The sequence below is a fragment of the Ruegeria sp. HKCCD3925 genome, from assembly GCF_057221175.1.
On sequence record NZ_JBWVBI010000002.1, the window covers coordinates 171,779 to 229,449 of the forward strand.

A 57,671-nucleotide genomic window follows, 5' to 3' on the forward strand; every position below is an offset into this window, starting at 1 on the left:
CTGAACGTCCGCGTGGCTTCGCCCCCTCCTGGGTCCGAAGGTATCCCTCCGGGTCAGATGTCGTCGTATATTTTCAACCTGAAACCGGGCGACAAGGTCACAATCTCAGGTCCCTTTGGCGAGTTCTTTGCTCGCGAGACAGAAAAAGAGATGGTCTTCATCGGTGGTGGTGCTGGTATGGCCCCAATGCGCAGCCATATCTTTGACCAGCTCAAACGCCTTGAAAACCGCAACCGCAAGATCAGCTTCTGGTATGGAGCGCGGTCGAAGAAAGAGATGTTCTTTGTCGAAGATTTCGACACGCTGGCCAAGGAATTCGACAATTTCGAATGGCACGTTGCGTTGTCGGACGCCCAGCCCGAGGATGACTGGAAAGGCTACACTGGCTTTATTCACAACGTTCTGTTCGAGGAATATCTGAAGAACCACCCCGCACCCGAGGATTGCGAATACTACATGTGTGGTCCGCCAATCATGAACCAGTCGGTCATCAACATGCTGCTGGATCTGGGCGTGGACCGCGAAGACATCATGCTCGACGATTTCGGCGGATAAACAGAATCGGTCGGTTCCAACCCTTGGGACCGACCATTTTCATTTTGGGTCTGATGTTGGGAAGGCTGCCAATATCAACGTCTGCATTTGGCGAATTCCGCTTCATATTTTGCCGCATTGGGCAGCAGGTCTTATGTTAACCGGATGGATCAAAAGGCTTATCGCATCTCAAACACCGCCTGATCAGACGGTGAATCTGCATTCATTGGCGCCTACAGAAAAATTCTACGCAATCGGAGACATTCATGGGAGGTTGGATCTTTTACAACGGCTCCTGCCTGCGCTGGATAACGACTGTCCGGTGGTGTTTGTAGGCGACTATGTTGACCGGGGCGGATACAGCGCGCAGGTGTTGCGTCAGCTACATCACCTCGACACGAACCCCGAAACGCGGGCGATCTGCCTGAAAGGCAATCACGAAGATATGCTGCTTGGGTTTTTGTCTGATCCAACCCGGATGGAGCGTGTCTGGCTGTATAATGGCGGTGCTCAGACTTTGGCTTCGTTTGGGCTTGCGGATATTGACCAGTCCAACCCGCAAGCCGTTGCCCAACAACTGCAGCAAGCGATGGGACAACCGCTTCTAGACTGGTTACAAGATCGGCCGCTGACCTGGACGAGCGGGAATGTAACGGTTGTTCATGCCGCGCTTGACCCTTCGCAGCCGGTCGATCGGCAACAGGACAGAACTTGCCTTTGGGGGCATCCTCATTTCCGCAAGAAACGCCGGAAAGACGAGCAATGGGTGGTGCATGGCCATACCATCGTCGACGAAGCTCGGGTCGAGCATGATGTCATTTCGATTGATACAGGTGCGTTCATCACCGATCAGTTGACGGCTGCGGAAATCTCGCCTGGTTCTGTCCGATTTATCTCGACCGCGCACACCGGAATCGCGCGCGTATCAGCGTAAGTCGCTAGCCGACGATCATTTGCTTCATTCTAAGTGCTTCGTATTCCAGTTCTTTCAAGCGGAAATGAACCACATCGCCAATGGTGATCACCCCGCGCAGATTTCCATCACTCAGTACGGGCATATGCCGGAACCGGCCTTCGGTCATGGTTTTCAGCACATCGTTCAGATAATCTTCGGGGCTGCAGGTTTTAACCTCAGTCGTCATAAGATCAGCCACGGATTGGGGTAGGGTCTGGCCGGGCGTTTCCGCCATACGGCGCACGATATCACGTTCGGAAAGGATACCCTGCAGGGCACCATTCTGATCCGTCACAACAACGGCCCCGATGCGTTTTTCGCGCAAGATATCCACGACCGAGTGAATCGTGTCGTTGGGCCGCACCGAAAAAACGGCATCCCCTTTGCCTTCCATCAGTTTCGCAACCGTTGTCTGGGTATGCGACAGATTGGTCTCAACTGATTGACTGCGGGTTGTCGCCGCGGCCTTGTCGCCGCGTGTCGGAGGCTGGTAAGAGCTTGGGGCCATGGGCGGTCTCCTCTTTCACCGGTATTGTCCTTACAACCTACCTTACCGCAGGGACCGGCCCTGTATAGGGTGCAATTTCGAAAACCGGCGTAACTTGGCCACTTCAAAAGGAAATTGCTTGTGAGCAACCTGTATCTGACGCCACCAGTTGCCGCGCTGATATTCTTTATCGTGGTGGTCTGCGGCCATAATTTTCGCATGGCTTGGAAACAGCAACCGGAAGGTTGGCAAAAGCGCGCTTGGCTGTTTGGCGTCCCGGCAGCAATCGGGCTTTTTACATTGGCGTTTTTGCCGCTCAAGATTTGAGGCCGGTTTGACTCTGAACAGGCTCACTGGCATATGCCGGGCAAGAACACTCCCGGGAGATTGCACCATGCGCCCACTGATCGCACTGGCCTTACTTTTGACTGTTTCGGCCTGCTTGTTTGGCAAAGAGCCTGACGTGGTACGCCTGTCCGGCGAGACGATGGGCACCACGTTCAACATCACCGCAATCGGCGATGATTTGGACGAAGCAGCGCTGGGGCAAGCGGTTCAGGAGACCCTGGCGCAGGTCAATGCCAAGATGTCCAACTGGGACCCGAAATCCGAGGTCTCGACCTTCTCGGCCTCAGGCAGCACGGACCCCATGCAAGTGTCAGACGAATTTGCCTTCGTCATCGAGGCCGCAAATGAGGTTCACGAGAAATCCGGTGGTACGTTTGATGTTACCCTTGGTCCGCTGATCGAATTGTGGGGGTTTGGACCGCGAAAACCTGAAGACCCAATTCCGGCAGATGACGAGATCGCGACAGCGCTTGGGCAAGTGGGACAAGCGCGGTTGTTAGAATTGGATCGCGGAGCGGGCACTTTGACCAAGTCAGAGGCCGGAGTCGGAATCAACCTGTCTGCGATTGCCAAAGGCTATGGCATCGATGCGGTTGCCGCACAGCTGCGCGAGGCCGGGATCGAGAACTATATGGTCGAGATCGGTGGTGATCTGGTGACCATGGGCGAGAATGATAAAGGCGAAAGCTGGCGGATCGGGATCGAAAAACCCGAGACTGGCGCGCAATCAATCCAGTTGATCGTGCCGCTCGACAATCTGGGAATGGCGACCTCGGGTGATTACAAGAACTTCTTCGAACAGGACGGGGTGCGCTATTCGCATATCATTGACCCGACGACGGGCCGCCCGATTACTCATCGCACCACTTCGGTTACTGTTATAGCAGACAACGCCATGATGGCGGATGCGTGGGCAACGGCGATGCTGGCATTGGGTCTGGAAAAGGGTCTGGAACTGGCCGAAGAGCATAAACTTGCCGTGTTCTTCATCTCGCGGGATGTGACAATCGGAGAAGAAGCCTATATCACCGTACAAAGCAGCGCCTTCAAGGATGCGCTGGGGACCAACTGACCGGTAGGAACCGCTATGAGCACCTTTATTCTGGCCTTTTTCCTGTTGCTGATCGTCATGGTTGGCATGGCGCTGGGTGTGATGTTGATGGGCAAAACCATCAAAGGCAGCTGCGGTGGCCTGAACGCGATCTCGGGTGCCGATAAATGTGTGGTCTGCCAAAAGGATATCGATCCCGACAGCCCTCTGCGCGACCAGTTGCAGTGCAAGCGTGCGAAAAAGATGCTGCAACAGATGGAAGGCTAGGATAACCCTCTTGGCATGAACAAAGCCAAGAACGTCCTCTTCATCATGTTCGACCAATTGCGCTGGGACTATCTCAGCTGCTACGGGCATCCACATCTGCATACGCCAAATATTGACCGTCTCGCCTCGATGGGTGTGCGGTTCACGCGGGCCTACATCCAGTCTCCGATCTGCGGCAGTTCCCGTATGTCGACCTATACCGGCCGCTATGTGCATTCGCACGGCGCGTCATGGAACGGAATCCCGCTGAAAGTTGGTGAGGTCACCATGGGCGATCACTTGCGCAAGGCAGGGATGGATTGCTGGTTGGTTGGCAAGACTCATATGCGCGCAGACGCCGAGGGCATGGCTCGTTTGGGGCTTGAGCCCGACAGCCTGATCGGGGCACGCGTCGCTGAATGCGGGTTTGATGTCTTTGAGCGCGATGACGGGATGCGCCCCGAAGGGCCGGATGGGTTTTATGACCCGGATGGCGCCAAAAGGTACAACGAGTATCTGAAAGACAAAGGCTATGAGAGTGACAACCCCTGGCACGACTTCGCCAATTCGGGGCTGGATGAAGAGGGCAATGTACTTTCGGGTTGGTTCCTGAAGAATTCGTCAGAGGCCGCGAATATCGCCGAGGAAGACAGCGAAACGCCTTATCTCACCTCTCGCGCCATGGAGTTCATGGAAAACCATGACGGGCCGTGGTGCTGCCACCTTAGCTATATCAAACCGCATTGGCCCTATATTGTGCCGGAACCCTACGCCTCGATGTATGGTCCCGAACATATTCTGCCTGTCATTCGGTCCGAAGCTGAACGGCAGAACGCTCATCCGGTGCTGAAAGCGTTCATGGATACGAAAATCGGCCAGACCTTCTCGCGTCAGGATGTACGCGAGGCCGTGATCCCAGCCTATATGGGCCTGATCAAGCAGGCTGACGACCAAATGGGGCGGCTGTTTGACTGGATGGATCAGACCGGACGAATGCAGGACACGATGATCGTGCTGACCTCGGATCACGGGGATTTTCTGGGCGATCACTGGATGGGAGAGAAGACCTTCTTCCATGACGCCTCGACCAAAATGCCGCTGATCATCTTTGATCCATCGCCCGAGGCTGATGCCACACGCGGCGCCACATGCGATGCATTGGTCGAATCCATCGATCTAGCGCCCACGTTTCTGGAGGTTGCAGGCGGTGAAGCCGCAGGGCACATTTTGGAGGGGCATTCGTTGCTGCCCATCCTGCACGGTCAGGCCGAAAGCACTCCGCGCGATGTGGTGATTTGTGAGTACGACTACTCCGCATCCCCCATTGCGCAGACACTGAACGCCTCGGTTCGGGATGCGGTCATGTTCATGGTCGCAAACGAGAAATGGAAGCTGATCCATTGTGAAGGGGGCTATTGCCCGCTTTTGTTTGATCTAGAGAATGATCCGAGCGAGCTGACGGACCTGGGCGAAAGCGATGAACATGCAGACATCATCGCCGAGATGTATGATCACCTGTTCACCTGGACGCGGCGCCAGTCGCAGCGCACGACCCGGTCGGAAGAACAACTGCTAAACATGCGTGGATCAAGCCGAGGAACAGGCGTGGTGATCGGTATTTACGACGAAAACGAGATGCCGCTTGAGCTGACCGTTAAATACCGCAACCGCAAAGCGCGACCCTTTGGGGACTACAAGACAGATTAATTCTTCATTCGCGGCCCTAATGACGGTTCAACCTTGAGCGGGCAGGGGGTAGAAGACAGCAACGCCGCCTCAATCGGAGAGCTTTCATGACCGCCCCAAAGCCCGTTGTCCTTTGTATCCTTGATGGTTGGGGCCTATCCGACGATACCAAGGCCAATGCGCCTTATCTGGCAAATACGCCAACCTTTGATGCTCTCATGGCTGAAGGCCCTGATGCGCAACTGATAACGCACGGGCCGGATGTGGGTCTACCTAGTGGTCAGATGGGTAATTCCGAAGTTGGTCACACCAATATCGGGGCAGGGCGCGTGGTGGCGATGGATCTGGGGCAGATTGACCTAGCCATAGAAGACGGTTCTTTCTTTCACAATGAGGCGCTGCAGAGCTTCATCGCTAAGGTGAAAGCTGCAGGCGGGACAGCGCATCTGATGGGGCTGGTATCGGATGGGGGCGTGCACGGGCACCTGGATCATATCGTGGCTGCCGCCAAAGCGGTTACCGATGCGGGCGTGCCCGTGGCGCTACATGCGATCACCGATGGGCGCGATGTGGCCCCGAAATCGGCCTTTATCTACATCGCCGAACTCGAAGACCGGTTGCCCGATGGCGCAAAGGTCGTCACCGTCTGTGGGCGCTACTTTGCCATGGACCGCGATAATCGCTGGGAACGCGTTTCCGAGGCCTATGACGCAATAGTCAAAGGTCAGGGGCGCACCGTGGCCTCGGCCCAAGAGGCCGTCGACCATGCCTACGCCCAATCCGAAACCGACGAGTTTATCGCGCCCACGGTTCTTGCTGGTTATTCCGGTATTAAGGACGGTGACGGGTTCTTTTGCCTGAACTTCCGCGCCGACCGTGCCCGAGAAATCCTACGGGCAATTGGGGAGCCCGGTTTTGCCGAGTTCGACTCCGGTCCGCGCCCGCAGTTGTCGGCGTTACTGGGCATGGTTGAGTATTCCGATGGCCATAACGATTATATGACGACCGTATTTCCCAAGCGGGATATCGTGAACACGCTGGGCGAATGGGTTGCTAAGCAAGGCCTGCGCCAGTTCCGGCTGGCCGAGACCGAGAAGTACCCTCATGTCACTTTCTTCCTGAACGGTGGCAAAGAGCAGCCTGAGGGTGGCGAGGATCGCTTCATGCCCAAATCGCCCAAAGTGGCGACATATGATTTGCAGCCCGAGATGTCCTCGGCCGAAGTGACAGAAAAGTTCGTCGAGGCGATCCACGGCGGATATGATCTGATCGTCACCAACTACGCCAATCCAGATATGGTTGGTCATACCGGTGATGTGCAAGCTGCGATTGAAGCCTGTGAAGCTGTTGATCAAGGGCTGGGGCAGGTGGTTGCAGCACTGAAGCAGGTCGGGGGTGCGATGATCGTGACCGCAGATCATGGTAACTGCGAAATGATGGTCGATCCGGAAACGGGCGGTCCACATACGGCCCATACGCTGAACCCCGTGCCTGTCGTTCTGGTCGGCGGCCCCGAAGGTTCAAGCCTGCGCGATGGGCGCTTGGCCGATCTTGCTCCAACTTTGTTGCAGCTTATGGAATTGCCGAAACCCGTTGAAATGACAGGGGAAAGCTTGCTGACATGAGATTGCGCCCGATCGTTGCTGCAGCGCTGATTTGGGCCACCCCTGTCGTCGCCCAAACCAGCCCGTCAAAGGCGGCACTAGAAGCGGCCGAGATGCTGGAGCAAGCCTCGATCGCGTTGACTGAGGCCGAATCTGCCCGCGACCGGGTCAAAGCTCTGACCGAAACCATAAAAGCCTACGAGGCTGGTCTGAGCGCCATGCGCGACGGCCTGCGCCGCGCGGCCTTGCGCGAGGCGCAATTGACTGCAGAATTGCAGGTACAAGAGCAGGAGGTGGCGCAGCTGTTAGGTGTTCTGCAGACGATCGAAACCACCGCGCCTCCAGTACTTATGCTGCACCCGTCCGGCCCACTTGGGGCCGCGCGCACTGGTATGATGTTGTCCGAAGTCACGCCTGGGTTGAACGCGCAGGCTCAGGCGCTTGCAAACGATTTGCAAGAGGTTCAGACGCTGCGACAGCTGCAACAAAGCGCCGCCAATACGCTGACCGAAGGGTTGGAGGGTGTACAGGATGCCCGCACGCAGCTTAGCGAAGCAATTGCGGATCGGACCGATCTGCCGCGCCGTTTCGTGGAAGACCCTGTGCGTACTGCGATCCTGATATCTTCGACCGAAACGCTGGATGGGTTTGCCAGTGGGTTGTCCGAAATCTCCGATGGTGAGATTGAAGATACAAACGCGGATGTCTCGGGCCGGAAGGGCCAGATCGCGTTGCCTGCACAAGGGGTCCTGCTGCACAGGGCGGGTGAAACGGACGCAGCGGGGGTTACGCGGCCTGGGCTGGTGCTGGGCACACGGCCCCGGGCGTTGGTCACCGCACCAACCGCCGCCACGATCCGCTACCGCGGGCCCTTGCTGGATCTCGGGAATCTTGTGATCCTCGAACCCCAGCCCGGATTGCTGTTCGTGTTCTCAGGCCTGCAGGAGGTATATGGACAGACCGGAGAAGTGATCCCCGAGGGTACTCCGGTAGGTTTGATGCCGGGTGAAACCCCCGAAATCGGCGCTATTATGTCAACAAGCGGTGATGGCACTGGAACTGACTGGTCAGAAACGCTCTATATAGAAGTAAGACAGGATAACAGCCCAGTGGACCCGGAATCATGGTTCCGGACGGACAAGGATGGATAAACGAGTATGAAGAAATTTGTGATGGCCGGACTGGCCGGCACCGTGGCAGGGATAATCGCAACCACACAAGTGGCGGGTCCTTTGCTTGCGCAAGAGGCCGAAAACAAGGCAAGCGTTTACGAACAACTTGATCTGTTCGGTGACATTTTCGAACGTATTCGCGCCCAGTATGTCGAAGAGGTTGAAACAGATGAGCTGATCGAGGCTGCGATCGACGGCATGCTGACCTCGCTCGATCCGCATTCCAGCTACCTCTCGCCCGATGATGCCGAACAGATGCGCGTGCAGACGCGGGGCGAGTTCGGCGGCCTTGGAATCGAAGTCACGCAGGAAGAGGGCTTTGTCAAAGTTGTCTCGCCCATCGATGACACCCCAGCGGATGCGGCCGGAATCGAAGCGGGCGACTTTATCACCCATGTGGATGGCGAAAGCATTCTGGGGCTGACGCTGGATAAAGCCGTGGACCTGATGCGCGGCCCGGTGGGATCGGAAATCGTGATCACCGTCGTCCGCGAAGGTGAGCAAGAGCCGTTCGACGTAACGATCGTTCGTGACACGATCAAGCTGACCGCAGTTCGTGCACGTACCGAAGGTACAAGCGTCGTGCTGCGTGTCACGACCTTCAACGATCAGACCTATCCCAACCTCAAAGAAGGGTTGGAAGAGCAGATCGAAGAGGCCGGAGGTATTGAAAATGTCAATGGCATCGTTCTGGACCTGCGTAACAATCCGGGCGGGTTGTTGACTCAGGCCATCAAGGTCTCGGACGCGTTCCTGGATGAGGGCGAAATCGTCTCGACCCGGGGTCGCAATCTGGAAGATGGTGAGCGGTTCAACGCAACACCTGGCGATCTGACCGGTGGCAAGCCCATCGTTGTGCTGATCAATGGTGGTTCGGCCTCGGCGTCGGAAATTGTCGCGGGCGCCTTGCAAGATCACCATCGCGCCATCGTGGTCGGCACCAAGAGCTTTGGGAAGGGATCGGTTCAGACGGTCATGCCGCTGCGGGGTGACGGGGCGATGCGCCTGACAACCTCTCGCTATTACACACCTTCGGGTCGTTCGATTCAGGCGCTTGGTGTCAGCCCTGACATCATCGTTGAACAACCACGCAACAACCCGGTTGACGAGGAAGAGGAAGATACAAACACCCGCACCCGGTCCGAGGCCGATCTGCGTGGCAGCCTGAACAATGACAGCCTCAGCGAGGACGAGATTCGCCAGATCGAAGAAGATCGCGCCAAGGCCGAAGCCACCGCAGAGCTGCGCGAAGAGGATTATCAACTGGCATATGCCATCGATATCCTCAAAGGCCTGTCCGCGTTCAATCCGACCGGGCCTTCACAATAAAGGGGAGGGGGGCCGCCATCAGCGGCCCTATTCTCGCACCCTGAAGTGTTACCCTTCGACCTTGTGCAGCTTTTTCTCATCCAGCATCAGCGCTAGGACGATTCCAGCAGCGACTGAGATCGTGGCGAATACAAAAGCCATATTCATTCCGGTATCAAAGGCCGCCGCAATGGCGGCCTGAACCTTTTCAGTTTCACCTGAATTCAACTTTTCAAGCACTGCTTTTGCCGAGTCTGTGTTCAGCGTTCCACCATTGATCGCTTTCTGATCAGCCTCGGACATGTTGATGCCTGACGCAGTCAATCGGGTTTTCAGGCTGGACAGGCTTGTCACATACATGACCGCCGTCGCACAGGCGACCGCGATTGCCCCATAGACCAGATGGGTCATGAAACTCAGACCGCCAACCAGTCCGGCGCGTTCCGGCTTGACCGCGCATACAGCGGCTGTTCCCGAAGGCCCGACCGTCAGCGTTGCGCCCAAACCAATCAGCGCCATCCCGGGCAGAATCTGAAAATATCCGGTCCCGGAAGGCATGATGACAACGCTTGCCGCCCCGACTGTGGCGCAAATATATCCCCAAAACAGCAGTCGCTTGGGCCCAAAATCGTTATACAGCGTACCCGAGACGATTGATCCGACCGCTAGCAACACCGTCAGCGGTGCCAAACCCAGCGCCGATTGGAACACAGACCATCCCAAGACTTTTTGCATATACTGCGGAAAATAAAGCAGCCCGACAAAAGCTGCCGAGACGTTGAACATATTCAGACCTAAGGTAATCAGAAACTCTCGGTTCTGCATCAACTGAGGCATTAGCAAGGGTTCCTTGACCCTCTTTTCGACTTTCGGAAACAGGAAGAACAAAACGGCGCTGACAAAAAACAGCAGCAAAAGCGGCAGCGAAGTCCAGCCCCAATCAGCACCAACATCCAAACCGTAAAGCAAGAGCAAAACTGCAAAAGACAGGATGCCCATCCCGGCAAAGTCGATGTGTTCACCTTTCTTATGCTCGGTCTCACGCTCCATCAGCAGGATCGCAGTCGTCATCGAAATGCTGGAGAACACCACATTGGCGAGGAAAAACAACCGCCAATCACCCAGATTGACCACCGCGCCGCTAATCATCGGTCCAAAGACATTACCCGTGGTGACACCCGCCAGTATCAGCCCCATCACCAATGCGCGGTGTTCTTCTTTCGACACTTTGGTGGCTCCAAATGCAAGCGTGCAGGGCCACACGCATCCCGCCCCGATCCCCTGCAAGGCGCGTGCGCCGATCAGGTAGTCCAAACCGGGTGAGACAAAGCATAAAACCGACGCAAACAGAAAGATCGAAAGACCGATGATCATCATCTTGCGATGACCATACATGTCACCCAGGCGACCTCCGGCCACCATCGTCATGGCAAAGAACAGAGCGTAAATATTCAGAACCCACTGGGTGCTGGTGATGTCGGCGTCAAAGCTGTTTTCGATTGCCGGGACCAGCATGAGGGCACCGGTAAAATCGATCCCGATCCCGAAACCCGTCACCATCAGCGCGATGACCTTTATGATGCTGTTGCGATCCATAGGCCAATCCAATGATGCACGTATGGACCTGAAAAGATAGGGACAATCCTATCAGTACTGTGGTCAGGTTTCGCTTTGAGATGCCTGAGAGCGGCGGAACGCACGCTTTAACATGTCCAACTCGGCGCGCAACAAAGCGACTTCGGCCCTCAGATCATCTGCGGCGGGTGAGCCGGCGATGATGGTGAAATCCCCCAGCTTATGGCCTGTTGTTCCATCGTGAATCACGACAGTATGGACACCTTCCGACAGGGCGGCGGGCGGCACTGGGATGCGCAAGGCCCAGCCATCCGTTGCTGGTTCCAACTCAACATCATTCACGGGCTCACCAAGAAACAGCACCTCGATCTGAGGGGGGCTTTCGCTGGTCAAATGGCCTTCCCACAGGCCGTTTTCGAAGCGGATTGGTGTCAGGGTGGTATGAGACATTGAGTACCCTTTTACAGATCGGCCCGGTGGTAACGGCAGAATGTCAGGTCACGAAACACCACACGGTTCATCGCGGGTTGATCAATGATCAGATCCAGCCAGAGTTTTTCAATTCGACGCTCATTCACGTTCAGATGGGCCAGATCAAAATCTACAGTCGCCGCAGGTGTTGAAAGATCAAGTTCGCGCAGAACCTGCTCGGTATTAGGGCCATGCTGAATGTTCAGGCGGGCGAAGACAACGGTAGAACGCTCGCACTCAACCAGAGTGTCGACCCGCATCAGATGCTGGCGGGACAGATTTATGGCGGCATCAGTGGGCAGATCAACGGAGAGCGACAGGAAAGATCCCTGAAAATCAAATACCTCAACGGCCAGACTGAAAGGCGCCAAATCCTTGTCTCGCCGATTTCGGATTTGCTGCAGCCCGATCTCGACCTGGCTGCAATCGTGAAACAGGATGATCTGCCCATCCATCCGCGCCTTGCGCGGGGCCGAGGCTATACCTTTGCGGATCAGTGGCGTCCGCCACAGGTCCGGTCGCCACGACCAATCCGTTCCCAGGGGTTTTGGAAACTGCGTCGCCCCAATCAAGGGTTGGATCAGTCGAGCATCAGCTTTTTGAATTGCTTGTTCAAGTTTGCCGCGCAACCGCCGGGCGTCATCACGTTGGCGGCGAAGCTCAGGCAGTGCGAGGTGGTCAGACTGCTGCGCGGCACGCTGCCAGCGCCCCAGAGCCTTTAGTTGAATATATCGATCCAGTAATCTGCCCATCGCCCCATCTTTCAAGACAGCCCCTCTTTAGTCAAAGTCGGGGCAGGGGACAAACCAGTCTTACTTGATTAGCGGATAAATCTTCCCGAATCCTAAATGTGATCTCCTATCCAGCTGGTTTCTGCGTCGCAAAGAGCCGCCATTCTTGCAATAGCTCGGGCCGAGGCTTACCGTCGTCGCTCGGGCAATCGGCATTTGTCCCGGATCATACAGGCTCATCATGAGGCAGGGGAATGGAACCCACCCTATTTTCATTCATATGGAAGCATTCGAAAAAACAGCAATTGGTCCTGCTATTGCTGACCGTTTTGTCATTTCCGTTCCTTTACGCTTCGTTGGAGCTTCCTAAGCAGATCATCAATGACGCGATTGGTGCGCCCGCAGACACAGTAACGGTACTCGGTATCACCGTGACCCAGGTGCAGTACCTGCTGATTCTGTGCTTTGCCTTTTTGGCAACTGTCATCGCCAGTGGCGTGATGAAAATGCGCATCAATACCATGAAAGGCATTCTCGCTGAACGGATGTTGCGTCGCCTTCGCTTTACCTTGATCAGCCGCTCGATGCGCTTTCCCAAATCCTATTTCGCCACCACCAGCCAAGGTGAACTGGTATCGATGATCACGTCCGAGGCCGAACCCATGGGCGGGTTGATGGGAGATGCCATCGCGCAGCCCGTTTTTCAGTTCGGCCAGATGATGACGATCGTCACGTTTCTTTTCATGCAAAGCGTGTGGTTTGGTCTGGCCAGTATTGCATTGATCCCTTTGCAGGCTTGGCTGATTCCCAAATTGCAGCGTCAGATCAACCTTCTGAACAAGGATCGCATTCAGGAGGTCCGGCGGCTGAGCTCTGAGATTGGTGAAAGTGCTGCTGGTATCAGCGATCTGCGCACCAATGGCGGCTGGCGCTATCGTCTGGCGCAATTCAGCCATCGGCTAGGAACCTTGTTCGAGATCCGCTTCAAGATCTACAACAAGAAGTTCTTCATGAAATTCCTCAACAATCTGATTACTCAGATGACACCCTTCCTGTTCTATTCAGTGGGCGGCTATCTGGCGATCACGGGCGAGGTGACGGTGGGCGCATTGGTCGCCGCGTTGGGTGCATATAAAGACCTCAGCGGCCCTTGGAAGGATCTTCTGACCTACTACAACCAGGTACAGGACATGTCACTGCGCTGGGAAATTGTAACCGAACGATTTGCCCCATCGAATATGATACCCGAACAGTTGTTTGAGGGCGTCCCCGAGGCAATCCCGCACCTAACCGGCGATATCGAACTGCGCAACGTGACCGTTCGTGATGATGACGGCAAGACCATCCTTGAGGATATTGATCTTACCATTCCCCAAGGCGCTCGGGTTGCGATTCAGTCGAAACAAGCTTCGGAACGCAGTGCGCTTGCGCAGTTGCTGACGCGCGAAGTGCTGCCGGTTCAAGGCGAGGTTCTGATGGCTGGCCACAACCTCAACAGCCTGCATCAGGCGGTGATTGCGGCGCGGATCGGCTATGCCTATTCACGCCCTTACCTGTTCGACGGAACATTGGGTGATAACCTGCTAATGCCGCTGCGCACGCATCCTCAACACGAAAGTGGTGCATTGCAGGCCCCCTCACGCCGCCAGATCGAAGCCGTGCGCGCCGGGAACCCACCCGATTCACTGTCCGATGAATGGATCGATCCAAGCCTCGCGGGTCTTGATGACATCGAGGATATTCGCGATTGGTGGTTCCAGCTTGTCGAAGCGATGGGCATTGATGAATTTATGTTCCGGCGCACTTTGCGCTCTCAGTTCGACCCGGAAGTACACCCGGTGCTGGCGAAAGAAATAGTCGATCTGCGAGATACCGTTGCCACACGCCTGCAAGAGCGCGGGTTGGACAAGTATGTCTATCGGTTCGATCCTGACCAGTTCAATCCCGCCGTGCCCTTGGGCGGGAACCTGCTGTTCGCTTCACCGACGCATGATATCGCACCGGACATTCTGGCGGGGGACCACCGGTTTCTGTCGTTGCTTACGGGCAATGGCCTGGATGATGACGCGCTCAGCATCGCTCAGGCCGTTCTGGAAACCCTAAACCAGACTTTCGGGCGAGATGGGGCCGATCACCCGTTGTTCTTGCGGCTTGGCATGTCAAAAGACATGTACCACCGTCTGCTCGATATAGAAGAGCGCCGCAAAACCAAGGGCGAAGAAGCCATCGGCGATCAGGAACGTGCGCTGCTGTTGACCGTCCCATTCATGCTGACCGCTGAACAAATCGGCCCAAGTTTCCCTGAGGAGTACAAGGACAAAATCCTCTCCATTCGTCACAGTCAGGCCGAACGGCTGCGGGGCGCTATGGGTGCGATGTTCGTGCCGGTGGCACCGGACGTCTACGTTCCGCGCCTGACAGCAATGGAAAACGCTCTGTATGGTCGGGTATCCATCATGGCTGGTGCTCAAGCAGAAGAGATCGAAGATCTGGTCGCGGAGGTTCTGAACGAAGCCGGGCTGCGCCGAAGGGCCGCCGCGATCATCTACGACCTGCCGTCCGGGTTAGGTGGGAACAACCTTCCGACAGTGTTTCAGGAGCGTGCTGCCTTTTCTCGTGCCGGGATCAAACGCCCCGATATCCTGATACTCGACAAGGCACTGGCCAGCCACGACTCTGAAAGCCGCCTGCGAACCCGTCTGAAGCTGCGCGAGTTATTACCCGACTCGATTATGATCTTTATGGAGGATCATTTTGCCCATCCGGAAGCCTATGATTTATTTGTTGAAATAAAGGACGGTCGCATCGATGGTGTCTCACGCGTGTCCACCGATGCCGAAGACACCGGGACGGACGACCTGAGCCGGAAACTCAAGATCATTTCTTCGACCGAGTTGTTTTCACGAGTCGATGGGCGCAACCAGCGTCTTCTGGCGTTTTCGGCCCAATGGTACGAGGTCGCGGCAGGTCAAACCATTTTCGCACGTGGCCAGGCTCCCGATGCGGCGTATTTGTGTATTTCAGGTTCGGCGAGCCTGAATTGGCTGAATGAACACGGTGAAATGCGTTCGCTCTCGATAGTAGAACCCGGGCGCCTTATCGGCGATCTTGCGATTATCACCAATGAGCCGCGACAATTGGATTTGGTGGCCCTCACGGATTGCTCGTTCCTGCGGATCGGCGCGGAGGAATTGCGTGCTGTGATTGAAAGTGACGCGGGCGTTGCGATGAGGCTGCTTGAAACCGTGGCCGGATACCTGTCCACGGTGTCCGAGCGGTTGCGTGACCCCAACACCCCAATTGGGGATGACCTGCCTTCGGTAAGTGCTGAGCAATCCCATGAGCACTAATGAAAGGCGGGGTGCCTATTCAAGTCATCAGCAATTGCTAGGTGCCGCCCGCAGATATCCCGAGATATGGCGCTTGTTGGCTGGTCTTGCGCTGGTCTCAGTGGTTGTGGTCACGCTCAATGCAATCTTGTTCGCAATCGTTGCCAGTCTTGGCTCATCAGGATCGGCGGTCACATTCTTGAATGGATCGTCGCCAACAGCGCTCCTTATTGTGCTCTCCAGCTTTATTTTTGTCACTATTGGCGTGGCGTTGGGGGCACGACTATTTCAGCACCGGTCACTTGCCTCGGTCCTGGGCGAACAATCCATCGCAATCTGGCAGTTTTGGCGCGTTGTTCGCGCATTGCTTCTGCTGGGTGCAGTCATATTCATACTCCCCCCCTATGACCTTGGTGCACCATTGGTGGCGAATCTCGCGTTAAACAAATGGCTTTTGCTGCTTCCCTTATCCGCTGTTGCGGTGCTGATTCAGACCAGCGCCGAGGAAATCCTGTTCCGAGGCTATATGCAACAGGGCCTCGCCGCGCGGTTTCGGTCTCCGCTGATCTGGATGGGTCTGCCATCAATCTTGTTCGCAGCTGGCCACTACAGCCCCGCGACGGTCGGAGACAATGCGGTCTTGATTGCCATCTGGGCGCTGACATTTGGGCTTTTGACCGCCGATCTGACCGCGCGAGCGGGTACGCTGGGCCCCGCCATTGCGCTGCATTTTTTCAATAACATCGCGGCTCTGCTTGTCATTTCGCTTCCCGACAACCTTGGTGGCCTGGCCTTGTTCCATCTTCCTTATGAGGCATCGGACGCCGAAGCGTTGCGACCTTGGTTGCTAGTCGACTTTGCGCTGATGATCGTGGGGTGGCTCACCGCAAGATTGGTCCTCAGGCGCTGATTGCATTTCCCGGCATTGCGTCTTATTTGACGTCAACGCCGCATTATCAAGGTTCCGACATGAACTGGATCACAAACTACGTCCGCCCCCGGATCAATTCGATCTTCTCGCGCCGCGAAGTGCCCGAAAACCTTTGGCACAAGTGTGATGAGTGTGGAACCATGCTGTTCCACCGCGAATTGGCGGAAAACCAGAATGTCTGCACCCAGTGCGACCATCACATGGCAATCACGCCGCGCGATCGGTTCCAACATCTGTTTGATGGCGGTATTTTTTCCGAGGTTGATGTCCCGGCACCGAAAGACGATCCCCTGCAGTTTCGGGATCAGAAAAAATACCCTGACCGTATGAAGGCGGCCCAGAAAAAGACCGGCGAGAAAGAAGCGATGCTGGTCGCCGTTGGCGAAATCGGCCGTACCCCGATCGTGGCAGCCGCGCAGGATTTTTCGTTCATGGGCGGATCGATGGGCATGTATGTAGGCAATGCCATCATTGCTGCAGCACAGGAGGCTGTTAGGCTACAGCGGCCCCTGATCCTGTTTTCGGCAGCCGGCGGCGCGCGGATGCAGGAAGGCATTCTGAGCCTGATGCAAATGCCGCGTACGACGGTCGCAGTGGAGATGCTTAAAGAAGCAAACCTGCCCTATATTGTTGTCCTGACCCACCCGACTACAGGCGGCGTTACAGCCTCGTACGCGATGCTGGGTGACGTTCATATTTCGGAACCCAATGCCCTAATCTGTTTCGCCGGACCCCGTGTGATCGAACAGACCATTCGTGAGAAACTGCCCGAAGGATTCCAGCGCGCTGAATATCTGCTGGATCACGGGATGCTCGACCGAGTGACCAAACGCACCGAGATGCGGGATGAGCTGATCACCATCACCCGAATGCTGATGAAGCAGCCCCCTGCGGTCAAAGGCGACCTTCCTGCGCCCGAGCTGGAAGAAGCCCCAACCGAGGCACCCACCGAGGACGCGGTCGAAAAATGACCTCCCCATCTTCGGATGCCATCCTAGACCGGATGATGGCGCTGCACCCCAAGATCATCGACCTGACCTTGGACAGGGTATGGCGTTTGCTGGCGGCACTGGACAATCCTCAGGTTAAGCTGCCTCCAGTCATTCATATCGCTGGAACCAATGGCAAGGGCTCGACCCAGGCCATGATCCGGGCGGGGCTTGAAGGGGCAGGGCATGCGGTCCATGCTTATACCTCACCTCATCTGGCCCGGTTTCACGAGCGAATCCGACTGGCAGGTGAGCTGATTTCCGAACCCGAACTTACCGCCGTGTTGGATGAGTGTTACGCCGTAAATGGCGGTGAGAACATCACCTATTTTGAAATCACCACCTGCGCCGCGCTGCTGGCATTTTCCCGCACCAAAGCTGACTATACGCTGCTCGAAGTCGGGCTGGGCGGGCGGCTGGACGCCACCAACGTGATCGAACGGCCCGAGTTGACGGTCATCACCCCCGTCTCGATCGACCATGAGCAGTTCCTGGGCGACACTTTGGGCAAGATCGCCGCTGAAAAAGCCGGAATCATCAAGCCGGGCGTTCCCTGCATCGTCGGCCCGCAGCAGGATGAGGCGCTGGAAGTCATCGAATATACCGCAGCCCGTCTGGGCGCTCCGCTATTGGTCCACGGGCAGCACTGGCATGTTCATACTGAGAACGGTCGCCTTATTTATCAGGACGAAACCGGTTTGCGCGATCTGCCTATGCCAAACCTACTGGGTGCTCATCAGATCGAAAATGCAGGCGCGGCTCTGGCTGCGTTGCGCCACCTGCAAATGGGCGATGATGCCTACGAGGCCGCTGTGGCCAAGGCCGAATGGCCCGCGCGCATGCAGCGGCTAAAAATCGGTCCTCTGGTTGAGCAGGCCCCTCAAGCTGAGTTGTGGTTGGATGGCGGTCACAACGCGGCTGCAGGCACTGCTTTGGCCGAGGTTTTAGTGTCACTACCAGAACGTCCCACGCATTTGATTTGTGGTATGCTGAATACCAAAGATGTCACCGGTTATCTCGCGCCATTGGCCCAAAGGGCAGACAGCCTGACGGCCGTATCGATCCCGGGTGAGCAGAATACGCTGAGCGCGGACGAAACCGCCGCCGCTGCTGCTAAGGTGAATCTGGCCGCCACAACAGCAGACAGCGTCACAGACGCGCTCGCCGCAATCACCGCTCAAACCCCTGATGCACGCATTCTGATCTGCGGGTCGCTTTATCTTGCGGGAAACATCCTTAGAGAAAACGCCTGATCCTCCGCCTGATGAAAAAGATTCTGCGCCAGGGCAGCAGCCCCTATCTGCCCCAATCCTTGTCTTGCATCTCCCGCAGGCGCGAGGCCGTACGCTCAAACTCAAAAGTTCCTTCCCCTTCGACATAGAGCATCTCAGGCTCTGCGGCGGCGGAACAAATCAGCCGAACTTTCGCCTCATAAAGCGCATCGATCAGGGTGACGAAGCGCTTGGCCTCATTGAAATTATTGCGTGACAAACGCGGGATGTCTTCAAGAACCAATACCTTCAGTGCTTCTGCGATGGCCAGGTAGTCTCCCGGACCCAACATTCGTCCGCAGAGGTCATAAAACGAGGCCCGTGCAACGCCGTTGCGAAAGGCGGGCAGGACAACTTCGCGACCCTTCACCTGAAGGGCCAGCTCTTCTGCCGGTCCACCCGACAGATCATTCCAAACCCCACGAATCTTCTCCCGCGCTTCGGGCCCAATGGGGGTGAAGTAAACCGGCGAGCCTTCAAGTCGGTTCTGCCGGTAATCCGTGGGTGAAACCAACTCCCACACTTCCAGTTGCTCTTTGATGTGCTGTATGAAAGGCAGAAAAAGCTGCCGGTTCAACCCATCCTTATATAGATCATCCGGATGCCTGTTCGAAGTCGTAACGATAACGACACCACCCTTGTGGAGCAGATCGAACAACCGCCCCACGATCATCGCGTCGGTGATATCGATGATCTGCATCTCATCAAAGGCCAGCACCCGCGCCGATTTGATGACTGCATCGGCTACAGGGACCAGCGCGTCCTCAACGCCGTCTTCACGCGCCTTGTGCAGACCGGAATGGATTTCCTGCATGAACGCATGAAAATGCACCCGTCGAACTGGGATTTCACCTAATGTCTCGACAAACATGTCCATCAACATCGACTTGCCGCGCCCAACACCTCCCCAAAGATACAAACCCTTGGGTGGCGGCGGCGCTTTGCGGAAAAATCCACGCTTAACCGGTTCGGCCAAGGCTGCCCGAATGCGCTCAAACCGGGGCAGCACAGCCTCTTGCGCGTCGTCCCGGGTCAGTGTCCCATCAGCAATAAGATCTTCATAGTGCGAAATTAGAACCGTCATGAGTTGAGCCATACCGATCGCTTCGTGGGTTGAAAAGAAACCTTTTTTCCAGACACATCAATTTTGCTGAACTGGCGTCACAAAACTCCTGAATTGACGCGCCGAGTTGTACCGCTAACGTCTGCTGGAACCAATCTTCGGAGCCTTAATGTCGCAATCCACCCGTTTGCTGAACCCGATCCTGATCGTCGGCTGCATCGTAATTACAGTCAGTTTTGCTGTACGCGCCTCTTTTGGTGTGTTCCAGATACCGATTGCGGATGAGTTCGGCTGGCTACGCAGCGATTTTTCGATGGCGATCGCCATACAAAACCTGGCTTGGGGGATCGGCCAGCCGATCTTTGGTGCCATAGCGGAAAAGATAGGTGATCGGCGCGCCATCGTTCTGGGCGCTCTGACCTATATGGCGGGAATGGTCCTGACGGCATGGTCCGTTACCCCGTTTGAACATCAGATGTATGCCTGGCTCGTGGGTTTCGGGATCGCTGGGACGGGGTTTGGCGTGGTCCTTGCGGTCGTAGGTCGTGCCTCGTCGGATGCGAACCGCTCGATGTCATTGGCGATTGTCACCGCAGCGGGCAGTTTCGGGCAAGTCATTGGCGCACCCACAGCAGAGTGGTTTCTGACCTTCTTACCCTGGCAACAAGTGTTCCTGATCTTTGCAGTGGCTATCCTTGCATTGATCCTGACATTGCCATTCATGCGCGCGCCTCAGCCCATCAGCAGGACGGAGCTAGAGGAGAGTATGGGGCAGATCCTGTCCAAGGCATTCCGCGACCCGTCTTATTCGCTGATTGCGATCGGCTTTTTCAGTTGTGGCTATCAACTGGGCTTTGTCACAGCCCATTTCCCCGCCTTCGTCACCGAGATGTGCGGCCCGATCCAACCCGGAGGCGTCTTACATTCGATGGGGATCACCACAACTTCAGCCTTGGGGGCGATTGCGATTTCGTTGATTGGGTTGGCCAATATCGGCGGAACCCTTTTGGCCGGATGGGCTGGAAATCACTTTCCGAAGAAGTACCTGCTCGCGGCGGTTTACACCGGCCGAACGCTTGCCGCAGGTGCCTTCATCGTGTTCCCAATCACGCCCTTGTCCGTGATCGCATTCTCGCTTGTGATGGGGTCGCTCTGGTTGGCGACCGTACCGCTAACATCTGGCCTTGTCGCACATCTCTATGGCCTGCGGTACATGGGCACGCTCTACGGGATCGTATTCCTGAGCCATCAGATCGGCAGTTTTCTGGGCATCTGGTTAGGCGGGCGCATGTACGACCAATTCGGTGATTACACCATGGTTTGGTGGATCGGCGTCGCTATCGGAGCGTTCAGCGCCATCATTCACCTGCCCATCCGCGAAAATCGCTCACCAACCGGCGTGACAGCCTGAGCTATGCGGCCTCTTCAGCGGTCAGCAGCCCCTCAGAAACCAATCGATCCGCCCAACCCTGCGGATCGATGAAGTGATGCGTTTGCCATCCGCGCGCCCTTGCTGTTTCGATATTCTCGATCCTGTCATCTGCAAACAAAAGCGCCGAGGGAGGGATGCCGCAATCGGCCTCAACCATTTCGTAAATTGGCATATGAGGTTTGACCGTCTTCATCCGACCCGAGACGTATTGACGATCAAACTCATTCAGAAACGGATAAACAGTAGTGGCATAGTCAAAATTCTGAACCCCAAAATTCGTCAGGGCAAAGACCGGGATCTTCTTGGTCCGCAACGCGCGCAGCAGTCGCGCTGAATGTGGGATCTCGGGCGCGGCCAGTTCGATCCAGTTGTCATGCCACATTCGGATTTCATCGCGCCATTCCGGGTACTTGTCCGCCCAATTGTAAATCGTATCCGTGAAATGATGGCCCTGATCTACCAGATCATTCATCCCATGCAGATCGACCTCGTCAAACATGGCGCGACGACGATCCTCGCCGATTACCCGATCATAATAGCGCTCGGGCTGCCACTCGATTAGCACATTTCCGATGTCAAAGATGACGGCTTCAACGGCCATGACTTAATCCCATACCAGTTCAATCACAACGACTGAACCAATCGCAGGTCAGAGATGCAAGCGCCAACCGCAGCGCGGCACGCGCTGCCCAGCCCATCGGAAGGATATGCATCTTTGATGCGTCTCTGACCGGCAGGAGCACTACCTGCGAAGGGCAGCGCGTATCTCGCGCTCAAGCGCATCTAGAAAACGCGACCGGTCGGCTTTGCCAAATGGTTTTCCTCCGCCACCTGTCCCCAGCGGGTTTGCCGCGCGAAGGTCCGCCATCAGATCGCGCATTGCCAATTGCTGACCGATATTGGCCGCAGTGAAAGCCTCACCACTGGGCCGAAGCACGCGTGCTTCGGCTTCAATACACTTGGCGGCCAGCGGTATATCAGAGGTAACGACAATATCGCCGGTGCCGCAGCGTTCGGCAATCCACTTATCCGCCTCATCTGCTCCCGAGGCGACGATCACTACCTGCACCAACGGGTTGGCAGAAGGGCGTAGCCCTCCGTTTGAGACCAGAACCATCGGCACCTTGTGCCGGGTTGCCACCCGTTCAGCCTCGGCCTTGACCGGGCAGGCATCACCGTCGATGTATAGCGTCGTCACGCCTCTTTGACCTTTGGCGCTGACTTTGCCTTTGGGGTCGATTTGCGCACCTTGAATTCGTCCGGAATTGGCATCCGGTTAAAGGCATCCAGCCCCGCGATTTTGTAAGCTTCGGCAAGGGTCGGATAGTTGAACGTGTTCTGCACGAAGTAGTCCACCGTGCCTTTCAGGTTCAGCACCGCCTGCGCAATATGGATCAGCTCGGTTGCCCCTTCGCCAACGATTTGCACACCTAGAACCCGCCGGGTCTTGAGCGAAAATAGCATTTTCAGCATGCCATGCTCCAACCCCATGATGTGCCCGCGTGAGGTTTCGCGGAAACGGGCCACGCCCACTTCGTAGGGAATACCACGCTCCTGCAGTTCTTCCTCGGACATCCCGCAGGTTGAGATTTCGGGGACCGAGTAGATCCCATACGGATACCAGGGGCTTTCCGGCAGGGTTGGAGTCTCCAGCGCATGACAGGCCGCGACCCGCCCTTGTTGCAACGAAGTTGAGGCCAACGACGGATGCCCGATGACGTCTCCGGTGGCATAGATATGCGGCGCCGAGGTCTGATAGGTCTTGCGGTCCACACTGATACGATCGCGATGATCCGTTTCAATGCCAACCGTATCCAGGTTCAGCGCCGAGGTTGCCCCCATCCGCCCGGCTGCAAACAGCAGCATCTCGGCCCGGACGTGCCGCCCATTGTCCAGCGTGATCTCAACATGGCTACTGGCGTCTTCTATTTTCTCGACGGCTGCACCCAACCGCAGATCGACGCCATTTTCACGGATCTGATGTGTGAAATCGTGGATCAGTGTCTTGTCGATGAAATCCAGAAACGTCTCGCGCGGTTCGATCAACGTCACCCGGACATCAAGCGCCGAGAACATGGTTGCATATTCAACGCCGATCACGCCCGCACCGATCACGCAGAGCGAACGCGGGATTTCCTCCATCTCAAGGAAATCATCCCCATCGACGACAGTTTTGCCATTGAAAGGCACGTAATCTGGCCGGTAGGTCTTGGTGCCGGTGGCGATCAGGAATTTGGCTGCTGTCAGACGCGTGGATTCGCCTGCATCCGTAGCCACCTCGATCTCGTGTGGCCCCGTGAACGTCGCCAACCCGTTCAGCGTTTCAACATGGTTGCGGTTGAACTGATGCTCCAGCACATCGACCTCGTGATCGAGTGTCATGTGCAGCCGTGCTTTCAGATCCTCTGCGCTGATCTGATCCTTGACCCGGTAAGAACGCCCGTAAAAACTGCGCTCGCGCCAGCCTGACAGGTTCAGCACCGTCTCTCGCAAGGTTTTCGATGGGATCGTGCCGGTATGTACCGAAACGCCACCAAAACGGTCTTTGCGGTCAATCACCAGCACCCGGCGTTGCAATTTGCCTGCCTGAATCGCCGCTGCCCGGCCTGAAGGGCCCGAGCCGATGATGATCAGGTCATAGTCATATTTGCTCATGCCTCAGTCCCCATACAGCGCTTCGGCGTGGAAGGTGATGTGATCCTCCATAAAGGTGGACACGAAATAGTAGGAATGGTCATAGCCGGGCTGCAGTCGGTAAGTGGCCTGCTGGCGACGCTCGGCAATTGCCTGCGCCAGTGCCTCCGGGCGCAACAGATCCATAAACTGATCGTTTGCACCGGTGTCGATCAGGATCGGTCCGTCAAAGCCTGTGCTTTTCATCATCGCCGACGCGTCATGCTTGGCCCATGCGGTCTCATCATCGCCCAGATACGCGCTGAGTTGCTTGCGGCCCCAATCCGCCCCCATGGGGTTCGAGATCGGCGAGAAGGCCGAAACAGAGCGGTAACGCCCGGGCAGGTTCATCGCCAGCGTCAATGCGCCATGCCCACCCATCGAATGTCCTGTGATGGCCTGACGATCAGGATCAATCGCAAAGTTCTTGGCCAGAAGGGCCGGCAACTCTTCGGCAACATAATCCCACATGTTGAAGTGAGGCGTCCAAGGGCCTTGCGTGGCATTGACATAGAACCCTGCACCTTGGCCAAGGTCATAGTCCTCGTGATCCGCCACACCTTCGCCGCGTGGCGAGGTATCGGGGAATACCAGAGCAATGCCTTGTTCGGCCGCCCAGCCCTGGGCACCCGCCTTCGTCATGGCATTTTCATGGGTGCAGGTCAGGCCCGACAGGTACCACAGAACAGGAACGGGGCCGTCCTTGGCTTCGGCTGGAAGAAACAGGCCAAATGTCATATCACATTTGCAGGCCGAGGAAGCATGGCGATAAACGCCCTGCACACCACCAAAACAGGCATTTTCCGAAAGGGTTTCCATCAAGCTGATCCTTACGTTGTTTCCGGGCCATGGCTACCGGTCTGCAGCGTCGGCGTAAAGTGCAGCCACCTCTGGAAAGCTCATTTTTCGAAAAGGTGAAGATCAGAATCCGCTGACCCATCCTATCGCCAGCGGGACGGTCAGAATGCTGGCGATGGTAGATAACAGGATGGCAGCAGATGCCCGTTGCGGGGCCACACCGTAGTGCGCGGCCAGCATGTAAACATTGCCTGCAACTGGTAAAGACGCCGCCGCGATTGCGACCATCGCAGGGAATGAGGCAACCGGGATCAGCCAAATCACCATAAGTGCCACGAAAAACGGATGCAGCACCAGTTTGCAAAAACTCAACCAGCCCGCGATCTGGATGCGCTCGGCCGATTTGTCTGCCAGTGACGCCCCGATGGCAAACAGCGCCCCCGGCGTAGCCGCACCGCCCAGAATTGTCAGAAAATCATTAAGCGGGGCTGGTACAGGCACCTCTAACGCAGACCAGATCAATCCGGCGGAGATTGACAAGATCATGGGGTTTCTCAGCAGGCCAATCCCGATCAGGCGCATCGTCCCCAGGCTGAGCCGACCATCGCGGCCACCGTTGATCAGAATCACGATCAATGAGGAAAACACAACCAGATCAACTGTCAGCACCAACATCACGGGACCAATGGCGGCTTCGGAGAATAACAGCGCAAGCATGGGCAGGCCCAGAAACCCAACATTGCCAATAGCAGCACATTGCGCCTCGACCGCGGCGGTGGGGATGTCCAGCCCTCGGAGATAAGCGATAGCCGTCGCCAGCGCATAGACGCCAGCAGTGCCGATCAGATACCCGATCACCAGCCGACCGTTGAAAATTTCGGCAAAGGGCAGGGTGGCGGCAAACCGAAATAGCATAGCCGACAAAGCAAAGAAAAACACGAACTTGGTTAGATATGCTGTCGCCTCGGGAGGGAAAAACCGGCTGCGTCCGGCCCAGAACCCCAGGCCGATGATTGCGAAAAAGGGGAGAGTGCGCAGAAATATCTCGACCATGGCAACGTGTTAACATGGCTGGTCTGGCTCGCAAGGTTGACGCACGGTCGGCGGTACGATTGAAGCCGTAACGTTGTGCCAAAACCGCTATCGGAGTGAAAAGCGTTGAAACTGAACCGAACGGTTTATAGTGTTGCAGGATATCGCAATCCGGAGACACCATGACCCAAGCCGCCACCATCCTGCGTACAGGCCGTAAATTCGACCAGGTGTTACGTGGGGCCCGAGAGGTTTTCATGGCGGATGGGTTTGAAGGTGCAAGCGTCGATGACATCGCGCGTGCGGCGGGTGTTTCGAAGGCAACGCTATACAGCTATTTCCCCGACAAGCGACTGTTGTTCACCGAGGTTGCCCAGACCGAATGTCGCCTGATGTCCGAGCGCATCCTGTCGATGATCGATGAGACCAAGCCAGCCCGCGAGGTGCTGACGATAGCAGCCACTCAGCTTACGGCTTTTCTCGTCTCGGACTTCGCGCAACAGGTCTTTCGCATATGTGTGGCCGAGCGCGACCGATTCCCCGAGCTTGGTAAAGCGTTTTATGAAGCAGGACCGAGGAACGGCCAACGCCAGATGGCCGAATATTTGACCAAGGCGGTTAGCAAAGGTGAGTTGGCGGTTGAAGACGTCAACATCGCGGCCGAGCAGTTTTCTGAACTGTGCAAAGTCCGACTATGGGGCCGCGCGGCGTTCGGTATCCAAAATCGATTTGACCAGAACGAAATCGACGAGGTCGCATTGCAGGCCGTCGACATGTTTATGGCCCGCTACGGCGTTTGAACTGCGTAAGTTCGCCAGCGATAAGTCACATTGATGGTAAGAAGTCGTGTTGGTGCGGGTGGAGGGACTTGAACCCCCACGCCTTGCGGCGCCAGAACCTAAATCTGGTGCGTCTACCAATTTCGCCACACCCGCAACCCGATGCCGAAGCACCGCGACGACGCGCTGAATAGCAAAGCTTTTGAATGAGTGCGAGAGGTAAAATCAAGCGAGAGGGCAGTTTATTATCGTCTCGCTGGAAACAATCTTTTGCCCAAGTAAGTTTAACCAGAACTCGCATGTGCCAAATGTTAAAGAACGTGCCTTGGACAGTGAGAATGCGGTTTGGCCAGTCTTTTCAGCACGAACAGTGCTCAGGTGCTGGTTTTGGTCGTAATTTCACCTGTGTGAAGGCCCGTTTTCTGGTCCTTCTTTTTGTTTCCATTTAGCGAACATTTATCGCAATTTTTCTCTTTATCTTAAACTCGCATACGTTGAGTCGCTCAGAGATTGCTTTGTGTGGGGCACATTTCAAAAAAGTGTAACTTGAGGTGAGTGGTTTCGTATCGAATTTCAATCAGAGGTTCCTTCGATCACAGAAATAGAAATTAATTCTATATATTTCAAAAAAGTAAGAAGCAGCATGTAAATCCTTGACGCCACGGAACCTCGGACTTTTTAACAAGCAATCAAAGCCATAAAAACTTGGACAACTCGTCAACGTCGTGGCTTACACTCTCATAGGTTGAGGTTTTTCTATGAGACGCCATCATAATTGTGCCACATTTCAAACGCCAAAATATCCTATTCGCGTCAAAATAACACCGCGGTAATCGTAATTGATTGGGCGCAGGAGTTAATGAGTCTTTTTGCCTTCTGGCACCGTGCGAGTTTCTGCTCAACTCCAGAACAAGGGTCTCTGTCGTGACCAACCAGATCAAATCCGTTGCTTCCGAGCAAGACGCTGTCAGCCTTGCGCGTGAAAGCTTTATTGGCGAACTGAAAACCCTGAACCGTCAGCACCCTGGCACAGGATTCGGCGTCGCTCTCCGTACGCATTCGGGCAATCGCTACTTGCTGGCTAATGCCCGCATGCCGCTGCCTGCCAACAAAACAGATGATTTTCCGACCGGACGCCGTGTGGCTTGTTTGGAAAATGGTGAAGGCTTCAGTTCAATCGAAGTTCTGGCTGATTCTTTCGCATATGAATCGATTTCACCGCGAACCGAGGCCGCAATCCTCGGCAACGCGCTGGACCTGATCGCACGAATCGACACGCTTGCAAGCCTGCCTGACGGGGCAGGGAACCACATCGCTGCAACTGGTACCGGAGGCTGACCATGGCGCGTAACGACCACCTTCTGTCTGTCGGAAACGAGTCCCTGTCTGAGATGACAGAGGCAATGACTTCGTTGACGACACAGATCGACCAATTGACAGAGGTGGCGGATGCGCGGTCTTCCGCACGGCTGGCTGCGCTCAAGACCAAAATGGAGAATTTTACCGCCAGCGTCACGATGGTGGGGCAGGTGAAGGCCGGCAAATCCTCAATCGTGAACATATTGGCCGGGCGGCCAAATCTTTTGCCTTCGGATGTGAACCCGTGGACCTCGGTGGTTACAACGCTGAACATCAACACCCGCACAGAAGGCGACACCCGTTCCAAATTCACATTCTTCGAGCAGGAAGAATGGGATAATCTGATGGTTGGCGGCGGTCGTCTGGGCGAGTTGGCCAATCGAGCCGGTGCCGATGATGAGATGGACGATATTCGCCGTCAAATCGGCGAGATGAAGGCCAAATCAGAAGAGCGGCTTGGGAAGCACTTTGACCTGATTCTTGGTCAGAGCCACCAGTATGATTACTTCGATGATGAACTGATACAGCGGTATGTGTGCCTCGGGGATGAGGATGACCCGGATATCGACCCCAAGACGGGTCGTTTCGCCGATGTGACCAAATCGGCCGAGCTGTTCATGGATATCCCGCAATATCCGATCTCGCTCAAGCTCTGCGATACCCCAGGTGTGAATGATACCTTTATGGTGCGCGAACAAATCACCCTACGCAGCCTGCGTGGATCAGAGGTGTGTGTTGTTGTTTTGGCTGCCAGCCAGGCGCTGACCACGATGGACATGGCGCTAATGCGGATCATCGCGCAGTTCGAGAACCGCCAGATCATCCTGTTCGTGAACCGCATCGATGAATTGTCGGACCCGGTCAATCAAGTGCCTGAGATACGTGATCGTATTCAAGACACACTGAAACAGAACAACATAGACGCCAACACCAGCGTTGTTTTTGGCAGCGCTCTGTGGGCCGAGGCTGCGCTGACCGGAAACCCGGACATTCTAACTGAGGAATCGCGCGAGGCGTTGAACACCTTCTATCTGGCGGCTGGATTTGGCGATCAGGCTGCATCGCTGGATAAGATCTGGGCGCTATCAGGATTGCCTGATCTGCTGCTCGCCATGAATGAGCGTATCGCTGAGGGTGCAGGAACGCGTCTTTTGGATCGCGTTCGCCATCGGGCGCGCAACATCGCCAGCCAGATCCGGGCTACTGCAGTGGCCAAGACGCTGTCAAACTCCGACGGTATCGTTCGGGATCTGGACGGTGCGTCGCCCGAAGAAGCGATCGCAAAGGTTTCGGCTGAGTACGAAAAGAAAGCCTCGGAACTGACAACCAAGCTGCGCGACAAGGTATTAGAGCGACTTGCGTCCGCAGAAGCAAATTTTGTCAAACGTGCGACGGATTCTCTGATCTCACATCTGGAACAGAATGGTGAGCAGGGTACATGGCAATATGATCCAGCAGGTCTGCGCACCTTGCAGAAGGCGGCATATTTCAGCTTTGCCCGATCCATGCGTAAGGATGCCGGTGCTCTGTATTCGGCTGCTGCAGCGGACGTGGAGGCACTGTATCAGAAGCTGCTGGGCAACCACTTGGGTGAATTCAACATTGAAGCTCCGATCGTGCCGCGTGTACCCCCGCCATTAGGGATTGGCCGCACAATCGCACTGGACCTGCAGAGCACATGGTGGCGACGTTGGTGGCAACGCCGCAAAGGGTTCGAAGCCTATGCCGCAGATTATACGCGACTGATCGCGTCCGAGGCGAACTCGATCACCAAAGACATCGAGGAAAACCAGATCGCCGCAGTCCTAGAGAACGTGCGGGCCACGTTGACCGACTTTATTGCCGAACAGAAGGACACGCTGCTCAGCATCTCGCAATCGCCTGAAAGGGCTGCGGCCCAGATGGCCGAGCAGAAGCCGCAGAAATCACGTGACGATATTCTGGGCGATATCCTGAAAGACCTTAGTAACGAAGCAGCATAAGAAGAGTTATGGTAAAAGAATCACAAACCCGCTTCGTCTCTCCCAAGGCTTGGAACCGCATCGAGCAGTGGTCCCGCCGCAAACCTGTGTTTGCGCTCATGGGGGAATTCAGTGCAGGCAAATCGACGTTGATGAATTTCCTGCTGCGCAAACAGGCACTGCCGACGCAGGTCACAGCGACGCAACTGCCGCCGATCTGGTTCAGCTGGGGCAATCGACCCGCCTATATCAAACGCCATGATGGTAGTACGCAGAATATCGAATTGGATCAGCTTGAACAGGTTGGTGTCAACGACGCCCAGTTCATTCGCATCTTCCTTGAAGCCGACATTCTTGAGGCGGTCGACCTGATCGACACACCCGGCATTTCGGACCCGAAGATTTCGACGGATGTCTGGCAACGCGCAGTTGGCCAGGCCAATGGTGTGTTGTGGTGCACGCACTCGACCCAAGCTTGGCGGGAGACTGAACGTGCCACTTGGGTTTCGCTGCCAGAACGTCTGCAGCACAAGTCGCTGCTATTGGTAACGCGCGCAGATGCCTTGAATCAGAAAGACCGTCAAAAGGTCTTACGCCGTGTAAATCGGGAAGCGGGTCATTTGTTCAATCGCACGATCCTGTTCTCGGCCCGTGATGCCATCATGGCCCGTGACAAAACCGGCGACGCCGAGTTGTGGTCACGCAGCGGCGGCGGCAAGATGGTCGACAGTTTCCTTGAGATCACTGAGCAGATCATGGACAGCCGTGCGGATATGCTGTCGCGCTATCAAATTGACAAATCCCTGTCAGACGCACCCAAAGTTCAGCCATCGCGGCCCGAGAAAACCTCTGGCGATGCACCGCTGAAACTTGTCACGCCGATGGAAGATGGCTCTGCCGAGAATGATGTGGTTACAAGTTTCCCGGTACGCCCTGCCCGCGTGGAGCGTCGCACCGAGGAATCCGGACAGGCGCGGATTGATGCAGAAGAAGCCGAGCGGATGCGCGCGGAAATGGCGACCGAAGCGGAGCCTGCTGATGAAGACTTACGTGCCTTGTTCTCTGACAAGACGGAAGATCCGCTGGATTTGAACCTCTTGGCAAACCCCATCACCGACGTGGATGAGTTTGATTTCATGGATGACGATGATGAGGAAGAGCAGGAAGATGCCGAACTGATCGTCTTGGGCGAAGAAGAGGACGAAGCGGAAGCAGTCGAAGCTGCGGACACCGAACAAGAGCCGTCGGAAGACGCCGAAGAATCATCAGATATCGAAGTATCGGTTTCGTCGATTACGGCCCTGTTGGCGGAACAGTCGGAAAACTCGGCAGACGAATATGAACCGGAGCCCGAATCGAATGCGCTGGCTCCAAACCGCGTCGTATCAATGGTGGGTGAAGCTGCTGCCGAAGAGATTGAAGATGCAGCCGATGACAAGGCAGATGATTTGGGCGATCGCCTCATAGAAACGCCACTCAGTGCTGCAGCAATGTGGGGTGAAATCGTGGCGCGTGAGAACCTGCCTGACGATGCAAATGGCCTGAAAAGCGCCTTTGCAGCATTCTTGTCCGAGTTTGACCAGATTGCGTTGGAACATGACGCTAAGCGGAATCAAGACATACCGCGCGCCGTTTCTGAGGCTCGCAAAAACGGCGGAGCGGAGTGGCATGCGATTTAGATTAAACCTGAAGGTGGGCATCTGAATGTCGATTGAATCTGCTCTGGCTTCGGCCATCGAAACCATACCCGACTGCATCGCAGCCGGGTATGTCGACATGGAGACCGGCATGTTATTGGGCGTCGACGCGTCGGACCAAGACAGCGCTGATGCGCTCGAAAATCTCGCACTTGCAGTAGCTAATCTGTTTCAGGGACGCGGTATGAAGGGATTCGAAGAACTTCTGCGTGCGGCAAAAATCGACGATACTGAACACCCCGGATTTGGGGAAATCGCGGTGTTCTCAAACGACCGGCTGCACATCTTTCTCAGGACAACAGAATATCCTGATCACGTGGTATGCTATATCTGCCGCGACAGCGCGAATGTCGGGCTGGCGCTTACGAAATCACATCTCAGCCTCGGGCCGGTGGCGGCCGCGGTGTAGACGGGACCAGAGGGGGTCACGCATGATGGATAGTGAAATACTGGATATGCTCGAAGGGATCGGGCGGACTTCGGTCGCGCGCTTATCGCCTGCAATCTACCTATCGGGTAGCAGCGCACTGTTACGCCGGAATGAGGTGCTGGGGGCCATCCGGGGCACGATCTTGCCTCGGCGTTTGGAATTTACGGCGGCTGACGGGGCAACTTTGGCTATCGAAGTCAACAGCTCTCGGGTCACCGACGTATTCCGCTGTGCTTCGGGCCCTGTCCCGGATTTTGAAACCGAAGCACGCGAAAAACTGATCGAACGACTGGCGCAAGTGGTGTCGGAAATTGCAACGGCACCCGGCCCGCTTGAGTTGGTTTCTCTGCGCCCGGATACGGCGCTTGAGGCTGATGACGTAGGGGTTACCTTTTCGGAGGTCGAAGCGGCCTGCGCGCGGATTGAACTAATCGAAGAGCCGCGCATGGCCATCGTTTCCGACCAGACCTTAGAACCAGAAGCCCAGCCAGAAACTGCGTCACAAGGCGCCACCAGTATTGCCGGTAAATTCTTTGAGGGCGCGGATCGGTTCGCATTAGGTCGAATACTGATTGGGTCGACTGAAGACGAGATGCAATTTGACGGGTTGTGTGCGCAGGGCCAAGACGCACATCCGGACACGGATATATTGGCCCGATTCACCCGGGATCTGGCGGGATGGCAGGCCGATGGTTCCGATGCTTTAACTGATCCACAGCTGATCGTCATTCGCCCGACAGGTGGACAAGGCGCGGGTCTCGCCATCTTGTGCGACGGTCAGGAAACCGCCGCCGCCGTTCATGACGCCCGCAAGCTGGGCGCTGTCGTCAACCTATGGAAAACATTGAATAGCGCCGTTGAATAACCGCGTTCCTGCCAAATAGTGTCCACTTTGCAAAGTTAAAAAAAATACGAGTTACCAGGGTAAATCTTATGAGTGAGTTAAACCGCCGCGAGCTTATTCGCATCGCAGAAGACATGAACGGGACGAGCAATGACGAAACGCGTCACTTCATCTCGCGCATCGTTGACGACTTGTCGAACCTCAAGCCTTCGATAGCATTCGTAGGTCAAATCAAGGCCGGAAAATCGCGCTTGATCAACGGTTTCACCGGGCATGCAGAATATCTACCCTCGGACGTGAACCCATGGACGACAGTGATCACCGACATGCATTTCGGTCATCCGTCCGGTCGGACGTCGGGCGCCGAGTTTCATTTCTTCGACAATCGCCAATGGCAGGCCCTGATCGCCGAAGGTGAAGAGTTGCGCAACATGTTCCCTGATGAAGAGGACAGCTACAAGCGCGAGATGATCGAAGAGCAGGTCGAGGCAATGAAAACCCGCGCCAAGCTACGCTTGGGGGAAAGCTACAAACACCTTCTTGGCGAGCATCACGATCTGGATGAACTGACCTCGGATGACCTAGCGCGCTATGTCTGTGCCGGGGATGACCCGACAGATGAAGACCAGTATGACCCCGGTTCAGATCGGGGCCTTTACAGCGACATCACCCGTAAGGCCGAGGTCTATTTTGACATTGGCCATTTTCCGTATCCGGTGACAGTCACAGACACACCCGGTGTCAATGACCCGCTGCTGATCCGTGAAGAGATCTCGCGCCAGTATCTCAAGGAATCCGACTTTTTCGTCGTCGTGCTGTCTGCGCATCAGGCGTTGTCGCGGGCCGATCTGAAGCTATTCCGCCTGATGCAAGCGCTAGAGCTTGGTCAGATCGTGGTCTTCATCAACCGCGTGGACGAATTGGGTGGTGGCGCCGAAGATGCCGGCAAGGTGCGCACTGACGTATTGGATGGGCTCGAACAGGCGCTTGGCAACTCGGAGATTGACGTTCTGATGGGCAGCGCCCAATGGGCCCATTATGCGCTGACCGGGGATGAAACCGGAATCGACCATGATCAGATATTGGCGTGGTTGAGGGCGCATCCCGAACAGATGAAGCAATATCTTGACGGCGTCGAAGAGATCAAACAAGGTCCCGGCCCCATCAGCCGCGAAGGTGTATTGCGATTTGCCGCGATGATCGCGTCGGGCCTGCCCGATCTGCGCCGTCATGTGACCAAAGCCCTGACCGAAGGACCGCGCCAAGAACAGCTTAATATTGCGTGGCAGCACCTCAACAGTTTTGCCCAAGGTGAGCTTGAGCGCAGCACTGCACGGCTTCGTGCGATTGAAGAAAAGGATGGTCCCGACACAGCGGATGTCGAAGAAAACAACAAAACGCTTTCTGAGTTGCGCGCGCTAGTTGAAGATAAATCCAAGGCCATCACCAATGATATGGACGATGTACTGGCCAATTTGCGAGGTGTTATGGATGACACCGTCGCCGAGGCTGTCTCGATCGTTGTGCGCGGCCCTGATGGGCAATCGCCTTTGCTGGCCAAGGACGGAGATACCGAGCTCAACTTTACGCCTCTGCGTGAGCGGATGCGCGAGCTTGTTCAGGGCGCGACCCAGGTGGTGCGGCAGCGTATGCTTAGTGAGCTTTACGCAATCGATATGCAGACCAATGCTGCTTTGCGCGCCTTGCCCGGATGGCAGGAGCCCGTGGACAATCGCATGAATACCAGCGCGGTGCGTTGGTTCCGTCCGAATACAAGCGCGCTGACGCGTGGCATTACGGTTGAGTTGCGTGTGACATGGCTGTCGCGACTGATATCGCGTCGCAGTGTGTTGAACCGCGCCGAACGGATGATCGTTCAAGAGTTTGAGATGATCGGAGACGATCTTGTAGATACCGCCAGAAGCGACCTGATCGAACGGATGAAAACCGTTCTTGACCATTATATGGCGCTGCTGGCCGGGCATCTGGAACATCGCGCAGGCCCCGATGGGTCGAACGCGCGCGCCGAAGCGCAACGTGCGGTTGACCAAGCGCGGCGCATCAGCGATGAACTAGGGGCGGTGCACGGAACTGCACCCGTGGACACTCGACAGGCAGAGGCCGCAGAATGATTGAATTCCCCGGAACCGAGAAGGAAGTGCGCCAGCTAGAGCGTTTCCTGACCGCCACCGAAAATGCACCCTCATCGGCAGAGCTGGATGATATGCGCGCCCGCGCGCTGGCCCATGCCGAGCGGCTTTCGAACGCGGTTTCCATTGGTTTTGCCGGGGAGTTTGGAGCCGGAAAGTCCAGCCTTGCCAACATGCTGGCGGGGGCAGACATTCTGCCCACCGGGCCGCAGCATCTGAAATTGCCCCTGGTGATCGTGGCCTATGCTGATACGCCTGAGACAACCGTTGGTTGGTGGGACAAGGAACCCAAAGTCTATTCGGGTATAGCGCTGGAAAAGGCAGCGGCGGACGAACCCGATTTCATCTCGGTCGGGTTGAACACCCCTGCCCTGCAGGAGATTTCGCTGTTTGATCTGCCCGGTGCCGGTGCACTGGATGATACCTACAAACAGACTCTAAATTTGCTCGACTATGTGGATTGTGCGATCTGGTGCACCAATGGCACCAACGCCTGGCGTGAAACCGAACGCCATTTGTGGTCGCAGGTCCCTCAAAAGCTGCGCAATAACAGCTTGTTGGCTGTAACACATGCCGATTTGCCTCCGGTGCGGGATGCTCTGGATCGGGTAGTCGCACGCCTGAACAAGGAGAAGGGCGATTTGTTTCGAGCGGTTGTGACCATCGGCACCCCGGTAGCGGTACGGGCCATGGAACAAGAGCCTGAACCCGACTTTGCTTTGTGGGAAACCTGTGGCGGGCAGAACTTGGCAGAACAGGTTTTGCACATAGCCTCTGATCACCGTCGCCATGATCTTGAGGTCGCCCAAAAAGATCTGGCTGAAGAGTTTATGCCTTATCTGGAGAACCTTACTGGTGCGGCTTCGACAGATGGCGCTGAGGCCGACGGCAATACTGTGCAGGCAAGCCTAGAGGCCGCCCTGCCCCCCCTGGACAATCCGATCCTTGAAGACTGGCTTGCGGCCATCGCCAGCATTTACAACGATCTGCGTGAAAGCTCGGATATTGAACCGGCGGCCTTCCTGCAAAGCTGTCAGGAAATCGTCGAGGATTTTGCCGAAAGGTTAGAATCTGGTACCGAAATCGATCCCAAAGCAGACTGGATTCCGGCCGAGTTTGAAAAGGCCACTGACCTGTTGCTGTTGCTGCAGTTTGAAACCGGGGACGCACCGTTGAAGGATGCGATAAGCATTCTCGCACAACTCAGCGACAATCTGGCTTGGGCGGGCAGCTCTGTTGCGTCGGCCCCCCCAAAAACCGGCACATAAGTTTTTCCCGCTTGAATTGAGCCGCATCGCAGCGATTCGAAGCGTTCGGAATCGCCGCGATATTGTTTCGAATTCGTGGACCAAGCCTCTATTTCGGCGGTATAGAATCCATTTCTTTCATCAGGCAAACACAACATATAGTGTAGTGAAGGTTTGGACTGGCTATATAGGCGATTTCGATTTTTGTGATCCATAGTGAAGCCATCAGGCGGCCCCAATAAAGTCAAATTTGAAACGTCTAACCGTCTTAAGTGTCCTGCGGTTGTGTTTGGTTGTGAGTTCGCGGGCTGAAGCCCTGGTTATCTATGCCGCAATAAACGAGTAGAATGGGCGGGAAGAAATGAGCCACAACCAGGCGGTCGGCGCAACGCACGACGAACCTCAGATCGAAGGATTGCAGCCAGGTGCAAAGCTGCTGCGCGGACAGTATGAAATCCTCCGGTTCCTAAGCAACGGCGGGTTTGGGATCACCTATCTCGCGCGCGATAGTCTGGATCGCGATGTGGTCATCAAAGAATGCTATCCGGGGGCGCTCTGTCAGCGGAATGGTGATCTGGTCGAACCTGCCAACCCTGACCACAAAGAAGACCTGCGCTCCATTATCGACCTGTTCATTCAGGAAGCACGCAACCATGCGCGGCTGGTTCATCCCAACATCGTCGACGTGCATCAGGTGTTTGAGGACAACGACACCGCTTATATCGCGATGGACCTGATCCGCGGATGCGATCTTTTGGATTATGTCGAAAAACCCGAAAACAAGAGCGGACCGGACTTTATCGTTCAGGTCACCGAAAAAATGCTGTCTGCGGTGTCGTTCATTCACCAAAGCGGCATGCTACATCGCGATATTTCACCCGACAATATCCTGATCGATGAGAATGGCGAACCCATCCTGATCGACTTTGGCGCAGCACGCGAGCAGGCGGCACACAAGTCAGCGGCGCTATTGACGCTGCGCGTGATTAAGGACGGGTACTCGCCGCACGAATTTTATGTGCGTGGCGCGGATCAGGGCCCCAGCAGTGACCTCTATGTACTGGCTGCAACGCTGTATCATGCGATCAGCGGCGAGCGACCGATTGATGGCCAGACACGTTTGAATGCGTTCAACAACGGCCAAGACGATCCTTATGAACCGCTGACAGGGCGATTCAAAGGTTATCCTGACGGGTTCCTTGAGGCGATCGACAAAGCAATGGAAGTGCACGCCACTGACCGTGTGCAAACCGCATTGGACTGGCTGCGTATGTTCCGTGGTCCCGGTGTGATGTTCGACAGTTTCGCGTATCGCCCTGTTTCGGTCATTGTTGGCATGGATCGCAAAGACGAAGAGGCCGAAAAAGAACGGATCAAAGCCGAAAGCGAGAATGCGGAGGCCGTCGTGACCGCGCTGCTGGCCGGGAACTCTGATCTGGCCCTCGGGAACGAGGAAAAAACGGAAGACACTCTTGCTAAATTTGCACCTCAGGACGAGGCCGTTGCTGCAGTCGACACCGTTGTAAAAAGCGGCTCGGGCGGCAGTGGCAAGATGATCGCGGGTATCGCGATTGTATTGGCGGCTCTGGCCGGAGGTGGATACTTCGTAATGACGGGCGATCAGCAATCGCCCGAGGCAACTCCGGTGACTGCAGAGGTTCCGACTACTCCGGTGCCCGCAGAAGCAGCTCCGGAACCCGTCGAGCAGACCGCCGAAGCCACAACAGAGCCGCAACAGGCCGAAGTCGCTTTGGCATCAGAACCAGAAGCGGCGCAGGAACAACCTGTCGAGCAGGCTAATGAGGTGCCGGAAGCCGCCATTGTGTCAGAGCAGCAACCCGAAGAAATCGCTTTGGTGGAACCTGAAGAAGTGGAACCTGAAGTGACGGAACCTACGGTTGAAGACATCACACCCATCGCACCTGCGACGCCGGTAAATCTAGCCGAAAACCAGGTCGCATTTGGGCACTGGGATATTGAGATTCCATTCACGATGTCCAAGCGTCGCAGCTCGACCGGGAGTGTCATTGCCATCAATGGATTGAACGCCGGTCAAGATAGGTCGGTGATCGGGGATTGGGTCGAACGGGGCGCTACGATTTTTACTCTGAATGGTGAACCTATTCGTCCGGACACAACGCTTGCATCGTATGTTCTAGATAATTTCTCGGTCGACCCAGACGGGTATATCCGTGTAGCAGCGCGCTATCGCAGTCTGGGCGAAACGCGCGCGCAGAATGGATTGCTGGCCCTGCCCGCCTTCCGCAGTTTTGGCCTTCTGAACGGTTATTCGTTTGATGTGGCTCATGCGGGCGAGGCAGGTTGGCAAACCGTCGTCGCATCTGTTCCGGAAGAAGTTGCTGGCAGTTTGCAGCGGGGGGATGTGCTGCTGCGCGAAACACAGACTGGTGTCTCGATCAATGAGCCCGAGAGTCTGGACGGCATCCTTGCTCAACTTGTTTCCGACAACCAACCCGAGGCGCGCCTAAGCATTCTGCGCAACGGAGCTGAAAGTACTGCGGTCATGCAACTAACGCAGGAGTGATCGCCCAGTTGATGTGACTATCGCCAGGTCAGTGTGCTGGGGGTGCCGCCCATCGCGTCACCCCGTCGGGGACCAACCCGTCGCGACGTAAATGTTTCTCTGTTTCCTCTTCATCAGTGCCCTGCGCCTACGGCGAAGCGGTTTGTAGCAGTCCCGCGGGTAAAACCCCGCATCAGAAATCAAAGAAGGTGACGACACCATGTTCAAATACAAAAGCCCTCTGAGCCGGCTTCTAGAAGGTGCCGGAAAACCGAAAGAAGAAGATGCGGTGGAAACCGAAACCGAAACCGTTGCGGAAGCGGTCGAAACAGAAAGCGCTGCTCCGATTGCGGATTTCAACGCCCTGCGCGCGGCCCTTGCGGGTGGAAACGTTAGCTCGGACAGCTACGAGGAAGCAGACGAACTGATCCCCGAAGAACCGATGCCCGAGTTTACGGAAGACCAGATCGAAGATCAGGCGACCGAAGAAGAAGTGGCCGAGGTTCAAGAGGTCGAAGAAGATGAACAGATTGTCACGCTTCATCTGACTGCGGAAGACGAGGTTCAGGACGATGAACCCGAAGTCACCGTAGAAGAACCAGACGCCATCGAACCTGAAGTCGTATCTGAAGTTGCGGGCGAGGTGGAAATCGTCGCAGAACCCACACCGGAACCGGAGCCTGTTGATGTAACCCCGGAACCCGCCATGGTCGCACCTGCACCTGCACCTGCACCGGCTGAAGATCGGCGTTCTCGTGTGAAGACGACGTTTTTGGGTTTCGAGCGTGCAGACACGCATGTTCAGGAGCTGATGGAAACAGCTGAGCCCGTTGAAAAGACAGAAGCGGCCGAACAGACATTCCCGGTTGGCTGGCTGGTCGTGACCGCCGGACCGGGTCGGGGTGCCGCGATTACCTTGACCGAGGGATTGATGCAGATCGGTCGGAATGACGATCAGGCTATTCAGCTGGATTTCGGCGACACCGGGATCTCTCGCAGCAATCACGCCGTCATCGCATATGACCCAGAGGACCGGAAATGCTATCTGGGCCATGGCGGCAAGGCCAACTTGGTGCGCCTGAATGGCAAGCCTGTGCTCAGCACCATAGCCTTGTCCAGCGGCGATCTGATCCGGATCAGCGAAACCTCGATCCGCTTCACCGCTTTCTGTGATGACGGCTTTGACTGGCGGGATGCCGATTAATGCTGGCTACCCCTGCATATGATATTGCCCTGATCCTGGACCAGGGTCAGCGCGACTCGCAGGAAGACGCGATTGCTGCGCGGGTCTCTGACGCGGCAGACGCGGGTTATGTCGTGATTGCCGACGGTATGGGCGGCCATGAAGCGGGTGAAGTCGCTTCGCAGTTGGTCATTTCAGCCTGGCGCGATGCGATGGATGCCCAGTTGGATGGGCCCGACCTTGCTGAGAGCGCACTGCTCGACGCTCTGCCGTTGGCCGCAATGCAGGCCAACGCCGCTATGGCGAGCCATAGTGAGGAAAACGAGGTCAATCTGGGCTCCACCCTTCTGGGCATGTTGATGCTGGATCAACGCGTATTCTGGATCTCGATCGGTGACAGTCCACTTTACCTGTTCCGCAATGATGCCCTGTCACAGGTCAACGAAGATCACTCGATGGCCCCGGTGATCGACGAACAGCTCGCACAAGGATTACTGAGCGCGGAAGAGGCGCGGGGCCATCCGGATCGTAACCAACTGACTTCGGTGATCATGGGGGCTGCGATTCCAAAAGTGGATTGTCCGGAACAACCATTGGCGCTGATTGCGGCAGATGTACTGATCCTTGGCAGTGATGGCCTGCAATATCTCGGCAATTCCGAGATCGAAACGCTGGTGCGCACGCATATTCATTCCCCGGCTCGCGATATTGCTGATGCGCTGCTTCAAGCACTGCATGCAAAGGCAGACCCGGATCAGGACAACATTTCAATCGCCGTGGTCAAACCGGCACAGACTTAGACAGGCAGTGAAACAGGACAAAATGCGAAACCATCTTATCATATCCACCCTCGCTCTTGCTGCTGCAACAGGTGCAGCATCGGCGCAAGAGGCGTGTTCGACTTATGAAATCCAGCCCGGTGATAGCTTGCGGGAACTGGCAATTGCCGTCTACGCGACGGAAGATTACCGGATCATCTATGATGCGAACCGGGATACGATCGGGTCGAACCCCAATATCATTCGCGTCGGTGATGTTCTGACTTTCCCTTGTCTTGAAGATATCGGGCGCGCGGCGCAACTGCCGGATACCGAAGCTGGCCGCATGGCTGCCGAAATGGCCTCGGAACTGGTCAAAGCTGCCGAGGAACGGGCTGAAAAAGCCATTGCCGAGGCCGAAGCCCGCGTGGCCGCTGCAGAGGCCGAAGCTAAAAAGACCAGCGAAGAAGCCGTAGTCGCGGCCAAGGCTGCGGCCAAGAAAGAGATCGAAGCAGCGCGTGCGGAAGGTGCCGCATTGATCCGCAACGCGGATGGTGGCGAAAGCCCTGAAATTCGTGACCGTCAGATTTTGTTGATCACGGGTGGTAACTACGCCCCGTTTACGGATGAAGCGCTGCCAAATCGTGGGCTTTATACCAACCTGGTTGAAACCGCGATGCTGCGGGCCGCGCCCGAGCAGTCCTACAAGATTCAGTTCGTTAATGACTGGTCGTCGCATCTGGACCTATTGATGCCGACTCTCGCCTTTGACGCCACATTCCCTTGGTCGCGGCCGAACTGTGAACAAGCCGCTACGTTGTCGGAAAATGATCGTTCACGGTGCGAAACCTATAATTTCTCAAACCCATTCTACGAGGTCGTTGATACGTTCTTCGCAAAAAGCGGTTCGGGTTACGAAGAGACTCTGACTTATGCAGATTTCGCGGGCACAACGATTTGTAGGCCGGAAGGTTGGTCACTGTCGCATATGGATGCAGTTGGTCTTTACGAGCCTGCAATCACTTTGATGCGCCCCGTTTCACCCGATGATTGTTTTCGCGCAGTCATGGATGGCACAGCCGATATTGTCGCGATCGAAGCGCATCTGGCGGTCGAAGCAATCGGGCGTCTGGGCTACGAACATCAGATCATCGAAAACCCCAACCTAGCGGCAATCAAGTCGCTTAACGTCATGACCCACAAAGATAATCCGGATGGGGAAGCGATCCTTGAGACGCTCAACCAGGGTCTGGCGATCATGCAGCAATCAGGCGAGTGGCGCGACATCGTATCTACCGCACTGCGCTATCAAATGGAAAATGGCTAAGGCCTTGATTGGCCCAACGAAACAAAGTCTGGAGGAAGTGGACATGTTTAACAAGAAATTGAAGAAAGCAGTACTGTCGGCATCAGCCTTCACCGCCCTGAGCGCAGGTGCAGCCGCCGCTCAAGAGGCCTGCTCCAACTATACGGTTCAGGATGGTGACACATTGGCGACCATCGCCATTGCCGCCTACGGCACCTCAAACTATCAGCCGATCTTTAACGCTAACCGCAATGCAATCACCAATCCCGGTTCGCTAACCCCCGGTCTGGTACTGGCGCTGCCCTGTGAGGATGGCAGCCTGCCCAACGGTCAGAGCGCGCAAGAACTGATCGCGGCAGAAGAACAACGTGCTGCAAGCGTCAAGCGCTCGAATGTCTACGCGCCTCCGATCAAGATGGTCGCTGGCAACGGTTGGGAACCGTTCACTACTGAAGATCTGAGCGGCGGTGGCATCATGACCCGTCTGGCGACGACAAGCCTTCAGCGTGCTGGTAACAGCCGCGATTTCTCGGTCAGCTTTGTAGATGACTGGAGTTCGCATCTGGACACACTGTTGCCACTGGGTGCGTTTGATATTTCGATCGCGTGGACTGTTCCGGATTGTACCAACCGCTCCTATGAGTGGTCTGCAGAGACCGAAGCCCGGTGTACCCAATTTGTCGCTTCGGTTCCGGTATATGACATTGTCGGTGGTTTCTTCACTTTGCCTGAAAGCGAATACGCAAAGGCGACAGATTTCTCCGACCTTGAGGGCTCGACCGTTTGCCGCATGGCAGGCTGGAGCATGGTGGTGCTGGAAGAACAAGGGCTCAACCGCGAGAACACAACTGTAGTCCAACCCAATTCGGCCCGCGAATGTCTCGATGCCGTGTTGACCGGTACGGCAGATGTGGCTGCATTCGAAGTCGATCTGTTTGCCTCGACAATGAAAGACATGGGTTTGACCTCGGCGGATATTGTTGAGAACCCGTATGTTTCGACACTGTCTTCGATGAGCTTCCTTGCACACCGCACCAATCCATTCGCGCGCGAGTACATCGCGATGATGAACAAGGGTTTGATCGAGATGCGCGAATCCGGCGAATGGTACGCGATTATTTCCGACACGCTGCGCGAACAAAATGAAAAGCTGAACGCAGCATCAAACTAATCCCTCGGTCGTTATGACCTTTCTTAGGGGCCGGTCTTCGGACTGGCCCTTTTTTTGTCGGTGGGTCAGAATCTTCAATGATAACGGCAAAGCCAACTGACTAGGTCTCAGACGTGGCGCAGTCAGCATTTGGTCTTATTTGCACATACATAATGATTATTTTTATCCTTAATCGCTCATAAAAGGCGGCCGTCTACGGGAATCCCCGAATATTCAGCGTGAACGATAAGCGTAGGATGAACTCAACTGCACCGGTGAGGCGTAAGCCCCGCCACTCACTCAGAAAGAGGCTGGCTATGGGGGCTGGCCTTTTTCTTTTTCAGGGCATGAAAAAACCGGCCCTCTTCGGACCGGTTTCTTTTTAGGCGTTTATGCAACCCTTGGCTTATCCGATGATCGCATTCAGGGTCGCACTTGGACGCATCACCGCAGCCGCTTTGGCCGGATCAGTGTGGTAGTATCCACCCAGATCGGCGGGTGCGCCCTGCGCTGCCGCCAACTCGGACAAAATCTGTTCTTCTTTGTCCGCCAACTCTTTCGCGAGCGGTGCAAACTCGGCGGCAAGCCCAGCATCATCGGATTGCCCCGCCAAAGCTTCGGCCCAGTAACGAGCGAACCAGTAGTGGCTATCGCGGTTATCCGGCTGGCCGACTTTGCGGCTGGGTGACTTGTTGTTATCCAAAATTCCCTGCGTGGCAGCCTCGGCAGCGGCGCCCAGGACGCCCGCTTTGGCGTTGCCCTTGCTGTCAGCGAGGAAGTTCAGGGATTCTCCGAGCGCACAGAATTCACCCATGGAGTCCCAGCGCAAGTGGTTTTCTTCAACCAGTTGCTGAACATGTTTCGGCGCCGAACCACCTGCACCGGTTTCGAACAGACCGCCACCATTCATCAGTTTAACGATTGATAGCATCTTGGCCGACGTCCCCAGTTCGAGGATCGGGAACAAGTCGGTCAGATAATCCCGCAATACGTTACCGGTGATGGCGATGCTGTCCTTGCCCGCCGTGATAGTTTCCAGCGACTGGCGGGTTGCTTCACGCGGGGCCATAGTCAAGAACTTGTCGGCCACGCCTGCAGCTTCAAGCGCTGGTTTGACATACTTGATCAGCTCGGCGTCATGAGCGCGGTTGGCATCCAGCCAAAAGATCGCCTCGGACCCGGTCAGGCGCTGACGGTCCATCGCCAGCTGGATCCAGTTCTCGATCGGGGCCTTCTTGACGGTGCAGGCGCGCCAGATGTCGCCCTTTTCGACGTCATGGGAATGCAGCGTTTCGCCATTGGCCAGAACGATACGGATTGTACCATCTGCGGGCGCTTCAAACGTCGTCGGGTGCGAGCCGTACTCCTCGGCCTTCTGCGCCATCAATCCAACGTTGGCGACGGCTCCTGCGGTGGCTGGGTTCAGTGCACCATTAGCTTTGAAGAAGTTGATGGCCTCATCATACACCGGTGCATAGCAACGGTCAGGGATCACACAGTTAGTATCGCCCTTGGCGCCGGTTTCGTCCCAACCCTTGCCGCCAGCACGGATCACTGCGGGCATCGAGGCGTCGATGATAACATCAGACGGGACATGCAGGTTGGTGATGCCACGGTCCGAGTCCACCATATACATCGACGGACGATCCCCTTTGATCGCATTGATTGCGGCGACGATGTCTGCGTTGCCCTGAACCCGCTCAAGCAGGTCCCCCAGACCCGAGTTCGGGTTTACACCCAGTGCGTCCAGCTCTGCACCGAATTTTTCGAACACGGGGGCAAGCCACGCCTTGACTGCATAGCCGAAGATAATCGGGTCACTGACCTTCATCATCGTCGCCTTCATGTGCAGCGAGAACATGGTGCCGTCTTTCTTGGTGTCCTCAATGGCTTCGGTCAGGAACGACGACAGCGCCTTGACCGACATGAATGTTGCGTCGGCCACAGTTCCTTCGGCCAGTGGCCAAGCGTCTTTCAGAACCGTAACGCTGCCATCTTTGCCCACAAACTCAATCTTGGCATCGCCGGCTTGCGCCGCAGTGATCGTTGCCGATTTCTCATTGGCGTAAAAATCATTGCCCGGCATCGAAGACACCTTGGTCTTGCTGTCCGCGCTCCACTCTCCCATCGAATGAGGGTTCTTCTGGGCATAGTTCTTCACAGCGCGCGCTGCGCGGCGATCGCTGTTGCCTTCGCGCAGGACCGGGTTCACGGCCGAACCCTTGATGGCGTCATAACGCGCACGGATCGCCTTTTCGTCGTCCGTCGAAGGCTCTTCGGGGTAGTTCGGAATGTCATAACCCTGTGATTGCAGCTCTTCGATGGCAGCCACCAGCTGGGGCACCGACGCCGAGATGTTGGGCAGTTTAATGACATTTGCGTCCGGTGTTTTCACCAGCTCACCTAAAGCAGCCAGATCATCAGTAATACGCTGTTCGTCTGTCAGCTTTTCGGGGAAGGTCGCGATAATACGCCCGGCCAGCGAAATGTCTTTGGTTCCGACGCTGACACCGGCTGCTGACGCAAACTTGCGGATAATGGGCAGGAACGAGGCGCTCGCCAGCTCGGGCGCTTCGTCTACAATGGTATACAATACGTCGAAGTTCGATTTTTCTGCCATATTCCCTTACCTTTTTTAAGCCTTTCAGGGGCGTGCGATCCAAGAGCATGTGCCGCCGTGACATAGGCACCAATCCCAAAGGGGACATGACGGCCCCACGGGTGACTCTGATTTGACAGGGCCTCCCTTAAATGAGGATTGGCTTGGGATCAATCGTATTGAGCGGCGCAAATTGACACGGGTCGAATTAGTTTGGGCTATTGAGTGATATCACACACCCGGAAACACCAACTCAAATCGCGCACCGGTCTTGGAAGGCACCAGCAAAATCCGCCCGCCATGTGCCCCCAACAGGTTTGTAACGATGGTCAGGCCCATCCCGGTCCCTCCCTTCTCGCGCGCGGTTGTAAAGAATGGGTTGAAGATGCGGTCCCGATTACCGTCGGATATGCCGGAACCATCGTCTTGGACAACCAATCGACCGAGTTCTGCGTGCAGGACCACCTGCCTTGCCCCGTGACGGCGTGCATTGTCCAGAAGATGTTGCAGGGCAATTTTCAGGCCAGAGGCTGCAAGGTTCAATGCCTGATCGCCGCCTTCTATGCTGATGTCCAATTCGGGAAACGAAGCGCGTAACTGATCGGCAAGATCGTTCAGGCTTGCCTCCCCATGATGTTCCGGCACTCGTGCCTGTGCAACCGTGTTAAGAGCGCTGAGCTGCGTTTGCATCTGATCGCTTGCGCCCAATATCTGTTGCAGCAATGCGTGATCCTGGTCCGAGAGCGTTTCGGCCTCGGCCAACAACTCTCCTGCCGCACGGATCGCGGTGACAGGGGTTTTCAACTCATGCGTGACATGATCTGCAAAGACGCGGATCGAAGCTTCGCGCCGTTGCAGCGTATCCGCCATGCTCAGAACCGAACCGGCGAGGCGCGACAGTTCTTGTGTGCCGTAGTGATCGGGCGGCTCGGCGCGTTGCCCTTGTTCAATGGCCCCTGAATAGGTCGCCAGCGACGTTATGGGGCGGAGCAGAAGCCGAACCATAAGGTATCCGACCACTCCGGTCGCACATCCGATCACGATCGCCAGCAAGCCCGCAGCGTTTCGAAACCCGATCTCAGGTCCAAGATACCGCAGCGCGATCAGACCCAGCAGAGACAGGGCGAGCGTACCCGCGAGACCTCCGCCAAGAACAAAACCCAGCGAAGGGCGCCATTTGCGTCTCAGCCCGGCCATGCACCCATCCGCAATCCGATCCCATGCACGGTTTCGATGGCACCGGCCCAGCCCTGATCCCCCAACTTGCGTCGTAAGTTCCGCAAATGACTATCCAGTGTCCTATCCGAGACCGGACTGCCTGCGCCATAAATCGCATCAACCAATTGTGGTCGCGAGACGATGGCGGCGGGCGTTTGCATCAGGCGACGCAAAATCGACAGCTCGGTTGCGGTTAAGGCAAGCGCATTGCCGTCGACCCGAACCGAATGCGCCGACACATCCATTTCAACCGGGCCATGCCGCAGGAGAAGCTCTGCAGCACCCGGTTTGCTGCGTTTCAGGATGGCTTTGATCCGCGCAACCAACTCTCGGGGGCTGAAAGGTTTGGTCACGTAATCATCCGCTCCCAACTCGAGGCCCAAAATGCGATCAATCTCGTCATCAAGCGCGGTCAGGAACAAGATTGGTACGTCCGAGCGTGCCCGCAAGCGGCGGCAAACCTCAAGCCCATCGATCTCAGGCAGGCCGACATCCAGCACGACAAGATCAGGCGCTTCCCGCATCGCGTGGGTTAGCGCCATTTGGCCATCGCGGGCGGTAACCGTCTGGTAGCCCGCGCGCTCAAGCGTGATCGAGACCAGCTCTCGCAGGCGTGGATCATCATCCACGACGAGGATTTTCATCTACCTTCTCCGGCATGGGTTCGACGGCCAGATTACGGATCACCCGATCTGCGCGAAAGCCCCAATTCCTCCAATTGTCGACGACCGGAGGGGATGCGCAAGCGCGTACCCGTTTGTCCTTCAGCAACTCTGCCGCCGCCATCTCATTGAGCTGACATGCGTAGTAGGCATCAAACCGTATCGGATTTTCCAGATTCCAACGGGCGATTAAGGCTGAAAAATTCACGAAGCAGCATGCATAGAGCACGCCAATCCCCAGGATCGCAGATCGCAGCAATAACCAACGGTTCGATTTACCCAGCAAAATTTGCCAACCGGTCAGACACAAGCCCACAGCAACCAGCGCCATCCATATTGCCGCATGAACACGCAAATAGGTCAGCCCGTAGAAATCAACGTAAAGCGACAGGCGCATCAGCGATGAGATCACCAGCAGTACATTCTGCGCCAGCCACAGCATCATCCATCTTGTCAGCCCCTGCCGCTCGTTCAGATAGGGTCGCGCGGCCAAGGCAAATGCGCCCGCCAGCAAAGCTGTGACCAAGAGTGGGTATGCCCCGCGATGAGCATATTCAGCATAGGTCATCCCCTCGGGCAACTTGGCATTGCCCCAGAGAAAGACCATGTCCATCCCAGTTTGCACCGCCAGCAGCAAGTTGAACACCATTAGCGCATTGGCAACGGATTGGGCATTCAAGCCAAAGGCAGGCAATGGGCGCTTGCGTCCGGGGCCAAATCGGTGGGCAAGCAAGTCAGGCTGTAAGGTGACCGCAAGAAAGGGCCAGATCGTGATTGCCGCCCCGATCCAGAATAGCAGTCGGTCGAACCGCAGATCAAATCGCCAAATCCGATCGATCCAATCAGACAAGACCGGATTGGCCGCAACCATCAGCGAAGCAAGGATCAGTGCGCCTCCGATCGGGAAACTCCAGTTGCGCAGTGCACGAAGGACAACCCCGTCAATGCGGGAAACCGAATGACCTTTCTGAACCGCCTCTACCCCGTGTCTGAGCGCCAATATTGGAAACAGAGACAGAAACCGGCGAACCGAAGCGACCTCATGATTGCCCAGCACGGCCCAACACAGCGCAATGGTCGTTCCACCCAGCAAGAAAGCTATGGACAGGGCCTGAACATATTCCACCACCGGAAGAATGCTAATCAGCAAAAGAAGGGTTGGCCCGACAAGTCCACCACGGCGGCGCAGCAAGGCAAACACGACAGCGGAAAACGCCAACATAAAGAGCGCGATTGAAAGGCCAGGAGAATGGTCGAAAAACAGAAAATCGGCGAGCGCAACCAGAAACACCAAACCCAAGAAAGCATGGCGATTGCCGGGTTCCGCTAAGCCATCGGCTCGGTTTGTGCCTCGATCAGGGGTGTCCAGCCACCAACTATCTTGTAAAACTGATGCCGGTACACCGCGCACGATGAACTGTCCCATAAAACTGCTCCTTGTTTATGCTGGTTCTGTCTGGCCTAGGCAGGTGCAGATCACCGCGTAAGGGTCGTGCATTTTTTGTGCAGAGGTGCTTTTCGCAGCGCAGCCTCTTCCCCTTGTGCGTGCCGGTGGCTAAGACGATCTTCCAACCGCAAGTCAGGAGGCCCCTTTGGACCGTATCGCCCGCACCATCGCCACCGAGATTAACGCCCGCGCGGAACAGGTTGGGGCCGCGGTCAGGTTGTTGGATGAAGGTGCGACCGTGCCCTTTGTCGCCCGTTATCGGAAGGAAGTGACCGGCGGGCTGGATGATACCCAATTGCGCACCCTTTCCGACCGACTGAATTATCTGCGTGAGCTTGAGGCCCGGCGCGAGGCGATTCTGTCCTCGATCAAGGATCAGGGGAAACTGACGGACGATCTGGTGAAATCGATCGCCCAAGCCGAAACCAAGGCGCAGTTGGAAGATATTTATCTGCCGTACAAGCCCAAACGCCGGACCAAGGCGATGATTGCCCGCGAGAATGGTCTGGAGCCGCTGGCCGATGCGATTCTGTCGGACCGGTTGGCTGAACCAGAAGGGCTGGCTGAAGGGTATCTGATTGAGGCTGTCCCCACGACCAAAGACGCGCTGAATGGTGCACGGGACATCATCACAGAGCGGCTTACCGAAAACGCTGCTTTGCTGGGAGAGCTCCGAAACTTCATGCAACGTGAGGCGTTGCTGAGCGCAAAGGTCGTCGAGGGCAAGGAACAGGAAGGTGCCAAGTTCAGCGATTACTTTGATCATTCCGAGCTTTGGTCGAAAACCCCGTCACATCGAGCGCTGGCAATGTTGCGCGCCTCGAAGGAAGGGATCGTAACGCTAGACATTGCTCCCGAACCCGAAGCGGGCGCCGCGCGGGCCGAGGCCATGGTTGCGGCTCATCTGAACACGCGCGGTGATACTCCTGGTGACAAGTGGCTACGCCAGGTCGCGGGCTGGACATGGCGGGTCAAGCTGTCGCTGTCGATGATGGTCGAGCTGATGGCCGACCTGCGCAGCCGCGCACAAGACGAGGCAATTCAAGTGTTTTCGCGCAACCTAAAGGATCTGCTATTCGCTGCTCCGGCGGGGGCACGTCCGACGCTTGGGTTGGATCCCGGCATTCGCACCGGGGTTAAAGCCGCCGTGGTGGATGCAACCGGCAAGGTGGTTGCAACGGATACGCTATATCCGTTTCAGCCCAAGAATGATCTGCGTGGTGCACAAGCGGCAATCCTGAACCTTATCGCTACACATAAAATCGAGCTTATTGCCATCGGCAACGGCACAGCCAGCCGCGAGACTGAGCGTTTGGTGGCCGATACGCTGTCGCTTCTGCCCAAGACTGTCAAAGCACCGACCAAGGTCGTCGTTTCCGAGGCTGGAGCCTCGGTCTACTCGGCATCCGAGCTTGCCGCACGCGAATTTCCCGAGCTCGACGTCTCACTACGTGGAGCGGTCTCGATTGCCCGCCGGCTACAAGATCCCTTGGCTGAACTGGTCAAGATTGAACCCAAGAGCATCGGCGTCGGTCAGTATCAGCACGATGTTGAACAGCACCGCTTGTCACAGTCACTGGAGTCGGTGATCGAAGATGTGGTGAACGCTGTGGGCGTGGATCTGAATACAGCTTCAGCCCCCTTGCTTTCGCACGTCTCGGGTCTGGGACCGGGATTGGCCGAGGCGATCGTCACGCACCGAGATATTCATGGTGCCTTTGCGTCTCGCAAGGATTTGCTAAAGGTGGCGCGTCTTGGTCCACGCGCCTTCGAGCAGTGTGCAGGTTTCCTGCGAATTCGCGACGGTTCAGAGCCTCTGGACGCCTCCTCGGTTCACCCCGAGGCTTACGATGTCGCCCGTCGGGTAGTGGCAGCATGTGGGCGCGACATTCGCCAAATCATGGGGCATGAAGGCGCGCTGAAAGACCTGCGCGCCGAGCAGTTTTTGAGTGACACCTTCGGCTTGCCAACGGTTCGCGACATTTTCACCGAATTGGAGAAGCCCGGCCGAGACCCGCGACCCAGTTTCAAAACGGCGTCGTTTACGGACGGGGTTGAGGAAATCACGGACCTGAAGCCCGGCATGGTGCTGGAGGGTACCGTCACCAACGTCGCCGCCTTCGGCGCGTTTGTCGACATTGGCGTGCATCAGGACGGGTTGGTTCATGTCAGCCAACTGGCCGATCGGTTCGTGAAGGACCCGCATGAGGTGGTCAAAACCGGGCAAGTTGTCAAAGTGACGGTGGTCGAAGTCGACGTTCCACGTAAGCGCATTGGGCTGTCTATGCGCAAGGACGGTGGTGCTTCGGCACGCGAGGGCAATGCACTCCGTGGCAAGGGCAAACCGGCACGAACACCCAAGCCAGGGGAACAGCGGCGCAGCCATGGGGGTCAGAGCACCCAGAACGGGGCCTTTGGTGACGCTCTTAGAGACGCCTTCAATAAACGTTAGGCGGCAACCCTGTCATAGGGCTAAATACGAGGCGTGTTTCTGCATGACCTACATTCACCTAAGCCCCGGCAGACAGAAAGAAAAGCAGGGCGCTAACATTCGGGTGTTGCAACTCGGACCATGATCTGGATGATGCTGGCCCATGATGGCCGAAAAATTCGGCCAACCGTATGAAAATGCGGCCACAACAAAAAATGGGGAGACGACTTATGTCATTCAAAACTCTGATGCTTGCCGCCAGTGCAACGGCGATGATCGCGGCGGGCGCTTCGGCGGAGACGCTGCGATGGGCCCGTGCAGGTGATGCGCTGACGCTGGACCCGCATGCGCAAAACGAAGGCCCGACCTCGGCCATGGCGCACCAGATCATGGAAACGCTGGTGATGCGTGATCACTCAGGTGCACTGGTTCCATCGCTGGCGACCGAATGGGCACCATCGGAAGAAAATCCGAATGTCTGGGTGTTCAAACTGCGCGAGGGCGTTACCTTCCACGACGGTGCCGAGTTCGACAGCGAGGACGTCGTGTTTTCGCTGAACCGCGCGATGACGCCGGATTCGGATTACAAAGAACTGCTGGCGTCTGTGAAAGAGGTGCGTGCGCCCGACAAGTTCACGATCGAGATCGAAACTGACGGCCCGAACCCGATCATGCCCAACAACCTGACCAACATGTTCATGATGGACAAAGGTTGGGCCGAGGCAAACAACGCTGTCAAGGTTCAGGACTATGAGGGCGGCGAAGACACGTTTGCGGCCAAGAACGCCAATGGCACCGGTCCCTACAAGCTGGTCAGCCGCGAGCCGGACGTGAAAACCGTCCTGGCCGCCTATGACGGCTATTGGGGCAAGGATGAGTTCCCGCTGCAGGTAACCGAGATCATCTATACCCCGATCCAGAACGCCGCGACCCGTGTTGCCGCGCTGCTGTCGGGTGAGGTTGATTTCATTCAGGACGTGCCCGTACAGGACCTCGAGCGTGTAGCCGGAACCGATGGTCTGGACGTACGCACCGCGCCGCAGAACCGGGTGATTTTCTTTGGCATGAATATGGGCGATGCTGATCTGACCTCGGACAATGTGGATGGTAAGAACCCGCTGGCTGATGTCCGCGTTCGACAGGCGATGTCAAAGGCGATCAATCGTGATGCGATCAAACAGGTCGTGATGCGTGGTCAGTCTGCTCCTGCTGGCATGATCTCACCTCCGTTTGTGAATGGTTGGGATGCAGATATGGATGCGTCCTCGTCAACCGATATCGAAGGGGCCAAGGCGTTGATGGCCGAAGCAGGCTATCCTGATGGATTCTCGCTGACCCTGAACTGCCCGAATGACCGCTACATCAATGATGAGGCGATCTGTCAGGCAGCGGTTGGAATGCTGGCCCAGATCGGCGTCACAGTTAACCTGGACGCCAAACCGAAAGCCCAGCATTTCCCGTTGATCAACAACCTAGAAACAGATTTCTACATGCTGGGCTGGGGTGTTCCGACTTATGACTCGGAGTACATCTTCAACTTCCTCGTCCATTCGAAGGGCGAAAAGTACGGCTCGTGGAATGGCACACGCTACTCCAACCCGGATCTGGATGCCAAAATCGTGGCCCTTGCCTCTGAAACTGATCTACCCGCACGTGATCAGCAGATCGGTGATATCTGGCAGGTTGTTCAGGATGAACAGCTTTATATCCCGATCCACCATCAGGTGCTGAACTGGGGTATGAAATCGGGCGTGGGCACCATCGTCGAGCCGGAAGATTCACCGAAGATCAAATACTTTGAGATGAACTAAACTATCCTCTGTGATGGTATGCAGGGCGCGGAAACGCGCCCTGTTCTTGTTTATGCCGTCGGTAACGGACCTGTGATCTCGGCGCAGGAACGGCTTTACGTGGCAGCGAAAAAGCTGGATTGTTTCAGCGCTAACAGGGAGATTTCGCCATGATCCTCAGAAACAGTGCAATCGGCCTGACCATGTTTCTTGCAAGCGCCGCGCAGGCGGCCGAATTCAAGTGGGCCTCGACCACCGATCCGCAGACGATGGACCCTCACGCGGTCAACTCGGCCCCAGTTCTCGGGTTCCTGAACAACGTCTACGAAGGGCTGGTCCGCCGCGGTAAGGATATGAGCGTTGAGCCCGCGTTGGCTGTCAGTTGGGAGCCAATCGGCGACGGCGAAGGATGGCGGTTCAATCTGCGTCAGGGCGTGACCTTTCACGACGGAAGCAGCTTTGACGCGCAAGATGTGCTGTTCAGCTACCAACGCGCCTCGGGTGAGGCGGCGGATACGCGCAGTTGGTTCGCTCCGGTCAGTGACGTCATTGTAGTTGATGACTACACCGTTGATATCATGACCACAGCACCTAACCCGCTGTTTCCGTCATCGATTGCCAACTGGATGATCATGGATCAAGACTGGACTGAGGCCAACGACGCCGTGGTCCCCGACAAAGAAACCGGAAACTACGCCACCATCAACGCCAACGGCACCGGCGCGTTCAAGGTGACCGAGCGCGAGCCGGGTCTTAAGACCGTGTTGGAACCTTATGAAGGCTGGTGGGGGGATGTTGAACACAACATCACCCGTGCAGAATTTAATCCGATCCAGAATCCTGCCACGGCCGTAGCGGCGCTGCTATCGGGCGATGTGGACATGATCAACCCGGTCCCCATTCAGGACGTCGCACGGCTGCAGCAGAACGCAGAGGTCGATGTCATCCAGGGCATTGAAGCGCGTGTGATCATGCTGGGCTTCGACCACGAGGCTGATACGCTGAAATACACAGACGATGCGGGCAAACCCAACCCGTTCCGTGACGCGCGCGTGCGGCAGGCAGTTGCGCAAGCGGTGAATGTCGACGCCATTCTAGCCACGATCATGCGCGGAAATGCCGAGCCCGCATCGCAGCTCGTCAGCCCAGCCATGAGCGGGTTTTCCGAAGCCAACGCCGGACGCCCCGCGTTTGATGTGGAGTCGGCAAAGGCGCTGCTGGCCGAGGCCGGATATGCAGATGGTTTCTCATTTGGCCTGAAATGCCCCAATGACCGCTACCTTAATGACGAGGCCGTCTGTCAGGCCGTCGTTGGTATGCTGGCTCAGATCGGGATCACCGCCGAGCTGGACGCGATGCCAGTGCGGAACTATTGGCCGGAACTGCGCGAAGATAATTACGACATGTACCTGCTGGGCTGGAGCCCCGGTACGTTCGACGCCGAGCATCCGGTCCGGTTCCTTGTCGCAACCCCGAACGAAGAGAAAAAGCTGGGTAGCTGGAACTTCGGCGGCTTCTCGAATGCACGTGTCGATGAGCTGTTGCCGATGATCCAGTCAGAACTGGATGAGGCCAAGCGTCAGGCGATGCTGGACGAGGTTACTCAAATCTATCAGGACGAACACGTTTATGTGCCGATGTATGTCCAGCCGCTGGTTTGGGGCACGCGCAGCAATGTCGAGGTCACGCAGCGTCCGGACAACTTCTTCCTGCTGCGTTGGGTGAATGTGAATTGATCGGCGGCAACGTCGCGTTGAGTTGACAGCACTCTCTTGACCATCTGGTCAAGGTCGGCCTAGAGAGACCGATCTACGAGGGAAACATATGTTCGCATATATCGTCAGACGGATGTTCCAGTCCGTCATAGTGCTGTTGGTCGTGGGGTTGGTCGCCTTTTCGATGTTCCGATTTGTTGGCGACCCGATCGACAACATGCTGGGTCAAGAGCGCACGCAGGCCGACATTGACCGCCTACGGACCGAGCTTGGGTTGGACCAACCTTTTGTGGTGCAATACGCCAAGTTCCTGCAAGGCGCCGTTCAGGGCAATTTCGGTGTGTCTTATCGCCAGGGGCGACCGGTCTCGACCATCCTGGTGGAGCGCGCTCCGGCGACGTTGGAATTGGCCTTTGTATCCGGCTTTCTTGCGATCACGATGGGCATTGCCCTCGGTGTCTTTACTGCAATCCGACGACAAGGGATCGCTGCCAATGTGATCATGACTGTTTCCTTGATCGGGGTTTCGCTGCCGACGTTCCTCATAGGTATCCTGCTGATCTATGTTTTCTCGGTTGAACTTGACCTACTGCCCAGTTTCGGGAGGGGCGAGACCGTTATGATTGGCAGTTGGTCCACCGGGTTTCTGACGACCTCGGGGCTCAAGGCGTTGATATTGCCTGCAATCACGCTGGGCCTCTATCAAATGACGCTGATCATGCGGCTTGTCCGGTCCGAGATGCTGGAGGTTCTGCGCGCTGACTATGTCCGCTTTGCCCGCGCCCGAGGGCTGTCGGACCGGGTGATCAATTTCCGCCACGCGCTGAAGAACACTCTTGTGCCGGTGATCACCATCACGGGCCTTCAGCTGGGGTCGATCATCGCTTTTGCCATCATCACCGAAACGGTGTTTCAATGGCCGGGCGTCGGCTTGCTGTTCATCAACGCGATCCAGTTCGTGGATATCCCCGTTATGGCTGCCTATCTGATGCTGATCTCGGTGATGTTCGTGACAATCAACCTGATTGTCGACCTTCTGTACTATGCCATTGACCCGCGCCTGCGTGTCGACGCGAGGGCCACATGACCGAAACGATGGAAACCCCGAAAGTCGCGCCTAAATCGCGTATGGCTAAATTCTGGGACAGCGATTTCGCCTGGTCTTTCCGGCACTCTCCGGTAGCCATGATCGCATCTTTGGTCGTGGTCATTCTGGTGCTGGCGGCGATCTTTGCCCCGCTGATCGCGCCATATAACCCGTTCGATCCAGCAACACTGAACCTGATGAACGGGTTCACACCACCAGGTACGCCCAATGCGTTTACGCAAGAGACCTTTTTGCTAGGCACAGATGACCAAGGGCGCGATGTGTTCTCGACCATCCTCTACGGGTTGCGCATTTCATTGTTCGTAGGTGCCTCTGCTGTGCTTCTTGCCTTGATCATCGGCGTGATCCTCGGTCTGATCGCTGCGTATTTCGGAGGTTGGATCGAGACGCTGATCATGCGTATCGCAGACGTGCAGCTGACGTTCCCGGCCATTCTGGTCGCGATGCTAATCTTTGGGATCGCCAAAGGGATCACTCCGCCGGAATACCGCGATGAGATGGCAATCTATGTTCTCATCATCGCAATTGCGTTGTCGGACTGGGTGCAGTTCGCACGCGTCGTCCGTGGTGCTGCTCTGGTTGAGAAAAACAAGGAATATGTACAAGCCGCGCGCCTGATCGGGCGTGGATCGTTCCCGATCATGTTCCGTCACATCCTACCCAATGTCCTTAGCCCTGTTCTTGTTATTGCGACCATCTCGCTGGCGCTGGCAATCATTGCTGAGGCCACATTGAGTTTTCTGGGTGTGGGCGCCCCCCCGACCCAGCCGTCGCTGGGAACACTAATCCGGATCGGGCAAGGTTTCTTGTTCTCGGGCGAATGGTGGATTTTGTTCTTCCCGGCCTGCACGCTTCTGGCCCTCGCCCTGTCGGTCAACTTGTTGGGCGACTGGCTGCGCGACGCGCTGAACCCAAAACTGCGGTGATTTCATGAGCCTTCTGACCATCCAAGACCTCACCGTCGAATTCCCGACCCGCCGCCAGCTGTTTACCGCAGTGGACCACGCCAGCCTTTCTGTAGAACCCGGCGAAATCCACGGACTTGTGGGCGAATCCGGGGCAGGTAAATCCACCATCGGCGCTGCCGTGATGGGCCTTCTGGAACGCCCAGGTCGCATTGCCAGCGGCCAGATTAAGCTGGGCGGCGATAAGATCAGCGGCATCGATGCCGAGGCGATGCGCGGGCTGCGCGGCAAGAAGATCTCGATGATCTTTCAAGACCCGCTTACGTCGCTGAACCCGCTATTTACAGTGCGCGAACAACTGGTCGAGACGATCCAGGCCCATCTGGGTGGATCCGAGGCCGAAGCAAGCAAGCGCGCCCGTGATTTGATCGACCGCGTTGGCATCCCAGACCCGGATACTCGGCTGGATCAGTACCCGCACCAGTTCTCGGGCGGCATGCGGCAACGCGTGGTGATTGCTCTGGCACTTTGCACCGAACCGGATGTGATCATCGCCGATGAACCCACGACAGCTTTGGATGTTTCGGTTCAGGCCCAGATTCTGGACCTGATCAAGGAACTGGCACAAGAGCGTCAGGTGGGTGTCATCCTGATCACCCATGATATGGGCGTGATCGCTGATACAACTGACCGCGTGACCGTGATGTATGCGGGAAAGGTGG

The 57,671-nt window shown here is 56.3% G+C and carries 47 protein-coding genes and 1 tRNA gene (2 of these 48 running past the window's edge); 33 read left to right on the plus strand and 15 right to left on the minus strand.

Going from position 1 to position 57,671, the window contains the following annotated elements; translation table 11 throughout:
- Nucleotides 1-555, plus strand: the 3' portion of a protein-coding gene (gene nqrF, locus AC2TEM_RS05770) for an NADH:ubiquinone reductase (Na(+)-transporting) subunit F (protein WP_170393981.1). Its footprint begins 669 nt before the window's first position; only the last 555 of its 1,224 coding nucleotides appear in the window; its start codon lies off the left edge, out of view; the stop codon is at nucleotides 553-555.
- Nucleotides 556-688: 133 nt separating this feature from the next.
- Nucleotides 689-1,468: a metallophosphoesterase gene (locus tag AC2TEM_RS05775; protein ID WP_170422700.1), complete on the plus strand. Its 780-nt coding sequence runs from the start codon at nucleotides 689-691 to the stop codon at nucleotides 1,466-1,468.
- Nucleotides 1,469-1,472: 4 nt separating this feature from the next.
- Here the strand turns inward: AC2TEM_RS05775 and AC2TEM_RS05780 are convergent, their stop codons facing one another.
- A complete protein-coding gene (locus tag AC2TEM_RS05780; protein ID WP_170393976.1) occupies nucleotides 1,473-1,997 on the minus strand; it encodes a CBS domain-containing protein in 525 nt (174 codons plus the stop codon).
- A gap of 120 nt (nucleotides 1,998-2,117) precedes the next feature.
- On the opposite strand from AC2TEM_RS05780, the gene AC2TEM_RS05785 reads away from it, so the two are divergent.
- The 7 genes from AC2TEM_RS05785 to AC2TEM_RS05815 all read left to right on the plus strand — a co-directional run bounded on the left by AC2TEM_RS05785 (nucleotide 2,118) and on the right by AC2TEM_RS05815 (nucleotide 9,412).
- Nucleotides 2,118-2,303 (plus strand): hypothetical protein, encoded by a 186-nt coding sequence (locus AC2TEM_RS05785; protein ID WP_170393974.1) that lies wholly within the window; start codon nucleotides 2,118-2,120, stop codon nucleotides 2,301-2,303.
- 67 nt (nucleotides 2,304-2,370) lie between these two features.
- Nucleotides 2,371-3,396 (plus strand): FAD:protein FMN transferase, encoded by a 1,026-nt coding sequence (locus AC2TEM_RS05790; protein WP_170422702.1) that lies wholly within the window; start codon nucleotides 2,371-2,373, stop codon nucleotides 3,394-3,396.
- 15 nt (nucleotides 3,397-3,411) lie between these two features.
- Nucleotides 3,412-3,642, plus strand: coding sequence for a (Na+)-NQR maturation NqrM (gene nqrM / locus AC2TEM_RS05795; RefSeq protein WP_170393970.1), 231 nt, complete (start codon nucleotides 3,412-3,414; stop codon nucleotides 3,640-3,642).
- A gap of 15 nt (nucleotides 3,643-3,657) precedes the next feature.
- Nucleotides 3,658-5,328 carry a sulfatase-like hydrolase/transferase gene (locus AC2TEM_RS05800; protein WP_170422704.1) on the plus strand — a complete coding sequence of 557 codons (1,671 nt, stop codon included), beginning with the start codon at nucleotides 3,658-3,660 and terminating at the stop codon, nucleotides 5,326-5,328.
- A gap of 86 nt (nucleotides 5,329-5,414) precedes the next feature.
- Nucleotides 5,415-6,932: a 2,3-bisphosphoglycerate-independent phosphoglycerate mutase gene (gpmI, locus tag AC2TEM_RS05805; protein WP_170422706.1), complete on the plus strand. Its 1,518-nt coding sequence runs from the start codon at nucleotides 5,415-5,417 to the stop codon at nucleotides 6,930-6,932.
- A complete protein-coding gene (locus AC2TEM_RS05810; protein WP_170422707.1) occupies nucleotides 6,929-8,062 on the plus strand; it encodes a peptidase M23 in 1,134 nt (377 codons plus the stop codon). Before gpmI ends, AC2TEM_RS05810 begins: the two co-directional genes overlap by 4 nt.
- A 6-nt stretch (nucleotides 8,063-8,068) precedes the next feature.
- Complete coding sequence (locus AC2TEM_RS05815; protein WP_170422709.1) at nucleotides 8,069-9,412, plus strand: S41 family peptidase; 1,344 nt, start codon at nucleotides 8,069-8,071, stop codon at nucleotides 9,410-9,412.
- 48 nt (nucleotides 9,413-9,460) lie between these two features.
- Here the strand turns inward: AC2TEM_RS05815 and AC2TEM_RS05820 are convergent, their stop codons facing one another.
- The 3 genes from AC2TEM_RS05820 to AC2TEM_RS05830 all read right to left on the minus strand — a co-directional run bounded on the left by AC2TEM_RS05820 (nucleotide 9,461) and on the right by AC2TEM_RS05830 (nucleotide 12,189).
- Nucleotides 9,461-10,987 carry an MFS transporter gene (locus tag AC2TEM_RS05820; RefSeq protein WP_170422711.1) on the minus strand — a complete coding sequence of 509 codons (1,527 nt, stop codon included), beginning with the start codon at nucleotides 10,985-10,987 and terminating at the stop codon, nucleotides 9,461-9,463.
- 63 nt (nucleotides 10,988-11,050) lie between these two features.
- Entirely contained in the window at nucleotides 11,051-11,416 is a 366-nt protein-coding gene (locus AC2TEM_RS05825; protein ID WP_170422713.1) for a hypothetical protein, read from the minus strand.
- An 11-nt stretch (nucleotides 11,417-11,427) separates the two neighbouring features.
- Nucleotides 11,428-12,189: a DUF6478 family protein gene (locus tag AC2TEM_RS05830; RefSeq protein ID WP_170422715.1), complete on the minus strand. Its 762-nt coding sequence runs from the start codon at nucleotides 12,187-12,189 to the stop codon at nucleotides 11,428-11,430.
- Nucleotides 12,190-12,422: 233 nt separating this feature from the next.
- Between AC2TEM_RS05830 and AC2TEM_RS05835 the strand changes: the two genes are divergently transcribed.
- The 4 genes from AC2TEM_RS05835 to AC2TEM_RS05850 are packed head-to-tail and all read left to right on the plus strand — an operon-like array spanning nucleotide 12,423 to nucleotide 18,670.
- Nucleotides 12,423-15,518, plus strand: a complete 3,096-nt coding sequence (locus tag AC2TEM_RS05835; RefSeq protein ID WP_170422717.1) for an ABC transporter transmembrane domain-containing protein — start codon at nucleotides 12,423-12,425, stop codon at nucleotides 15,516-15,518.
- Nucleotides 15,508-16,407: a type II CAAX endopeptidase family protein gene (locus AC2TEM_RS05840; protein WP_170422718.1), complete on the plus strand. Its 900-nt coding sequence runs from the start codon at nucleotides 15,508-15,510 to the stop codon at nucleotides 16,405-16,407. The genes AC2TEM_RS05835 and AC2TEM_RS05840 overlap by 11 nt, the downstream gene beginning before the upstream one ends.
- Before the next feature lie 59 nt (nucleotides 16,408-16,466).
- Nucleotides 16,467-17,399: an acetyl-CoA carboxylase, carboxyltransferase subunit beta gene (gene accD, locus AC2TEM_RS05845; RefSeq protein ID WP_170407259.1), complete on the plus strand. Its 933-nt coding sequence runs from the start codon at nucleotides 16,467-16,469 to the stop codon at nucleotides 17,397-17,399.
- Nucleotides 17,396-18,670 (plus strand): bifunctional folylpolyglutamate synthase/dihydrofolate synthase, encoded by a 1,275-nt coding sequence (locus tag AC2TEM_RS05850; RefSeq protein WP_170407262.1) that lies wholly within the window; start codon nucleotides 17,396-17,398, stop codon nucleotides 18,668-18,670. The genes accD and AC2TEM_RS05850 overlap by 4 nt, the downstream gene beginning before the upstream one ends.
- Nucleotides 18,671-18,713: 43 nt before the next feature.
- Here AC2TEM_RS05850 and zapE read toward each other — a convergent pair whose 3' ends face one another.
- Nucleotides 18,714-19,772 (minus strand): cell division protein ZapE, encoded by a 1,059-nt coding sequence (gene zapE / locus AC2TEM_RS05855; protein WP_170422720.1) that lies wholly within the window; start codon nucleotides 19,770-19,772, stop codon nucleotides 18,714-18,716.
- A 148-nt stretch (nucleotides 19,773-19,920) separates the two neighbouring features.
- On the opposite strand from zapE, the gene AC2TEM_RS05860 reads away from it, so the two are divergent.
- A complete protein-coding gene (locus tag AC2TEM_RS05860; protein ID WP_170422722.1) occupies nucleotides 19,921-21,162 on the plus strand; it encodes an MFS transporter in 1,242 nt (413 codons plus the stop codon).
- A 1-nt stretch (nucleotide 21,163) separates the two neighbouring features.
- Here AC2TEM_RS05860 and AC2TEM_RS05865 read toward each other — a convergent pair whose 3' ends face one another.
- The 5 genes from AC2TEM_RS05865 to AC2TEM_RS05885 form a co-directional block, all read right to left on the minus strand.
- Nucleotides 21,164-21,784 (minus strand): HAD family hydrolase, encoded by a 621-nt coding sequence (locus AC2TEM_RS05865; protein ID WP_170422724.1) that lies wholly within the window; start codon nucleotides 21,782-21,784, stop codon nucleotides 21,164-21,166.
- Between the two features lie 141 nt (nucleotides 21,785-21,925).
- The gene (locus AC2TEM_RS05870) at nucleotides 21,926-22,381 is read right to left on the minus strand and encodes a YaiI/YqxD family protein (protein WP_170393941.1); all 456 of its coding nucleotides are present in this window, start codon (nucleotides 22,379-22,381) and stop codon (nucleotides 21,926-21,928) included.
- Entirely contained in the window at nucleotides 22,378-23,838 is a 1,461-nt protein-coding gene (gene sthA, locus AC2TEM_RS05875) for a Si-specific NAD(P)(+) transhydrogenase (RefSeq protein WP_170407278.1), read from the minus strand. Before sthA ends, AC2TEM_RS05870 begins: the two co-directional genes overlap by 4 nt.
- A 3-nt stretch (nucleotides 23,839-23,841) precedes the next feature.
- The gene (fghA, locus tag AC2TEM_RS05880) at nucleotides 23,842-24,675 is read right to left on the minus strand and encodes an S-formylglutathione hydrolase (protein ID WP_170422726.1); all 834 of its coding nucleotides are present in this window, start codon (nucleotides 24,673-24,675) and stop codon (nucleotides 23,842-23,844) included.
- Between the two features lie 102 nt (nucleotides 24,676-24,777).
- A complete protein-coding gene (locus AC2TEM_RS05885; protein WP_170393935.1) occupies nucleotides 24,778-25,707 on the minus strand; it encodes an AEC family transporter in 930 nt (309 codons plus the stop codon).
- Between the two features lie 161 nt (nucleotides 25,708-25,868).
- On the opposite strand from AC2TEM_RS05885, the gene AC2TEM_RS05890 reads away from it, so the two are divergent.
- Nucleotides 25,869-26,486, plus strand: a complete 618-nt coding sequence (locus AC2TEM_RS05890) for a TetR/AcrR family transcriptional regulator (RefSeq protein ID WP_170407287.1) — start codon at nucleotides 25,869-25,871, stop codon at nucleotides 26,484-26,486.
- Between the two features lie 50 nt (nucleotides 26,487-26,536).
- On the opposite strand, the gene AC2TEM_RS05895 is transcribed toward AC2TEM_RS05890, so the two are convergent.
- Nucleotides 26,537-26,621: transfer RNA gene (locus AC2TEM_RS05895), tRNA-Leu, on the minus strand.
- A gap of 768 nt (nucleotides 26,622-27,389) precedes the next feature.
- Between AC2TEM_RS05895 and AC2TEM_RS05900 the strand changes: the two genes are divergently transcribed.
- The 12 genes from AC2TEM_RS05900 to AC2TEM_RS05955 all read left to right on the plus strand — a co-directional run bounded on the left by AC2TEM_RS05900 (nucleotide 27,390) and on the right by AC2TEM_RS05955 (nucleotide 43,095).
- Nucleotides 27,390-27,803 carry a hypothetical protein gene (locus tag AC2TEM_RS05900; protein ID WP_170393931.1) on the plus strand — a complete coding sequence of 138 codons (414 nt, stop codon included), beginning with the start codon at nucleotides 27,390-27,392 and terminating at the stop codon, nucleotides 27,801-27,803.
- 2 nt (nucleotides 27,804-27,805) lie between these two features.
- Entirely contained in the window at nucleotides 27,806-29,806 is a 2,001-nt protein-coding gene (locus AC2TEM_RS05905; protein ID WP_170393929.1) for a dynamin family protein, read from the plus strand.
- An 8-nt stretch (nucleotides 29,807-29,814) separates the two neighbouring features.
- Nucleotides 29,815-31,464, plus strand: coding sequence for a dynamin family protein (locus tag AC2TEM_RS05910; protein WP_170422728.1), 1,650 nt, complete (start codon nucleotides 29,815-29,817; stop codon nucleotides 31,462-31,464).
- 25 nt (nucleotides 31,465-31,489) lie between these two features.
- Nucleotides 31,490-31,891 carry a hypothetical protein gene (locus AC2TEM_RS05915; protein ID WP_170393925.1) on the plus strand — a complete coding sequence of 134 codons (402 nt, stop codon included), beginning with the start codon at nucleotides 31,490-31,492 and terminating at the stop codon, nucleotides 31,889-31,891.
- A gap of 22 nt (nucleotides 31,892-31,913) precedes the next feature.
- Nucleotides 31,914-32,777 (plus strand): hypothetical protein, encoded by an 864-nt coding sequence (locus AC2TEM_RS05920; RefSeq protein WP_170393923.1) that lies wholly within the window; start codon nucleotides 31,914-31,916, stop codon nucleotides 32,775-32,777.
- A gap of 68 nt (nucleotides 32,778-32,845) precedes the next feature.
- Nucleotides 32,846-34,888, plus strand: coding sequence for a dynamin family protein (locus AC2TEM_RS05925; RefSeq protein ID WP_170407302.1), 2,043 nt, complete (start codon nucleotides 32,846-32,848; stop codon nucleotides 34,886-34,888).
- The gene (locus tag AC2TEM_RS05930; RefSeq protein WP_170422730.1) at nucleotides 34,885-36,174 is read left to right on the plus strand and encodes a dynamin family protein; all 1,290 of its coding nucleotides are present in this window, start codon (nucleotides 34,885-34,887) and stop codon (nucleotides 36,172-36,174) included. Before AC2TEM_RS05925 ends, AC2TEM_RS05930 begins: the two co-directional genes overlap by 4 nt.
- A gap of 340 nt (nucleotides 36,175-36,514) precedes the next feature.
- A complete protein-coding gene (locus tag AC2TEM_RS05935; protein WP_170422732.1) occupies nucleotides 36,515-38,698 on the plus strand; it encodes a serine/threonine protein kinase in 2,184 nt (727 codons plus the stop codon).
- A gap of 199 nt (nucleotides 38,699-38,897) precedes the next feature.
- Nucleotides 38,898-39,881 (plus strand): FHA domain-containing protein, encoded by a 984-nt coding sequence (locus AC2TEM_RS05940; RefSeq protein ID WP_170422734.1) that lies wholly within the window; start codon nucleotides 38,898-38,900, stop codon nucleotides 39,879-39,881.
- On the plus strand, nucleotides 39,881-40,660 hold the full coding sequence (locus tag AC2TEM_RS05945; protein WP_170422736.1) for a protein phosphatase 2C domain-containing protein: 780 nt from the start codon (nucleotides 39,881-39,883) through the stop codon (nucleotides 40,658-40,660). Before AC2TEM_RS05940 ends, AC2TEM_RS05945 begins: the two co-directional genes overlap by 1 nt.
- Nucleotides 40,661-40,682: 22 nt before the next feature.
- Entirely contained in the window at nucleotides 40,683-41,945 is a 1,263-nt protein-coding gene (locus AC2TEM_RS05950) for a transporter substrate-binding domain-containing protein (RefSeq protein WP_170422738.1), read from the plus strand.
- A 43-nt stretch (nucleotides 41,946-41,988) separates the two neighbouring features.
- Complete coding sequence (locus AC2TEM_RS05955) at nucleotides 41,989-43,095, plus strand: transporter substrate-binding domain-containing protein (RefSeq protein ID WP_170393909.1); 1,107 nt, start codon at nucleotides 41,989-41,991, stop codon at nucleotides 43,093-43,095.
- Nucleotides 43,096-43,480: 385 nt separating this feature from the next.
- Here AC2TEM_RS05955 and AC2TEM_RS05960 read toward each other — a convergent pair whose 3' ends face one another.
- From AC2TEM_RS05960 to AC2TEM_RS05975, 4 genes are all read right to left on the minus strand, one after another.
- Nucleotides 43,481-45,694, minus strand: coding sequence for an NADP-dependent isocitrate dehydrogenase (locus AC2TEM_RS05960; protein WP_170407323.1), 2,214 nt, complete (start codon nucleotides 45,692-45,694; stop codon nucleotides 43,481-43,483).
- A 210-nt stretch (nucleotides 45,695-45,904) separates the two neighbouring features.
- Nucleotides 45,905-46,870, minus strand: a complete 966-nt coding sequence (locus AC2TEM_RS05965; protein WP_170422740.1) for a sensor histidine kinase — start codon at nucleotides 46,868-46,870, stop codon at nucleotides 45,905-45,907.
- Nucleotides 46,858-47,535: a response regulator transcription factor gene (locus AC2TEM_RS05970; RefSeq protein WP_170422742.1), complete on the minus strand. Its 678-nt coding sequence runs from the start codon at nucleotides 47,533-47,535 to the stop codon at nucleotides 46,858-46,860. Before AC2TEM_RS05970 ends, AC2TEM_RS05965 begins: the two co-directional genes overlap by 13 nt.
- A complete protein-coding gene (locus AC2TEM_RS05975; protein ID WP_170422744.1) occupies nucleotides 47,513-48,979 on the minus strand; it encodes a DUF4153 domain-containing protein in 1,467 nt (488 codons plus the stop codon). Before AC2TEM_RS05975 ends, AC2TEM_RS05970 begins: the two co-directional genes overlap by 23 nt.
- Nucleotides 48,980-49,145: 166 nt before the next feature.
- Between AC2TEM_RS05975 and AC2TEM_RS05980 the strand changes: the two genes are divergently transcribed.
- The 6 genes from AC2TEM_RS05980 to AC2TEM_RS06005 form a co-directional block, all read left to right on the plus strand.
- Entirely contained in the window at nucleotides 49,146-51,452 is a 2,307-nt protein-coding gene (locus tag AC2TEM_RS05980; protein ID WP_170422746.1) for a Tex family protein, read from the plus strand.
- Between the two features lie 209 nt (nucleotides 51,453-51,661).
- Entirely contained in the window at nucleotides 51,662-53,242 is a 1,581-nt protein-coding gene (locus AC2TEM_RS05985) for an ABC transporter substrate-binding protein (RefSeq protein WP_170393897.1), read from the plus strand.
- Between the two features lie 149 nt (nucleotides 53,243-53,391).
- Nucleotides 53,392-54,957 carry an ABC transporter substrate-binding protein gene (locus AC2TEM_RS05990; RefSeq protein WP_480790470.1) on the plus strand — a complete coding sequence of 522 codons (1,566 nt, stop codon included), beginning with the start codon at nucleotides 53,392-53,394 and terminating at the stop codon, nucleotides 54,955-54,957.
- Nucleotides 54,958-55,045: 88 nt separating this feature from the next.
- Complete coding sequence (locus AC2TEM_RS05995) at nucleotides 55,046-56,023, plus strand: ABC transporter permease (RefSeq protein ID WP_170393893.1); 978 nt, start codon at nucleotides 55,046-55,048, stop codon at nucleotides 56,021-56,023.
- Nucleotides 56,020-56,970: an ABC transporter permease gene (locus AC2TEM_RS06000; RefSeq protein WP_170407343.1), complete on the plus strand. Its 951-nt coding sequence runs from the start codon at nucleotides 56,020-56,022 to the stop codon at nucleotides 56,968-56,970. Before AC2TEM_RS05995 ends, AC2TEM_RS06000 begins: the two co-directional genes overlap by 4 nt.
- Before the next feature lie 4 nt (nucleotides 56,971-56,974).
- A protein-coding gene (locus tag AC2TEM_RS06005) for an ABC transporter ATP-binding protein (protein ID WP_170422750.1) crosses the window boundary here: on the plus strand, nucleotides 56,975-57,671 show its 5' portion. The gene runs 1,016 nt beyond the window's last position; only the first 697 of its 1,713 coding nucleotides appear in the window; the start codon lies at nucleotides 56,975-56,977; its stop codon lies beyond the right edge, outside the window.

Bases quoted from the DNA above. Each gene is read 5' to 3' on its own strand.
- AC2TEM_RS05775 (WP_170422700.1), top strand. From the start codon at position 689: ATGTTAACCGGATGGATCAAAAGGCTTATCGCATCTCAAACACCGCCT.
- AC2TEM_RS05780 (WP_170393976.1), bottom strand. From the start codon at position 1,997: ATGGCCCCAAGCTCTTACCAGCCTCCGACACGCGGCGACAAGGCCGCG.
- AC2TEM_RS05790 (WP_170422702.1), top strand. From the start codon at position 2,371: ATGCGCCCACTGATCGCACTGGCCTTACTTTTGACTGTTTCGGCCTGC.
- nqrM (WP_170393970.1), top strand. From the start codon at position 3,412: ATGAGCACCTTTATTCTGGCCTTTTTCCTGTTGCTGATCGTCATGGTT.
- AC2TEM_RS05800 (WP_170422704.1), top strand. From the start codon at position 3,658: ATGAACAAAGCCAAGAACGTCCTCTTCATCATGTTCGACCAATTGCGC.
- gpmI (WP_170422706.1), top strand. From the start codon at position 5,415: ATGACCGCCCCAAAGCCCGTTGTCCTTTGTATCCTTGATGGTTGGGGC.
- AC2TEM_RS05810 (WP_170422707.1), top strand. From the start codon at position 6,929: ATGAGATTGCGCCCGATCGTTGCTGCAGCGCTGATTTGGGCCACCCCT.
- AC2TEM_RS05815 (WP_170422709.1), top strand. From the start codon at position 8,069: ATGAAGAAATTTGTGATGGCCGGACTGGCCGGCACCGTGGCAGGGATA.
- AC2TEM_RS05820 (WP_170422711.1), bottom strand. From the start codon at position 10,987: ATGGATCGCAACAGCATCATAAAGGTCATCGCGCTGATGGTGACGGGT.
- AC2TEM_RS05825 (WP_170422713.1), bottom strand. From the start codon at position 11,416: ATGTCTCATACCACCCTGACACCAATCCGCTTCGAAAACGGCCTGTGG.
- AC2TEM_RS05830 (WP_170422715.1), bottom strand. From the start codon at position 12,189: ATGGGCAGATTACTGGATCGATATATTCAACTAAAGGCTCTGGGGCGC.
- AC2TEM_RS05835 (WP_170422717.1), top strand. From the start codon at position 12,423: ATGGAACCCACCCTATTTTCATTCATATGGAAGCATTCGAAAAAACAG.
- AC2TEM_RS05840 (WP_170422718.1), top strand. From the start codon at position 15,508: ATGAGCACTAATGAAAGGCGGGGTGCCTATTCAAGTCATCAGCAATTG.
- accD (WP_170407259.1), top strand. From the start codon at position 16,467: ATGAACTGGATCACAAACTACGTCCGCCCCCGGATCAATTCGATCTTC.
- AC2TEM_RS05850 (WP_170407262.1), top strand. From the start codon at position 17,396: ATGACCTCCCCATCTTCGGATGCCATCCTAGACCGGATGATGGCGCTG.
- zapE (WP_170422720.1), bottom strand. From the start codon at position 19,772: ATGACGGTTCTAATTTCGCACTATGAAGATCTTATTGCTGATGGGACA.
- AC2TEM_RS05860 (WP_170422722.1), top strand. From the start codon at position 19,921: ATGTCGCAATCCACCCGTTTGCTGAACCCGATCCTGATCGTCGGCTGC.
- AC2TEM_RS05865 (WP_170422724.1), bottom strand. From the start codon at position 21,784: ATGGCCGTTGAAGCCGTCATCTTTGACATCGGAAATGTGCTAATCGAG.
- sthA (WP_170407278.1), bottom strand. From the start codon at position 23,838: ATGAGCAAATATGACTATGACCTGATCATCATCGGCTCGGGCCCTTCA.
- fghA (WP_170422726.1), bottom strand. From the start codon at position 24,675: ATGGAAACCCTTTCGGAAAATGCCTGTTTTGGTGGTGTGCAGGGCGTT.
- AC2TEM_RS05885 (WP_170393935.1), bottom strand. From the start codon at position 25,707: ATGGTCGAGATATTTCTGCGCACTCTCCCCTTTTTCGCAATCATCGGC.
- AC2TEM_RS05890 (WP_170407287.1), top strand. From the start codon at position 25,869: ATGACCCAAGCCGCCACCATCCTGCGTACAGGCCGTAAATTCGACCAG.
- AC2TEM_RS05905 (WP_170393929.1), top strand. From the start codon at position 27,806: ATGGCGCGTAACGACCACCTTCTGTCTGTCGGAAACGAGTCCCTGTCT.
- AC2TEM_RS05910 (WP_170422728.1), top strand. From the start codon at position 29,815: ATGGTAAAAGAATCACAAACCCGCTTCGTCTCTCCCAAGGCTTGGAAC.
- AC2TEM_RS05915 (WP_170393925.1), top strand. From the start codon at position 31,490: ATGTCGATTGAATCTGCTCTGGCTTCGGCCATCGAAACCATACCCGAC.
- AC2TEM_RS05920 (WP_170393923.1), top strand. From the start codon at position 31,914: ATGATGGATAGTGAAATACTGGATATGCTCGAAGGGATCGGGCGGACT.
- AC2TEM_RS05925 (WP_170407302.1), top strand. From the start codon at position 32,846: ATGAGTGAGTTAAACCGCCGCGAGCTTATTCGCATCGCAGAAGACATG.
- AC2TEM_RS05930 (WP_170422730.1), top strand. From the start codon at position 34,885: ATGATTGAATTCCCCGGAACCGAGAAGGAAGTGCGCCAGCTAGAGCGT.
- AC2TEM_RS05935 (WP_170422732.1), top strand. From the start codon at position 36,515: ATGAGCCACAACCAGGCGGTCGGCGCAACGCACGACGAACCTCAGATC.
- AC2TEM_RS05940 (WP_170422734.1), top strand. From the start codon at position 38,898: ATGTTCAAATACAAAAGCCCTCTGAGCCGGCTTCTAGAAGGTGCCGGA.
- AC2TEM_RS05945 (WP_170422736.1), top strand. From the start codon at position 39,881: ATGCTGGCTACCCCTGCATATGATATTGCCCTGATCCTGGACCAGGGT.
- AC2TEM_RS05950 (WP_170422738.1), top strand. From the start codon at position 40,683: ATGCGAAACCATCTTATCATATCCACCCTCGCTCTTGCTGCTGCAACA.
- AC2TEM_RS05955 (WP_170393909.1), top strand. From the start codon at position 41,989: ATGTTTAACAAGAAATTGAAGAAAGCAGTACTGTCGGCATCAGCCTTC.
- AC2TEM_RS05960 (WP_170407323.1), bottom strand. From the start codon at position 45,694: ATGGCAGAAAAATCGAACTTCGACGTATTGTATACCATTGTAGACGAA.
- AC2TEM_RS05965 (WP_170422740.1), bottom strand. From the start codon at position 46,870: ATGGCCGGGCTGAGACGCAAATGGCGCCCTTCGCTGGGTTTTGTTCTT.
- AC2TEM_RS05970 (WP_170422742.1), bottom strand. From the start codon at position 47,535: ATGAAAATCCTCGTCGTGGATGATGATCCACGCCTGCGAGAGCTGGTC.
- AC2TEM_RS05975 (WP_170422744.1), bottom strand. From the start codon at position 48,979: ATGGGACAGTTCATCGTGCGCGGTGTACCGGCATCAGTTTTACAAGAT.
- AC2TEM_RS05985 (WP_170393897.1), top strand. From the start codon at position 51,662: ATGTCATTCAAAACTCTGATGCTTGCCGCCAGTGCAACGGCGATGATC.
- AC2TEM_RS05990 (WP_480790470.1), top strand. From the start codon at position 53,392: ATGATCCTCAGAAACAGTGCAATCGGCCTGACCATGTTTCTTGCAAGC.
- AC2TEM_RS05995 (WP_170393893.1), top strand. From the start codon at position 55,046: ATGTTCGCATATATCGTCAGACGGATGTTCCAGTCCGTCATAGTGCTG.
- AC2TEM_RS06000 (WP_170407343.1), top strand. From the start codon at position 56,020: ATGACCGAAACGATGGAAACCCCGAAAGTCGCGCCTAAATCGCGTATG.